The organism is Collinsella sp. BG-O-102 (genome assembly GCF_023656745.1).
In the GTDB taxonomy this organism is placed as follows: Bacteria; Actinomycetota; Coriobacteriia; order Coriobacteriales; family Coriobacteriaceae; genus Collinsella.
In genome coordinates this window covers 1-57246 of the sequence record NZ_JAMOKO010000014.1, presented here as the reverse complement: position 1 = coordinate 57246, position 57246 = coordinate 1, and the positions used below count along the sequence as shown (strand labels likewise).

The following is a 57246-nucleotide window of genomic DNA, read 5'->3' as shown; positions in this document are numbered from 1 at the left end:
TCCACCGTTCCTTCAACTGGGAAAACGGCGCCCCCGGACCCCAGGAGGGGCCGCGGGGGCGTTCGGCTAACTGCGGGAATGGCCTATTTGCTCAATGTGTTCGGCTGAGATCGGAAATCAACCTTTGCCGATAGTCCCTCTTTTTTCAAAATGTCGCGCACCTCGTTCTTAGTAATCGGCTTTTCAAACAACGAAAGCAAAGCGAACGAAAAATCATTAACCGCACACATTCTATGGGTGGCACAACTCAGCAGTACTCTTAACCCCTCTTTTGAGCGTCCGACTTCTTTCACAAACGAACTTTTAACCAATTGAAAACCATTATCGTGCATTACATAATCGGCATCGATATTTGTATTCAGCAATCCATAATGCAACAGTTCTTCTATCGCCCTTGTCAGCTCGAGGTCGCCCTGATCAAGGATAAGAGAAATGCTACAATCGGCCTCCAATAAACGGGCCAACTTAAGGTATACCAACTGGGAAACAGCATAGACATGATGGTATTCAGAATTATAGAAGTAGGCAAATGGCTCAACGAGCACGACAGAGGTCTTGGAATCCAGCCAGATTCGATCAGCTGGATTTAGACTAGTTAGCCGTCGCTTTACTTTGGTCAAATGTCCCTTATACCTGACAGCGTGAATAGAATCTAGGATCCAGGTCACCTCTGAAATATGAAGCCGCTGGGGCAAGTCAATTGTGTCGCTACCGTTTATGACCTCTTGCATATAAAAATCAATATGATGCTCATCAGATAAGGATTTTGCTTCATTTAAAGTTAAACCAGTGCCTGAAACATAATCCACTTCGAGGCGCAAATCCTCATATTGGGACTTCGGCATTACAGAGACACCATACTTATCGGGATGATTCCAAACATCCGACCCCATAACGAGACCAAAATTCGTAAATCCTCTCGTGGAATATGGAACACCACATACCTGTTTTGAATAATTCAAAACATTCTCTGTATAAGCTAAGGTGTTCAGAGCCTCTTCTTTAGTTTCGGTCGGAAAGCCAATCATAAAGAATAGATGAACAGGAATACCCGCATTGAGACAATCATGGATATTGCGATCAATCCAATCAACTCTCGTGTTCTTCTTCATTAGATCAAGAACTCTTTGGTTGTATGACTCGAGGCCAAACTGAATCTGCCTACATCCACTTTGGTATATCTTGTTGAAAACGTCTGTACTTAGGGTTGGAGAGAACCTCGTTTCTCCATGCCAGAAAAACGTTTTTCCCGATGCGTTTATTTCATCCGCGAGTTGCTCCATTCTTTTGCCTTCGAATGTTTCATCCACAAAAGAGAAAACTCTCGTGCCGTATTTTTCATTTAACCGACACATTATTTCAAATACTCTCGATATAGGCATCTTTCGGTAACAACCACCGGTAGCACCGGGAATGGTGCAGAAGGCGCAATGATTAAAACACTGCCTAGAGGAATAAACCGGCAATATTAACTCAGGCATGAAGTATTTAGAAAGGGCGAAGCCATCGAAATCGGGAACTGTATCGTTGATAAATGTTTGCTCAATCCGATGGTTTTTATATATCTTTCCACCTTTAGCATGGCAAAGGTTTGGAACACAGTCGAGATTGTCATCACCAGAGTCAAGAGCCTCAAGAAGACGTGCAAGCGGCTCTTCGCCGTCATACATCATTATCGAATCAATGTATTCAAAAAAGGGATGCCATTCTTTCATGCAGTCATCTGCTAAACGAGTAATGTAATTGCCGCCCAATGAGACGTGTTTAACAGATGGACATTCTTCTTTAATCAGTTTCGCTAACGTAACTGCAGAAATCAATTGGAAACAGCCGCTCACCGAAATCCCAATAAACTCGATTTTTTCCCTCTGAATACGCTTAAGAAAGGCAGTTTCATAGAAGGAAATAAACGGATTATGCAAGGTATCCGCAAGCGATTTCATTATTTCTGGTGTCGAATAATAATCATAGGGCAGATCTATGGAGTTGAACGTGTATTTAACTCCATATGAGACGTGATTTATGATATAGAGTGCATTTCTAAAAATGTTTTCAGCATATTGTCTTTCTTTTAGATTAAAGTATCTCTTCGATCTGAAAATATCTTTTGCCTCGTCAACATTAAGTGCTGACTTTTGTATCAACTCGATTGTTAATTGAACATTCGAACTAAACGAATCCTTTGATTCCCGATACCTTTTACAGCACTCTTCGACATGTCTAAAAGATAGGAGGTCATCGTAAAATTCCACGTTTAAGTCAACAATGTCAACTTTGTATTGTTCAACCTCTTGAAGATATGACTTCAAAACAGGCAAGGCAAGATACGGCCCCACTGGACTCCATCCTGGGGGAAATACTAAAAGCGTTTTAGGCATATCAACGTCACATCTTTCGCAAATAATTCAATTGAAACACAACTACCATCATAATTGAAAATACACCAAGTCCTGTAACGAGAATTGAGAACATCGCGATGCTCGTGAACAGCGAAACAAGGAGTGTTGAAATAACAACAGCAACCGATTGCAAAGACTCCCTAATTGAAAACAGGCTCATCGATTCAGATCCGTCTCTCGCCAAATCCTGCAGCGATGTTATGAGAAGCACATCTTGAATGGCGTTTCCGGCACCGACGATAAAAAGGAAAATAAACGATATCCCAGACGCATAGCGATAGCCAAACGCCAGATACGCACCGAGCGCAAGATACGTCACAAAACAATATGATTTAACGCAATCGGAACCACTGATTAAACGACCGTATATTGTATTTCCGAACAACAGTCCGATTGTAAGACTACTCTGAAGGAATCCGTATTGTATCGATGACGAGTCAAATTGCAATTGCGCTATAGCTGGCAAAAGAGAATTCAGAGAGCCGAATGCCACGCCACTAGAAATATCGATTAATAGGAAACCAATTGCCAAGTGCTTCGCGTTAAGATCACTAAATGCAGTCCAGTTTTTTTCATTTTTGCTTATCCCCTCTTTATCATTAACCTCGATAACCGACGGAACATCTCGCAGCAACCAGAACGACGCGGCAAAAGAAAGCGCGTCTAATGCAAGAACAGCCTCCGCCCCAAATTGAGCGACAACAAAACCGCCGGCAACTGGCCCCAGAACCATCATCAAATTCTGCAGAAACCCAAACGAATTATTAATTACGTCGCGATTGATACTATTCGTATTGGCTCTTAACAACGAGTAAAAGCAGGGCATTTCAACCGTTCGGCAAAGCGATACCGCGCACGTAATAGCAAACATACTCCATTTACTATCAACAAAAATATAGCAAACGAATAATCCCGCGCGAATTAAGTCTGCCAATCTCATGGCCTGCAGTGTCCCGATACCCATCTTCTGAGGCAGCTGCGCGAGCGCAACTGAAAACAGAGCGGGGGCAAATCTGCAGCAGACCATCAAAGCAGTTGCAGAAACATCGTGAGTTACCTCGTAAATCAGCATTGGCAAAGCAATATTCGCACACCAATTGCCTATTTCGCTTATCCCTCTAGCAATATATAGGACCCGAACCGGACGGCTAGCTCTCAATACCGTGAACATCAGGATTAACCTCGTATTTCAGGCCTCGCTCATCCCTTAATAGGAATCCATAATCAACCAAGTACCGCCTCAACACGGCATAATCAGGATAGAGCTGTGACAGCACACGATTAACCTGAAGCTCCGTATAACTTGTATTTAATTCAAAGAAAGAGACGGCCCATAGCAGCATGATTCTTTTATAGCTTTCCTTTTTTGGAATTGAAACCAGCTCGCCATTCTTGAGAAATCGTTTTTTAAAGTCTATTAGCTCATCCATTCACATCCTCCATTTCATACGCATCTAATACTAAAAATGCATACGCTTTAGGTCATCGTATTCGGCTTCTTTATTCGAACTAAACTCGAACTAATCTAAATTATTTGCTCAAACACTCTTCGAAAGCTCGTTTTTCACTCTGAGTAAAATGCCCTTCCCAGTCAGTCCACGAACAGGAAGGCAACTCACAGCGAGCGGAGTCGAAGCCCTCTACCGTCGGTCGTTCAAAATGCACGATAACCTTTTCGATATCCCCATCTGTTATCAGGTCAGAATGAACGACCTCGGTACCGTCTTCGAATGTCATATACGGGTACATCACGTAAACCACCTCGCAATCGTTAATCCAGTTTAGCATCAAGCTATTGCACCAAAGACAGCAAGCCCCCTTGATGAGTTGATGGTATCTGTTAAATGTCACGTACGATTCACATCTGGTGGGTACCCTGATGGCTACACGAAACGAAGCAGATTTACACCGGGAGGACCCCGTATGACAACCAAGTACACCGACGCGCCGCGCACACGTGTCATGACGCCGGCATCGCTCAACAACGGCGTTCACGAAAACCATTCCATCGGCCAGACCATGGCCATCGCGCCCAAAAAGGGCCTGTTTGACGACATTTCCATTCCCCAGATCATCGCCGGCGCCGCAGCTGCCGCTACGAGCGTCGCGCTTGCCTCCAAGATCGGTATCGCCGGATCGGTGATCGGTGCCGCTGTGAGCTCGGTCATCACCGTTGTGTCCTCGCAGGTCTACCGCCACTTTATCTCTGCCAGCGCCGAAGCCATCAAAGGTACGCACGCCACCGTCGACTACCCCGCCGGCGCCTATGAACCCGTTGAATTAAATGCCGAGGAGCACTTAGGCGGCGCCGCGACTACCCAGGAGATGCGCCAGATTGCAGGGCGCGCGACCACGGCGCGCGTCGCCCCCGACAGCCTGCGCGCCAAGGCGGCGGCAGAGCGCAGCCAGACGCAAAAGAAGGTCATCATCTTCTCGATCGCCATCGCCATCGTCGCGGTCATCGCCTGCGCCGGCGCCATCCTTATCACCACCGCCGGTGACGGTCTGGGCGAGCGTCCCGAGCCGATTCTGTCGTCACGCACGACCGAGCACGACGCGGACAGCACTGGTCAATCGCAAAGCCAGCAGGACGACTCGCAGGGCACCTCCGCATCCACCGACTCGTCCTCGAACACCCCCGATCAGTCGCAGGGCGCCGATTCTTCTGTGAACAACAACGGTACGCAATCCGGCACAACCGACTCAAGCCAAACGACTGACGGCTCTCAACCGAGCACGGGCGACCAGACGAGCGACACCACGTCGGGAACGGGCTCAGCAGACAGCAGCAACACCAGCAACTCGAACAGCTCGAGTGGAACCGCGTCCGGCACGGCATCTGACAGCTCGAGCCAAGGCACGGCATCGGGCAACTAAGCACGTTTGCCCCTCATAGATAATCGACCTGTATAACGGGCGCGAACCGGCAACGGTCGCGCCCGTTTGCCTTGGGCGCCGAGGTAGCAAGCCCCGCGCGATGGTAAGATGCTTTGGTGTGTAAAGAGGAGATTTGCCATGAGCAAGACAATAGTTAAGCCCACGCTATCGCTGGGCAACCACATCTATCTGTATCGTCTGCTGCGTGATGCGATTGGGTGCGGCAAGCAAACGTTTATGACGCAGGTCGAGGAGGCGCTCGCTGCTGGTGACATGGCCGCTTATGACCTGGGCTTCGAGTCCACGCGCGAGCTGCTCGAGGAGCTCGACGACTGCATAAGGCTGACCGTCTTTAAGGGCGGTCGCCTGTATGCCACGCTCATCGCCAACGAGGCCTGGGATGCCGCCCTTGCCAAGGGCGAGGACAAGCCCAAGGCTGCCAAGGGTGCCAAGCAGTCCTACAAAAAGAAAAAGCGCGGCGAGAAGGACCTCAAGGCCGTGCGCCCCAAGCACGTTAAGCGCGCCGGGCCCGAGCCCGTGGCCGAAGTCGCTCCGGAGCCCGAGCCCGAGGCAGAGATCGAAGTCGCTATTGAGGTAACGGCAGAAGCCGACACCGAAATCACCGCCACGACCGATCCCGAAGTCATATCCGAGCAGGAAGCCACTGCGGAGCTCAACGAAGCTCCCAAGTCGACAACCGAAGAAGCCGCTGACCAGCCCGAAACGCCTGCGTTCCAAAACAGCGATGTCTTTGGCGACGAGACCGAGGACGATCAGCCCGACGAGCCCGACGATCAAGGCGCTACCGAGTCGGCGCCGGAGCCCGAGACGCCGCAGCCCGCCATCTCGCTCACGGTCGTCTATGACCCCGAGAACGCAAACGCCGGCATCACCACCATGGCATCCACGCCCATCGAGGCAAAGTCGAGCGTCGAGAACGAGAACGCGACGCAGGTTGAGGTTGAAACTGCAGCTGCAGACGCGCCCGTCACCGTGAAGCCCGCAGATTCCACGATCAAGCCGGAAGCGACGCTGGAGCCCGCACCCGTCATCGAATCCGTGCCCACCTCTACTTGCGACCGAATTCCCGCACCGGCACCGGCTTCGGTACCCGCAGCGGCCCCAACCCCCGCACCTGCAGCGCCCGCCATCCCCGAGGACTTCCCCGTCGATTTCGCAACCGAAGTCTTCTGCCCCGGCCCGCTTCTGCACCAGCTGTCGACCTATCTCCCCTACGGCGCCGACACGCTCGGCATCGTCGGCGAGTACTACTGGATTGCCCGCGAGCGCGGTACCATCGAGGCCGCGCGAAACCGCGCAAGCTTCCCCCTGCGCTACACGCAGGCCGGCGAGCGCCACGAAGTCACTGTGCGCATCCGCCACAACACCACCGGTGGCCTCGGTGCCGCCTGGGTCATCGACAAGGTCAACGCCCCGGCCGAGTGACAAAACGGCCCTGGATAGCCAATTTGACCATCCAGGGCCGTTTGAAATCAGACCTTTTGGCTGTCATCAGCACATATAGACACCAGAGAAGCAAGCTCCTCCTCAAGTTGCGGAGCAAAATACCTAAAAGAAACTTGTGCTCCAATCGGTATCGATTCAATCATATTCGCAGCATTATCTGAAACACGGTACGATGCAGTTTCACCTGTCTTCAAATCCTCTATTGAGCAGACAGCGTCTTCAGCATCAATCGACCTAAGCACGCCTTTTCCTTGTAACATCACATCGGCATGCCCGCCAGCTATTTCTAATGAACCTGAGTCTGTCGCAGTCACTTCTCCGGAACCTCCGCGCGATATCTCTTCCTTTGTTGAACAGCCCACCAATGAAGCCATCAGCACCAAAGACAGAGCTAGACGAATCGCCCTACTTCGAAAAAGTCGTTCCATAAGTCCACGCATAATAGCTCTGATCATACTTCAGGAAGGATAAAGATGAATTCCAGCCGTCCGCTATGCCAATCATCTGCCTTGTCTCTCCAGTTTTCTTACCAGTAAGTGTGGCGTAAGCCTCCGTTGTTACAGAATGGGCTGATCCGTTGTACAAACTCGCATGTATAACATTCGGTCTATTAGAGTTAATCTCATTTTGAATGCTCGCGATAGCCGGAGAGGAGACAGTGCGGGCGATAAGAGTACTTCCTCTGCTTGCGCAGTAATTTGTAAACCCCGTTGCACAGGTTGATATCGGCGTTCCACCCAAAACAACGCCGGGAACAGTCTGTTCTTCATCGGAAAGAGCATGGGTATTGGTGTAATTCCATATCTGCATATATTGCGAAGGGTCGCTATATAAATTGGCAATGCCATACAGTTCCGCAACGTTCGAAAAAGCTGTCACCATACAAGCATAGTAGGCGGTAAGCCTCTTAATCTCGCTTTCATCATATGACATAAACTGAGAAATGGAACGAAATCCAGATACTGTGTAATCCTGCATTTGAGTTGCGTAAATTACAACATCGTTCCAGCTTGAAGGTTTATTCGATAAAACGACAGGCCGTCCTTCTATGGAAACAGCCGGGATTGTTCTTCCGCAATTTGTTGTTATTGAACCGTCCAAAGATTGCACGCCGAATTCGAATGGATTGATCATTACGACTGGGTTATTGAAAGAATAAGACTCGACACCAAGATCTCCTCCCCGATCCATAGGGCTGACTAAGCCGTCTCCAAAACGATATCCCGTAAGTATTTCATCATCTGAAGCATCTAAAACCAAATAGCCCGCGGCTCTATTGGATGTCACAACCGGAACAATGTAACCAAGCGGGGACCCATCAACATCTACAAAAGGAATAGGGTCAGAAGGCGTATACGAATAGCCGAGGAGTCCCTTTATATATTTATCGGCAAGCTCTTGCGCAATTTCAGAAGTAAATTGTATCTGCTCACCATCAATATTGCCCGTCGAAGCAAAAACCTCTTTCGGACGTGCGGCTAAGGCGACAATTGAAGACGCGACAAGTTGCAGAAAACGACGACGCGAAAGCATATGTTCTTCTTTCTAGAGAAGCGACTTATAAGGTACTCCTATTCTATAATCTTTTTTGTAACGTTACAGCACTGGTTATATTTCAATTCGATTTGCTTATGTCCTTGCAACCCAATGCGTCTTTACGTTTTAAACGGAATTAGAAAATCACTCATAGCAAAAACGGGCTTTAATCCCAAAGAGATGACTTTGATTATGAATCAAACCAGCAGCCAGGGCATAGCTGCAGTGCAATTGCTACAAGAAAGGCCGCCCTTGGTGGCGGCCTTTCTACTTGCTACTAGTCGCGCGTCAGCTTGCGGTGAATACGATGCGGCTGGGCTGCGTCCTCGCCCAGGCGCTCGATACGGTTGGCCTGATAGGCCTCGAAGTTGCCCTCGAACCAATACCAGTTGCCCGGGTTCTCGTCGGTGCCCTCCCACGCCAGAATGTGCGTGGCGACGCGGTCCAAGAACATACGGTCGTGGCTAATGGCCACCGAGCAGCCCGGGAACTCGAGTAGCGCCGCTTCGAGCGAGGACAGCGTCTCGACATCGAGGTCGTTCGTGGGCTCGTCGAGGAGCAGCAGATTGCCGCCCTGCTTGAGCGTGAGCGCCAGGTTCAGACGGTTGCGCTCGCCACCGGAGAGTACACCAGCGCGCTTCTGCTGGTCCTGGCCCTTAAAGCCAAAGCTCGCCACATAAGCACGGCTCGGAACCTCGGTCTCGCCGACCATCATGTGGTCCAGGCCGTCCGAGACGACCTCCCACAGGTTCTTATCGGGGTCGATGCCGGAACGGTTCTGATCGACATAGGAGATCTTGACGGTCTCGCCCACCTCGAGCTCGCCCGAAGTCAGCGGCTCCAGGCCCACGATAGTCTTGAACAGCGTGGTCTTGCCCACACCGTTGGGGCCGATGACGCCCACGATGCCGTTGCGCGGCAGGGTGAACGAAAGGTCGTCAATGAGCACGCGGCCATCGAACTCCTTGTGCAGATGATGGGCCTCGAGCACCTTGTTGCCCAGACGCGGGCCCACGGGGATGCGGATGTCAGTCCAGTCGAGCTTCTGGCTTGCGCGCGCCTCAGCCTCCATCTCCTCGTAGCGGGCCAGACGGGCCTTGTTCTTGGCCTGACGGGCCTTGGGCGAGCTGCGCACCCACTCGAGCTCGGCCTCCATGCGCTTGGCGAGCTTGGCGTCGCGGTTGCCCTGTGCCTCGATACGGGCGGCCTTGGTCTCCAGATACGTGGAGTAGTTGCCCTTGTAGGGATAAAGGTGACCGCGGTCGACCTCGCAGATCCACTCGGCAACGTTATCCAGGAAGTAGCGATCGTGTGTGACGGCAAGCACCGCGCCCTGGTAGTTGTGCAGGAAGTGCTCGAGCCACAGGATCGACTCGGCGTCCAGGTGGTTCGTGGGCTCGTCGAGCAGCAGCAGGTCGGGAGCCTCGAGCAGCAGCTTGCACAGGGCCACGCGACGACGCTCGCCGCCGGAAAGCACGTTGACCGGCATGTCGGAATCGGGCAGCTGCAGCGCGTCCATGGCCTGGCCGAGCTTGGAATCGATATCCCAGCCGTCGGCGGCGTCGATCTCGTCCTGGAGCTTGCCCATCTCGGCCATGAGTGCGTCCATGTCGCAATCCGGGTCGCACATCTCCTCGCCGATCTTGTTGAAGCGATCGACCTTGGCGATCATGTCGCCAAACGCCATGCGCACGTTCTCGATGACGGTCTTGTCGTCGTCGAGCGGCGGCTCCTGCTGCAGGATGCCCACGGTGTAGCCGGGGGTGAGCCTGGCATCGCCATTGGAGACCTCCTCGATACCGGCCATGATCTTGAGCAGGGTCGACTTACCCATGCCGTTGGGGCCCACGACGCCGATCTTGGCACCGGGGTAGAAGCTCAGGGTCACGTCGTCAAGGATTACCTTGTCGCCATGGGCCTTGCGAGCCTGATACATGCTATAGATAAACTCCGCCACAGTCATTTCTCCTTATCTAGCTGCGGAACGTCATCTGACCTGTCCTTCTGGAAAAGGCAGAGAAATAGGTCCGCGCGTTCTAATAAAAAGGGGCATGGTTGCCCACACCCCTAATACTACCTGGGAAAAGTCCCCCGGAACATACTATGAACTGCGTACGCTAGTTTTCCGCAACCTTAGCGAACGGCTCGCTGCGATTTACGCCACAGCAGATACGAGTAGACGTAGACGGCTCCGACCGAACCAAACCCCAGAACCGCAATCACCGCGGCGACGACTTCATTCGAAAGCACCGCACCTGCCACGCCCATCACAATCAGGCCAACACCCAGCACCATAAAGCAGGCACCGCCAAAGCGCTGCGTACGGCGCCAGTTCTCGGAATCGGCAAGTGCCCAGGGCGTCTTGATACCGAGCGTATAGTTCTGCTTCACACGCGGCAAGTAGTTGCCTACGCCGATGAACAGCAAACCGACAACACCGGAAATCAGCACGTTAACCGAACCGACCGCCGGCACCACGCCCCAGACCGTAAGCTCTCCCAGCCAGCTTATGGCGCACATGAACAAGGTGAAGGCGATTACGAAGCCCTGATAGAACTTGCCCGAGGTTCGATATGCCTCACCTTTGGGATCGATGCGCGGCACCACGCAGAACATTGCGAGAAGCGCCAGCGGCAACGCGCCGAGCGCCGATGCCATCCAGCTAGGACCCCAACCGTCGACGGCGCCGCTCGCTCCCCAGTGCGTGGGAATCTGCGCAGGCAAGCTCGGCATCACCATGAGGTGCGCTACGACATTGGCGACGCACAGAGCGATCAGCGCAATCCACACACGCCGCGATACCCCCGTGGCGTGAATACCCTTGTTTTCGTTATTCATCCTTATCACCTTCCGTGTTTGTAAAGCCCATAAACCAACCGATCAAGTCCTGCATGACGGTGGTGTTTAAGCTGTATACGATGTTTTGGCCATGGCGCTCGTCGGTCACCAACCCGGCGTTTTTGAGCGTCGCCAAGTGATGGCTCAATGACGGCTTGCTAATGTCAAAATGCCCGGCAAGCTCCCCGGCCGTACAATTGCCCTCGCGCAGCAGTTCCAAAATGCGCCGCCGCGTAGGATCGGCCAGCGCTTTAAAACCCTCTCCCGGCATAGGACCTCCTCTCAGTATTTCGCTCGACGCGCACACTATACTCGATATTTAGATGTTTGTCTAACTATCTAATACAGGAACATCTATAGAACATTCGTTCGTATTTAGCTACAATAGAAGTTGAAGCAGATGGGCCAGCTCCCTCTACCCGAGAAGGAGATGGACTATGAGTATTGACGATGTCCTGACGTTGTTGTTGCTTGTAATCGCGGCTGTGGAGCTCGGCATCCACATTGGAGGTCGAATGAAATAGCCGCCCCCGCGTAATGCGAAGACGGCCACTTCTCACGCTACAAACGTGTTTGGGAGTTGGCCAACCCGCTGCAACGGGTGCCATCTGCTTCATCTTATGCGAATCACTGCCTCATTTCAACAAGCCCCAAGGGCTCAAATGGAATCGCGATAATACCTATAATGGCGATAGCTAAAACACGATTCGCTTCCCCATCGGAGGATGTCTATGACCGAAAACGCTACTGCTCTCGTCGAGACGCGCGATACCAAGCTCGAAATCATCATGGGCCGCGAGGCACTCGACAAGCTCGCCGATGCTACGGTACTGGTGCTCGGCTGCGGAGGCGTGGGCTCCAACTGCTGCGAGGCACTCGCCCGCGGCGGCATCGGACATTTCGTCATTCTGGATAAGGACATCATCGCGCCCAGCAATATCAATCGCCAGGCCATCGCCTTTCACAGCACCGTCGGCAAGCGCAAGGTTGACGTGATGGAGGCCATGATCCACGATATCAATCCTGCCGCCACCGTCATCAAGCGAACTGAATACCTGTTGAGCGATAACATCGATGAGTTCTTTGCGAGCGTTTTGGAGCAGACGGACGGCAAGCTCGACTACGTCGTCGACGCCATCGACACCATCTCGGCCAAGCTCACCATTGCCAAATATGCTCAGGACCACGACATCCGTTTGGTTAGCTCCATGGGCGGGGCCAACAAGCTCCATCCCGAGTGCCTCCGCTTTGCCGACATCTTCGATACGGTACGTGACCCCATGAGCCGCATCATGCGCAAAGAATGCAAGAAGCGCGGAATCAAGAGCCTGCATGTACTGTTTAGCTGCGAGGAATCGGTTAAGACACAGCCCCGCGACCCTTCCAACATCCACGAGCGTACCGAACTCGGAACCGCCAGCTTTATGCCGCCCATCATGGGTCAGATGATTGCCGGCGAGGTTATCCGCCAGATCAGTGGGCGCGGCACCGAGCGCGTGCGCGCCGATGGCCAGCGCCTGGACTAGCAGGATGCCCTGCGATGGAACCGCGATTCTTTGACACGCATTGTCACCTTGATTTGACGCTCAGCCCCGATGCTGCAGCCAGTGAGTCGGCGGCGTTGGGTCTGGGGCTCTTTGACTGCGGGGTCGACCCACGCGACTTTTCGGCCGCAAACGAGCGCGCTCATCGCCATCCGGGCATCATCGCCGGCATTGGGCTCCACCCCTGGTGGCTCGCCGACGGCCGCTGCGGTCCTGCCGAAGTCAATCTGCTTTGCGAAGTTGCTGCCCAAGAGCGCTACATCGGCGAGGTGGGACTCGACTTTTCCGCGCGCTTCGCCGGAAGCGAACTGCTTCAAATACAGGCATTTGACCGGCTCTGCGATGCGCTCGTGCAGCATCCTCTTACCGGGCGCGTGATATCAATTCACGCCGTTCGTTCGGCAGGAACCGTGCTGGACGCCCTCGAATCGCACGGACTACTCATCCCAAACCCCGACTCCCCCGCTATCATCTTCCACTGGTTTAGCGGCACTTCGGACGAACTCGACCGCGCGCGTAATGCGGGTTGCTATTTTTCCGTCAACGAACGCATGCTCGCGTCTAAACGAGGACGCGAATACGCACGACAGATTCCACTCGATCGTTTACTGCTCGAGACCGATGCACCGGCGGAGGCAAACACAGAAACAAGCGCGCAGTCGCTCATCAGATCGCTCACATGGACCTCAGAACGCATCGCCTCACTCAAAAACTGTGACGCAAAGCATATTGAGTCAGCGGTTTTAGCAAATGCACGCTCTGTTTTTGGCCTTCGCTAACCCCTGTGTGCAAAAAATGCCAAATATGAGTACTGTTGCAAATCTAGTCACATTATTTACGGCAAAATAACATCTTGATAATGCACAACTGTTCATTATCAAGGTGCTTAAAATCATTTTTAGCAGGTTTTAATCGCTCGCAGACACCCAGCTAGGCTCTCAAAAGCTTGATTTCGCTGTTACTAAATTAGTGACAGTACTCATATTTGGCATTTTTTGCCCACGGGGTCCCGGGGAGGCGACAATTCGACTCACCGGGACTGCTCACCTATTCGGAAATTGGCGCTCCATGGCCCCAGGAGCCTTCCATACCGCATACGGTCGAAGCAAACCCCGCCGCAAAGTCGAGTGCGCGCTCGACGGCCTCGGCACCATCCTCGCCACGCTTGGCGGAATCGAGATAGCACATCAGAAACGAAGTCAGGAACGAGTCACCCGCACCCATGGTGTCCTTCATATCTGTCACTGGCTTGGCATGCTGCCGATAGTAACGCTCGCCGTCATAGGCAATGCAGCCCTCAGCGCCAGCCGTTGCGGACACAAAACATGGGCCCAGGCCCTTCACCCAGGCAAGGCGCTCGCGAATCTCGTCCTCGCTCGCGGCGTCTGCCGCGCTAAAGAACGCAAAGTCAACGTAGGGAGCAATCTGCTCGTAGTACTCGTCGGTCGAATCATCCGAGAAGTCAAACGAAACGGTAATACCCGCTGCCTTCAGCTTAGGCAGCTCGCGCTCGGTAAAGCAATAGTTACCCGAATGAACCACATCAAACTGTTTCATATACGCCAGATCAAAACGATCGAGCACATAGCGCGCATCACCACGGATGCCACCATCGTTAGACCCCAGAAATACACGATCACCATCAACCACAGTAACGCGCGCCGCACCGTTCTCGCCGATGAGCTGCTTGCATTTGGCTAGTTCAACGTCCTCATCCTCAAGACTCGCAATCACATGCTCGGCAGCAGCGTCATTACCAAAGATGCCCATATACGCGGAGCGCGCGGCACCGCACTTCTTGGCATACACGGCAAAGTTCACCGCATTGCCACCCGGATACATAGTGTGAATATGCTCGTAACGGTCGACGACGTTGTCGCCAAACCCCAGTGCGCTCACGTTAAAAGCCATGACGCCACCTCTCTCTTATGCCAACGGTACTACCGTTGTAACAGCAGTACCGCCCAGGATCTACGCGAGTTCCAGCAGCTCCGGCAGCTGGTCGATAATCTTGTCCGCGGCATCTTGGCTAAATCCAAAGCGCTCCTCGCGCTTGGCAATGACTGTCAGGCCGGCTCGCTTGCCGGCAGTGATGCCAGGCACCGAATCCTCAACGCAGCAGCAGCGATTCGCGGGCAGCCCCAGGAGATCCAGCGCATGCAGGTAGATGTCGGGCTCGGGCTTGCTCTCCTTAAACTGCTCGCCGCTCACCACATACTCAAAGGCATCCGACAGCCCGCACGCATTGAGCACTTCCTCGATGCTAACCATGGGAGACGAGCTGGCAAGCGCCACGCGAACGCCACGGCGCGGCAGCTCTCGAATCGTATCCACGGCGCCTGGGTTAATCAAAGCCTGATAGTCGCGCGGACGCTTATGCGCCCACTCGTCCCAACGGGCCAACGCTTCCTCACCAGTAAAATGCCCCTTACCGGCGCGCTCAAACCAATCGACCAGCATATGCAGGAAGAACTGATGCGAAGTACCGACCTGCCCGTTCAATTCCTCTTGAGTCAGGTTCAACCCAAGCTCCTTGGCAAAAGCTGCGGTCTCGCCCAGGTAGTAATACTCGGTATCGACAATCACGCCGTCCATGTCAAAGATAACGGCGTCGAACGGAAATGCGGACACGGCACCCTCCCTAACAAAAGGGCGCCTGTAAGCAGGCGCCCGAACCATGCATTATCGGCGATTCTAACCCAGCAGCTTATCCAGCGCCACCGCAATGCCGTCTTCGTTGTTATTGGCGGTCACCATCTGGGCCACGGCCTTAACCTCATCGACCGCGTTGCCCATGGCAACACCGGTGCCGGCCCACTCAATCATGGACTTGTCGTTCTGGCCGTCGCCAAACGATACGACCTCGCTGGCATCGATGCCGAGCTTGGGCAGGGCACCCTCGAGCGCACGGGCCTTGTCGATACCGGGCGCCGTAAACTCGAAGTACCAGTCGGCCGTAAACATACCCGAAAGCGTCTGAGTAAAGGGCGCGTACATCTCCTCGTGATGCGCTTGCAGATAGGCCGGGTCGCCCGCAGTGAGTAGCTTGTCCACAGGATAAGCGTCAGCGACCTCATGCAGGCTCTCCACCTCGCGAATCTTAAGATCGCACGCGTCGCGCTCATACTTGACGATATTCTTCTGCGAGCCGTCAGGCAGCGTTATCATGCAATGATACGAGTCCTCGACATGCAGATCGCGACCGAGCGAAATCATAGGGATCACGTCAAAATTACGCAGGTGATCAATCAGGCGATGCAATTCGTCGGCAGGCATAGCTTGATCGAACAGCACCTCGTCGGTCTGGGCATCGACGACGTGAGCGCCGTTAAAGGCCACCAGCAGACCGTCATGGTTTTGAAGGTCGAGCTCCTGTGCCAACGCGTGCAGCCCCCATGCGGGACGGCCCGAAGCCAAAATGAGCTTAATGCCCGACTCCTGCGCCGCGAGCAGCTTCTCGCGCGTACGCGGGCTAATCACTTTCTGATCGTTGGTGAGCGTACCGTCGATATCCATCGCGATGGCTTTGATTGCCATATATGCCTCCATGTCATTGAACAACCTTGTCTGAGCCATCATACAGAACACCCACCGCGACTCCGTTTGCAACGGGCAAAAAGTCATATATTGTCTCAAACATGGACGGGACGCCATCTCGGGGCTCAGTCGTTCCAGCCCAAACGCCGAGCCACCACATGCAAAGCTAACGACGCTAAACGCGGCCGCCCCACCGACCTCATTTCATCCCGGAGAAATAAATTTCAAAATTAGTTCTTGTCAAATCAGCAAAACGAACGTACTTTAAAGATGACCGCTCCGGTGGTCATCGTTTGATCGAGCATATTCAGTTTCAGTTTTCAGCGTGTAAGAGAAAGAAGATCGGCAAAGTACAACCCCAAACGCAATGACAACTTAATGAGGTAACTGCCACATGTGAGGCACCCAGGGCATTGCTGTCTCGATTTTGAGCACGATGCCTTCCGCCTTGCATGGGCCGTTCCATCCCGCCCCTGCAGCAACTGCCTCACGGGCTCATTGAAAACCGCATAGCACCCCAACGTCAGCACATCACCCACGGCAAGCACATCACTCACGACAACCAACACATCAACAAACAGCACGAACATCAACCGATTGGAGAAGCTATGACAAACCGCCACGCTGAAGACGGCGATAAGAAAAGCATTCTGGATGCCCGCATTGAGCGAGCATATGCAAACGAATATGACGCCGCCTTTGCCGCCGCGACCATCAAGAACTACGCGTCGCTACCGCTCGCGACGATCTTGGCCGACCACCCTCAACTGCTGAAGCGCTGCACAAAGATCATGGGCGACCCCGACATTCGCAAGCTGACAGACCCCTATGCCCCAAAACGCGACAACGATTCGTACGTTCTTACCGTAGGCTGCCTAGCCCATATGCTTACGGCGCTCGACACGAAACTCAAGCTCGAATGGGAACCCGACGAGCGTCATGAACTCGAAAGCAAGCGGAACACCCTGCGCACCGCACTGTTCATTCCGTTGGACGGCCTCAAGCGCTGCAACGTCGAGCTCAATACACAGGCGCGGCAAAAGCCCGGGACCACGGGACAGAAAACTCCAAGACCCCATGCGGCCATCGTCGACCGCAACCGATATAACCGCATGACCGCGCACTTTTCCGCCGAGGGAGCAGCCATAAGGACGCTGATCGATCTGCTGTGCCTCCTGAGCATCAACGAGCTATTTGAGGGCTATCTCGCCCTTGTTCCCGCGACGGCACCCAAGTCGGTAGCAAAGATCATCGAGACCTGCAGACGCCAGTTTGAGCGCCATCGCAATGGCAGCGAGATGAACGCCAGCATCGCGCAGTACTACGCGGCTCATTACAAAAATGACGGATGTGCCCCTGTCGAGCATCAGCTGCGGCTCGCCTACACCACGCCCGCCGCAACGCTCCATCGCTTTGGAGCCCTTGGCGCTTGCGAGCCGCACGAACAGGCAGCCTGCCCCACAACCGAGCTCGATCTCAGGCTCGGACGAACCCTGTAGCCCACCAGCCTCTGCGCGGGCTATAACCCTATTCCACAACACAACCAACAGAAAGGAGTCCCCATGGACACCAATCATTCCCCCATCATCAGCCCCCTCACCATGCGTGAATCCGCCCGAGGTATCACGCTCACCAGCATTTACGATGAGATGCTCGCCCGTCGCGAGCTCTCCGTCATGGGAAACATCGAAACCCCGATGGCCCACGACCTATGCCAGCAGATCCGCCTGCTCGATGCCACCGACCCCAGCCGCCCCATCACCATATTTGTCGCCAGCGCCGGCGGAAGCGTGCGATCGGGTCTTGCGATCTATGACGCCATGCGCCTCGCATCGTGCCCCATCCGCACCGTCTGCCTGGAATTCGCCGCGTCCATGGGCGCCGTGATTTTTATGGGCGGCGACGATCGCCGTATGGCGCCCCATGCAGAGCTCATGATTCACGACCCGCTGATCCCCCAGGGGGCAGGCGGCTCGGCACTTGCGCTGCAGGAAACCAGCCGGCGTCTCATGCAGACCCGCAAGACCCTCACGCAAATCCTCTCGGACCGCAGCGGCCTCACGCCCAAGCGCATCCAGTCCCTCACTGCAAAAGACACCTACCTTTCGGCCGAGCGCGCCGTCGAGCTCGGCTTTGCCCACGAAATCCTCTCGACCACCAAGGAGGTCGCCCATGTCTAACCTCGCCAGCCGCCTCGCCGCATCTGAGTCCGCATTGTCCACCATCCTCGCCAAGGATCGAACGCTTTCCTGCGACACCCGCCAAACGGGACTCAACAACAATGCACTTGTGATCGGCCCCTCGGGAGCCGGCAAGACCCGAAACGTCCTCAAGCCCAACCTACTGCAAATGAACGCAAGCTACATCGTGCTCGACACCAAAGGCACGCTCTGTCGCGAAGTGGGACCCGTGCTGGCAGCCCACGGTTACCGCGTGCAATGTCTCAACTTCGCCGACCTCAACACCGTCCCGGCCCTTGCGCCCGGCATCGAGCGCTGCGGCTACAACCCCCTGAGGCACATTCGCCGCAAGGCGGACGGCAGGCCCAACCAGCAGGACATCCTCTCGGTGGCAAAGGCCATCTGCCCCATCGAGGACAACAACCAGCCTTTTTGGGATCATGCGGCGGCAAACCTGCTGTCGTGTCTTATCGCCTACGTCACCGAACAGCTACCCGCCGACGAGCAGACGATCAGCTCGGTCATCAAGCTGATCGAGCACCTGCAGGACGGTGCCACGGGTCGATTGTTTGACGACCTGATCACGACCGACCCCCAAAGCTATGCCCTCTCGCTATGGCGGCGCTACGCCATTACGCAAAATGCCGAGCGCATGCACGCGAGCATCGTCGGCATCCTTGCCGAAAAGGTCATGTGTCTGGGATTCGACGGTGCGGCACAGCTCTATCGTGAGTGCCATCAGGTGGACTTCGCTTCCATGGGACACACCCCCTGCGCCCTGTTTGTAACCGTGAGCGATATTGACCGCAATCTCGATCCGCTGACCGGCCTCTTTATTTCGCAGGCGTTTATGGGCCTCATTCGTGAGGCCGATAGGCAGCCCGACGGCAGCCTGCCCGTGCCCGTGCGCTTTATGCTCGATGACTTCGCAAATCTGCAGATCCCCCAGATCGACAACGTGCTCTCGATTATCCGAAGCCGCAACATCTGGGCAACGCTGCTATTGCAGTCGACCAATCAGCTCGATGCGCTCTATGGCGAGGCACGCGCACGCTCCATCATGGGCAACTGCGACACGCATCTGGTGCTGGCGTTCCAGGATCCCGAGAGCGCCCGGGTGTTTTCCGACCGCGCCGACGCACTGCCCAGCACGCTCATGGCGACGCCGATCGATCGCTCGTGGCTCTTTGTGCGCGGCCACACTCCCGAACAGGTCGAGCGCTTTAGGCTCGAAGACCATCCGCTCTACGGGGAGCTGCCCGAGGCGCAGCGAGGCCATGCGGAGACCGAGATCTAGGCGCAGGGTTCTCGCAGCGCGCGGCGCCCCGGCGATGTTTCACAAAGGCCGTGCGCCCCGGGACCACGGCAAAGCAAAGGGGCCCGCATCCGATAGGATACGGGCCCCTGACTATAAGGCGCGATGCGTTAACAGCAGCGACTACTTGCGGTGAGCGCGGTAGAACTCGATGAGCGCCTGGGTCGAAGCGTCCTGCTCGGCCTTGGCAGCGTCGTCGTGGAAGGCCGGAGTAATCTGCTTGGCAAGCTGCTTGCCCAGCTCAACGCCCCACTGGTCATAGGAGTCGATGCCCCAGACCGTGCCCTCGACAAACGTGATGTGCTCGTACAGGGCGATGAGCTCGCCGAGTGCAAATGGGGTCAGTGTGTCGCCGAAGATCGAGGTCGTCGGACGGTTGCCCTCAAAGCAGCGGGCCGGGACGATCTGCTCGGGCGTACCCTCGGCACGAACCTCGTCGGCTGTCTTGCCAAAGGCGAGTGCCTTGGTCTGGGCAAGGAAGTTGCCCAGGAACAGCTCGTGCACGTCCTGACCGCTATCGGTCGCAGGGTTGGCGGTATTGGCGAAGGCGATGAAGTCGGCCGGAACCACCACAGTGCCCTGGTGCAGCAGCTGGTAGAAGGCATGCTGGCCGTTGGTGCCGGGCTCGCCCCAGAAGATCTCGCCGGTATCGGAGGTCACAGCGCTGCCGTCCCAGCGGACGTGCTTGCCGTTGGACTCCATGGTGAGCTGCTGCAGGTAGGCCGGGAAGCGGTGCAGATACTGGCAGTACGGAAGCACGGCGTGGCTCTTGGAGCCGAAGAAGTTGACGTACCAGACGTTGAGCAGGCCCATCAGCGCGACGGCGTTGCTCTCGAGCGGCGTGTTGCAGAAGTACTCGTCGATGGCATGGAAGCCCTCGAGGAACTGCTGGAAGCGCTCGGGGCCGAGCACGACGATCAGCGACAGGCCCACGGCGGAGTCGACAGAATAGCGGCCGCCAACCCAGTTCCAGAAGCCGAAGGCGTTGGCGGGGTCGATACCGAAGGCCTCAACCTTCTCGAGTGCGGTGGAAACGGCGACGAAGTGCTTTGCCACAGCCTCGGCGTTCTGCTCCTCGGAGCCGTCGATGGCACCCTGAGCCTTGAGCTGCTCGAGCATCCAGGTCTTGACCTCGCGAGCGTTGGTGAGGGTCTCGAGCGTGGTGAAGGTCTTGGAGACGATAATCACGAGCGTGGTCTCGGGATCGAGGCCCTTGAGCTTCTCTGCCTGATCGTTGGGGTCGATGTTGGAGATATAGCGGCAGTCGATACCGGCGTCGGCGTAGGGACGCAGAGCCTCGTAGGCCATGACCGGGCCCAGATCGGAGCCACCGATGCCGATGGACACCAGGTGCTCGATCCTCTTGCCGGTTACGCCCTTCCACTCACCGGAGCGAACGCGCTCGGCGAAGGCATACATGCGGTCGAGGACCTCGTGCACGTCGGCGACGACATCCTGGCCGTCAACGATGAGCTGGCCCTTCTCGCTTGCCGGACGGCGAAGCGCGGTGTGCAGAACAGCGCGGTCCTCGGTGGTGTTGATGTGCTCGCCGGAGAACATGGCGTCGCGGCGCTCCTCGAGCTTCACCTCGCGGGCAAGATCGCACAGCAGCTTGACGGTCTCATCGGTCACCAGGTTCTTGGACAGGTCAAAGTGCAGGTCACCAGCGTCAAAGCTCAGCTTGTTCACACGCTCGGGATCGGCAGCGAACCAGGCCTTGAGGTCGATGCCCTCGGCCTCGAGCTTCTCCTGATGGGCCTCGAGCGCCTTCCAAGCGGCGGTCGACGTAACGTCGATAGGTGCGGCAACAGTTGCCATAGAGTCCTCCTCAGCATACGGGCGCACGCCTCCATGCGCCCGGACATTCAGATGCCACTATTCTAGCGCAGGTCAATACTATAATCAGCGAGCGTTGCCAATCGGCCCCCAAACGGCAACCGACCAAAAAGGGACAGGCTTATTTTGGCAGGTCAAACGCTTTACCAACCAAAAATAACCCGTCCTTTTATGGCAAATATTAGGCCGCGGCGCAGACGCTACCGAGCAACTCACGCAGAGGAGACCCGATACCCTCCAGCAGTTCGGGCGCGATAATGGCAAAAACGGGAACCTCACCGGTGCCCACGACAGCAGGCACCTTGCCCTCCGAGAGAATGCATCCATAAGGGACAAAACCGTCTTCGCCGGCATCGAGCGCCGCCATGCGACGCGCGAGCTCGCGCGCGAAGCCAGCAGTATCGGCATCGCCAATCGCCAGGACAAAGTCCACGCCCTCATCGGTTGCCAGGGCTACGGCCTCATCGACCAAATCGTCTCCCCCGTCGCCCCCGGCCGAACCGCAACGAAAGAGTACGCGTTCGAGCAGGGCACGATCGAGCGAGCCCAGCGCCGCCGAAACGAGCTCATCGCGCGTGTGCTTGTCGCCTCCCAGCACGACCAGTGCCTTGGTGCCGCCATAGTGGGCAACCAATCGCCCGCACCAGCGAGCCACATCCCCATCCGCAACCAAGCGCGTCGGCATACCAAACCCATAGTTGACCATTATCCCCACAACCCTTCCGTGCTTTATGGTGGTATCGATCGTTAGGCTCATGCTACGAAGCGAGCTTTTCCGAGCTGTTTCGCGCTCTTTAGGGCTGCGTTAAAACCCCGATGAAGCCGCACGACCATACTTGCCAAAAAGGGACAGATTTTGACGGTGTCCGTGCAAGCGGGTATTATCGAACAGGTATTCGATAAGAACATGTGTTTGATGGGAGGGCTCGGATGGCGGGCGGGCAGCACACCTACATCTGCATCGACCTCAAGACGTTTTATGCCAGCGTCGAATGCGTCGACCGTGGGCTCAATCCGCTCACCACCAACCTGGTCGTTGCCGACGAATCGCGCGGACGCACGACCATCTGCCTCGCCATCACGCAGGCCATGAAGGACTTAGGGATTCACAATCGCTGCCGCCTATTTGAGATTCCCGATAGCATCGACTACATCAAGGCCGTACCGCGCATGCAGCACTACATGGAGGTGTCGGCGCAGATCTACGGTATCTACCTGGAATACGTCAGTCCGCAAGACGTTCACGTCTACTCAATTGACGAGTGCTTTATCGACGTGACACCCTATCTGGACCTTTATCACACCGATGCGGAAGGGCTCGCCTGCATGTTGCGCGACGAGGTCCTGGCGCGCACCGGCATCACGGCGACGGTCGGCATCGGCCCCAACCTATTCCAGGCCAAGGTTGCACTCGATATCACCGCCAAGCACGTACCCAGCCGCATCGGCATACTCGACGACGAGACCTTTCGCAAGGAAATCTGGCCCCATCGTCCCATCACCGATATCTGGGGCATCGGCCCCGGCGTGGCAGCACGACTCGAAAAATACGGCGTCTACGATCTGATGGGCGTCGCGGCGCTCGACGAAAACCTGCTTTACGACGAGCTCGGCGTCAATGCCGAGTATCTCATCGACCACGCCTTCGGACGCGAGCCGACAACCATCGCCGATATCCAAGCCTATCGCCCGCAAGCAACTTCGACCACTACAGGACAGGTGCTCTCGAAGGGTTATGCCTACGAGCAGGCCTACACCGTCTTGCGCGAGATGGTCGACAACGCCGTGTTGGACTTGGTCGATAAGCACGTGGTCTGCGACAGTATCTCGCTCTTTGTGGGCTACGCGAGCGAGCGCGCTGACATACGCAGGCTTGATGCCAGCGGTACTGCACAATATGTGGACGGATGCGGACACCTGCGCTCGAGTACGTCGAGCATCGAACCCACCGCAACCGCCGGCCCCGAGCTCGCGCCCCGTGCTCCCAAGCCCGTCCAGCGCGATGACGAACGGCGCCGCCTGGTGCGCGAAGCGCAGGCAATCGATGGCATCTTTGTGGGAGAGCATGGCGGCAAACCGCGTGGTGGCTATGCCGCGCTCTTTGCGCACTCCAACGCCTCGCGCAAGCTGCCCGAGCGCACCAATTCGTTTAAGAAGATCATGGGCTATTTCGATGACCTTTGGGCGCAAACGGTCGACCCTAAACGACCGGTCAAGCGAATCAACCTGGGCTTTGGCAACCTCATGCCCGAGGAATTTGCCACTATCGATCTGTTTAGCGATGTCGAGGCCGATGAGCGCGAGCGCGACCTGGCGCGCGCCGTCCTGGCTGTGAAAGGCAAGTACGGCAAGAACGCGCTCGTCAAGGGATTAAGCTTTACCGCCGGCGCCACCGCGCGCGAACGCAACGACCAAGTTGGAGGACACCGTGCCTAAACCCAAACAACAGCCCGTGCGCCCGCCGACCGCCTTCGAGCGCCTGGCGGACCCCGAGGGCAGACGCCGCGCCGCCGACCCCAACCTCACAGCCAACGGTGCCGTGCGCGCCAACCGCGCCGCACAGTTTATGCCCTTTGCCGCCCTCACGGGATACTACGAACTCGTGCGCAAGCAGGAAATCACCGTCGAGCCAAAACGTGAGCTCACGGAAGAAAAAGCCCTCGTGCTTTCTAAAAAGCTCGAGGGTCTCAAACGTGGCGACTTGGTTCGTGTCACCTATTACGATACATACGGCTATCGCAGCCGCACCGGCATCCTCGACGAGGCGCTCCCCGCCTTCAAGCTCCTCAAGCTCAAAGACATCGCCATCGACTTCGACGACATCCAAGACATCGAACTGCGCGGACGAGCCTAGCCAAGGAAGCGCATCCAGGGCGGCGCTTACAGCGTCATGACGTAGTAGCCCGCGTCTTTCACGGCCGTCTCGAGAACACCACGATCAACCGGCTGTTTAGAGCGCACACGTGCCGTGTGATCCGCATACGTCACCGTTGCCCACACGCCGTCCAGCGCATTGAGGGCATTGGCCACGTTCTGAGCGCAGCCGTCACAGCTCATGCCGCCGATGAGCAGCTCATCGCTATAGGGATAGTGCGATGCATCGGTATCCACCACAACAACCTTTTTGGCCTTCTTGCCGCTCGCACCATCGCTGCAGCAACTCTTCCCGTGTGTCGAAGCGGCAATGCGACGCAGTCCAAAAAACATGCCGACGGCAATGACGGCCAGCACGATGAGATTCGCAGGGTTGAGCAAGTCACTCATGCGTTCCCCTTTCAAGTAGCACTATCTAGATACCCCCATGGGGTGTCCCCATCTTAACCCAAATTCATGTCCGTTCGGTCAATTAGTTTCCCTCTTCAAACTTTTTTGTTGACCATGGCTTACTTTCGTGTATAAGTTTTCCTAGGCTAACAGTTTAGATCCGTAAGGAGCGCCGTGACTCGAACCATAGACATCCCAACGTTTCAGGCGGCAGTCGTGCGCAACTGCTCTCCCACGCTCGCGGGCATCAAGCCGGCATCGCTCTTTACCTATCCAGGCACCTACGCCCACGGGGACGGCTCGGTCGCAACCGAAACCATCGCAGAGCGCCGAGCACGCCTGCTCAACGTTATCGCCCAGTGCAATCGCGAGCTTGACCCGTTCGGTATCCACCTGAGTGTTTTGGTCTGGCGGCCCTGCGGAGCGCTCGTGTATATGTACCGAGCCAAAAGCCTCACCACCTATTTCGCAGACCCTCGCGCCCAAACGGCGCTCGCCTCGGAAGGCTACGACACGAAAGACCTTTCGACATGCCTTGTGCATTTGGCATCACGCATCACGCTCGCGAGCAATAACGTCGCGGAATGCGCCTGTAGCCAGACTCGATGCGCACTACCCCAGCAAGCTAGCTGCAGCAACGACTGCACCTGCGAGTTTCCGCACGAAATAGGCTACTTCCTCGGATATCCCTACGACGATGTGCGCGAGTTTATCGTCCAGCGCGGCGAGAACTACAAGGTCTTTGGAGCTTGGAAGGTCTACACGAATGTCGAGCAAGCGCTTGCGATGTTTGACGCCTACCGCGCTTGCACTCAATACCTCACCTTTGTCTATCAGCAGGGCTGCAGCTTGGCGCAACTTGCCCAGGCAACCCGATAGAACATAGAAGCCGCGGCAACCTGCCGCACAACTGAAAGGACTCAACATGAGCAAGATCGCCGTCGTCTATTGGAGCGGCACGGGCAATACCGAGGCCATGGCAAATCTCGTCGCCGAAGGCACCACGTCCGCGGGTGCCGAAACTGAGGTCATCCCCTGCGCCGACTTCTCTACCGACAGGGCCGCCGACTACGACGCCTTCGCCTTCGGCTGCCCCGCCATGGGCTCCGAGGAACTCGAGTACGATGAGTTCCAGCCGATGTGGAACGAGGTCAAGGAGACTCTCGGCGACAAGAAGGTCGTCCTCTTTGGCTCTTATTCGTGGGCCGAGGGCGAATGGATGGACAACTGGAAGGCGGACGCCGACGAGGCGGGTGTTAACGTCGTCGATTCCGTCATCTGCTACGACGCCCCCGACGATGAGGGCGAGGCGGCCTGCCGCGCCCTTGGAGCCGAGCTCGCCTAGCGGCAATGAGCTCCGCCCGTAACGCGCTCTGCACCAAAACACATTCGCGTCCCAACAAAAACGGGAGCCGGATCACATCCGGCTCCCGTTTTCTGCTATGTCAGTCATATAAAGCGGCTACGAGATATTGCCCAAAAACGCCTTGGTGCGTTCGCTCTTGGGATGGTCGAAAACCTCGCTCGGCGTGCCCTCCTCCACGATAACGCCGCCGTCCATAAAGACAACGCGGTCGGCGACGTCGCGGGCAAAGCCCATCTCGTGCGTCACGACGATCATGGTCATGCCGTCGCGTGCCAGGTCGCGCATGACACCCAGAACGTCGCGGACGAGCTCGGGGTCGAGCGCCGACGTAGCCTCGTCAAAGAGCATGACGTGAGGGTTCATCGACAGGGCACGGGCGATGGCCACGCGCTGCTGCTGACCGCCCGAAAGCTGGCTCGGCATAAAGTCGATACGCTCGGCAAGACCGACCTTGGTCAGCTCCTCGACGGCAATCTTTTCGGCCTCTTCCTTGCTGCGCTTGAGCACCTTTTGCTGCGCGAGCATGACGTTCTTTTTGACTGACAGGTGCGGGAACAAATTGAACTGCTGAAACACCATGCCCAAGTGCGTACGTACCTTATTGAGGTCGACGCCCTTGGCGCACACATCCACGCCCTCGACGACAATCGAACCACTCGTGGGCTCCTCAAGACGGTTAATGCAGCGAAGCATCGTCGACTTGCCCGAGCCCGAGGGGCCCAAGACCACAACGACCTCACCCTTGTGCACATCCAGATCGATGTCGCGCAGGACCACGTTATCGCCAAAGGCCTTCTGGAGATTCTTGATGCTGACGACGACCTCGTTCGAGTTATTGGTTTCGCTCATGATAGAACCTCCTTACAGACCGGCGATATGATCGGCGGGCGTCGCGACAACCTGTCCGGCGCTCTTGGTGGGACGCTTCTTCTTAGTTTCGGCCGTCCCCAGAAGCCTCGCCTCAAGACCGCTCACCAAGCGCGCAAGCGGCAGGGTAATGACCAGATAGAACAGGGCGGCAACCACATACGGCGTGATGGAGCCCGTCGTGGCCACGATGGTGCGAGCGTTCATGACGATCTCAACCACGCCCACGGCGGCGAGCAGCGACGTATCCTTGTAGAGCAGGATGAACTCGCTGGTCAGCGTGGGCAGGACATTGCGGAACGTCTGCGGAATCATGACGTAGAGCAGCGTCTGGAAGGCGTTCATGCCTAGCGAGCGCGCGGCCTCGTTCTGGCCCTTGGGGATCGACTGAATACCGGCGCGGAAGATCTCGCACAGGTAGGCGGACGAGTTCATGGCCATGACGATAACGCCCAGCACATAGTCGTCAACCTTGACGCCGGCAAGCGGCAGGCCAAAGAACGCGATGTAGATCTGCAGGAACGCCGGCGTACCACGAATGATATTCACATAGATGCCGGCAAGGCAACGCAGGATGCGCGACTTGGAGATGCGCATGAGCGACAGCGCAAAGCCAAAGGGAATGGCCAGCGGAAACGCCACGAGCACGATCGAGAGCGACATAAGGAAGCCCTTAAAGACGATCGGCAGGCTCTGGACCAAAATGACCGGGTTCAGGAACAGGCGAAGGAACATGTTGGAATTCCATGCCTCGACCCACGGCTGCTCCTTAAGGTCGGCCAGGGAGTTATCGAATGCCGTCACGCCCTTGATCTCCACCGATGGAATCTTGGAGATCTTCTTGGTCGAACCATCGGCGAGCGTATAGGTACCGCTAAAGGCCTCGTCGCCGCCCTCGACGGGGAAGGTCACGCCGTAGACCTCGACACGGAAATAGCCGCCAGCGGGCGCCGTCTCGCCAAAATCGATCTTGAGCGTCTGGCCGTCGACCTTGCACGTAGGCTTCATGGGCGTACGGTCCATAAGGTCATCGCCCGAGAGCATCGTCAGACGTGTGTCGTCCGCACCAAAGGTCGTGCCATCGGCAAACGTCAGCGAAAGACCACTCAGTTCCTCGTCGGCATCGGCCTGGACCTCCCAGGTAATGCGCGTCTCGGTGCCGCCGACCACAGCGCTGCCCGAACCGGTGTTGGGTCGGGCGGTAATCTTTGCGGTCTCAAGCGCCTGGGCGGTCGTGGGCGCATATGCCCCCGCGCACACCAGCGCGAGCGCCACGGCCATGGCGCAGGCTAGCTTTTGGAGCAAGGCGGGCAGTGGAAAACGCTGCTCCGCAGCCCCTTCGTTCAATCGAGACAAGGTGGCTCCTATCGTAGAAGTTGCCGGCAAAACGAGACGGAAGCACTCTCCGTCAAGAGAAGCGCAAAGGCCCTCTCCGCAAAACGGAAAGGGCCTACACGCAATCAAGTAGCTATTTTACTTGATGTTGTACTTAGCCATGAGGGCGTCGACGGTACCGTCGTCGGTCAGGTCCTTGATGGCCTGGTTGATGTCGTCCTTGAGCTTGGTGTTGCCCTGGTTGATGGCGATGGCGTACTCCTCGCCGGTGCTGATCTGCTTGATGGTCTGGCAGGTGTTGAACTGCTCGGCGGTCAGCTGGCTGGCAACGGAGCGGTTGGTGACTACGGCGTCGCCCTTATCGGACTGCAGGGCGCTGAAGCACTCGGTAGCGTCCTTGTAGGGGACGATCTTGGCCTTGGGGAAGTTCTCCTGGGCAAAGGACTCGGCGGTCGAGCCAGACTGAACGATGATGGTAGCGTCGGCGTTGTTGAGCTTCTCGCTGTAGTTGTCGGCCGTGATGTCGGTGTTATCGACCTTGGTCACGATAGCCTGATCGTCCATGTAGTAGGAATCGGAGAAAGTGACTTCCTTCTCACGCTCGGGCGTGTCGGTGATAGCCGCGATGGAGACGTCGTACTTAGCGCCCGAAGCGACGCCCGGAACCAGCGTGTCAAAGTCATTGTTGACGTACTCGACATCCAGGCCCAGCTTGTCGCCGATAGCCTTGATGAGCTCAAGGTCAAAGCCCTGATAATCGCCGTTGTCATCCTTGTACTCAAACGGAGCGTACTCGGCAGAGGTGCCGACGGTCAGCGTACCGTCCTTGACGAGCGCGTACTCCTTGGAGCCGTCGACCTTCTCGACCTTAGCGTCGTCAGAGCTGCTGGAACCGGCATCAGAACCAGAGGTGGCGTTGGACGAGCCGCAGCCCGTCAGTGCAAGGGCGATCGCCATGGCGCCCGTGGCGGCAAATGCGCCAAGCTTCTTCAGCTTCATAATCAGTCTCCTTCCGGTGACCCCGTTTGATTCAGAGGTCTGCAAAAACTGTTGGATATTATGCACCCGTAAATGCGAAACTGCAATTAGAAAACTGATTGAAACAAACCCATAACGTGAATGGAACACTCCACTTTGTGACAGTCATTACTGCTGCAATGACCTTAATAGCGTAATTTCCGCTGCATAACCTGCAAGTTCGTTAGGCGTCTCCAAAATGAATGGAAGCGCACGCAAGCGGCTATTCAATACAATATTCTGCATAACCTGCATACCGCCGCCAAACTCTTCACTACCCAGATAGCCCTTACCGATGCATTCGTGGCGGTCCTTATGGGCGCCGCAGGGATTCTTGGAGTCATTGATGTGCACGGCGCGCAGGCGCTCGATACCCACCACACGATCGAACTCGTCAAGCACACCGTCAAGATCGCAGACGATGTCATAGCCGGCGTCATTCACATGGCAGGTGTCCAGACACACGCCCAGCTTGGCCGACAGCTCGGGGCGCTTGTCGGCAACGCCCTCGATGATGAGCGCCAGCTCCTCAAAGCTGCGGCCCACCTCGGTGCCCTTGCCGGCCATGGTCTCGAGCAACACCGTCGTCTGCTGGCCCTCAAACATCACCTGGCACAGGGTGTCGACGATCATCTGAATGCCGGCATCAGTCCCCTGCCCCACATGTGCGCCGGGGTGAAAGTTGTAGTAGTTGCCGGGCAGTGCTTCCAGACGCTGCAAGTCTTCGGCCATTGCCTCCAAGGCAAACTCACGCGCCCGCTCTTTGGCAGAACAGGGGTTGTAGGTATAGGGGGCATGCGCCACGAGTGGGCCGAAGTCGTTTTGCTCCATAAGCTCGCGCAGGGCCGCCACGTCATCCATGTCAAGATCTTTCGCCTTGCCGCCGCGCGGGTTGCGCGTAAAGAATGCAAAGGTATTGGCGCCAATGGATAGCGCCGTCTCCCCCATCGCCCGATAGCCCTTCGTCGTCGAAAGATGACACCCAATCGTCAGCATCTCCAGCTCCCCCTCATCAGTTGCGGTGAAATAGTTCCTGTTTGGCCCCTATTCTGCCGCAAACAGGAACTATTCCACCGCAACTTATAAAAGGGGCATCAGAGATGCGGGCCACCAAGCACTGCGGCTACGGGCGCCGGCGTCATGATCCCCTACGTGTCAGCGCCAAGTCCTAGAGGGCTAGACGGATTGCATCGATAATGCGCGCGCAGCGCTGTGTGGCGGCAAGGGGCATGACGGGACTCTCGAGTTTCCCCGCCCGGATGAGCTGGGTCACATGCTGGATTTCGTCGTAGAAATCATCGACCTCAAACGGGGCATTTATTTCGAGCATTCGTCCGTCGGAGTACTTCGCATGGGCGAGCTCGGGGCGATGGAGGCGCTCGATTTCCAACGAGCCCCGCTCACAGGCAATCGTTAAGCGGCTTTCATATGCTGCTTTGCCGTCGCACGCCATATGAATGGGTATGCCGCCGACGCTCATATGGATCTCATCGGCCCAATCCACGCGACCGACCGATACGTCACGCCAGCGAACTTCACGGGACGAAACCTCGCACGCGCCCGCGAGCAAATCCTCAAACCAACCGACTGCATAGCAGCCCATGTCATATAGACAGCCACCCTGCAACGGGTCGAGCAGATAACTCGAAGGGGGCTCACCATAATCGAGTTTTTGCACGCTTTCAATCGAGACGATACGGCCGAGCTCGCCCGACGCAAGCAAGCCCTTCACGCGAGTACGCATCGGACAAAACCGATTTTTCATCGCCTCCATAAACAGCACGCCGCGCTCACGGGAAACGGAGGCGATCGCATGGGCCTCTTCTTCATTCAAAACGGCCGGCTTTTCGCACAGCACGGCCTTTCCGGCGCGCAGCGCGCGACAGGCCCAACGCGCATGCATGCCATGCGGGAGAGCCAAGTAGATTACGTCGACATCGGGGTCGGCAATCAACGCATCATAAGCCGCATCGCCGTTATCGTCAGCTGTGGCATAACTGTGCGCGGCATCAATCGAAAACGCCCTGCAAAACTCCTCAACATGCGAAGGAGTGCGACCGGCGGCAGCCACAAGCCGTGCCCCGTCCACCTCCTTGAGCGACGATGCAAATCGATGCGAAATGCGCCCAGCGCCCAAAACGCCCCAACGAACCTCACGCAAATCATCACATGAATCCCGATGGCCCACGACAGCCCCCTTCAGTTGCGGTGGAATAGTTCCTGTTTGGCCCCTATTCTGCCGCAAACAGGAACTATTCCACCGCAAGTTATAAAAGGGGCATCAGAGGCGCGTTTTGCAAAAGGCTTTAAGCGCGGCCGTTACGGGCCCAGGCTGGAAACGTCGGCGCACATCGTCGAGACGCTCGGGAATATCGATGTGCTGTGGGCAGTGGCGCGCGCATTTGCCGCACTTGACGCAATTGCTCACGAGCTTGGGCTCGCTCGTGCGCACCGCACTCGCCGTAAAGTATTGCGACAGCCCCGTAAACCAGCTGTGCGCATAGCTCGCGTTGTAGGCGGCAAAGCAGCCGGGAATGTTGATACCCTTGGGGCATGGCATGCAGTAGCCGCATCCCGTGCAGGGCACACGGTTCGATTTCTCAAACTCCATCAACACGCGCGCAATCGTGTCGAGCTGGTTGGCAGTCATCGAATTCGGCAACGCGAGGTCTGCCAGTGACGAATTCTCATCCACCTGCGCGATATCGGTCATACCCGAAAGCAGCATCGTCACCTGAGGATGATTCCACACCCACGAAAGACCCCAGGCGGCAGGAGTGCGCAAATGCGGGTCACGGGCACTATCGAGCACAGCGCGGGCCCGTGGCGGCAGCTTGCCCGCTAAACGCCCGCCCAGCAGCGGCTCCATCACAAACACCGCGAGCCCGCGCTCCGCAGCCGCCATGAGTCCTGCCGTTCCCGCTTGGTAACGCTCGCCGGCATAGTTGTACTGTATCTGGCAAAAATCCCAGTCATATGCGTCAAGCATCGTCAGGAAATCCACCGCGCTGCCGTGGTACGAAAAACCAATCTGGCGAATGCGCCCCGCCGCCTTTTGACACGCGATCCAGTCCTCAATGCCCAATGCCACCACACGTTCCCACTGGGCGGGCGAGGTAATGTTATGCATGAGGTAATAGTCGATATGGTCGGTCCGCAGGCGCCGCAGTTGCTCATCGAAGAACCGGTCGAAATCCTCCGCGCACTTGCACGAAGCATGCGGCAACTTGGTCGCCAGCAACACCCGGTCACGCAGCCCCAAGCGCTCAAGCGAGGCGCCCACGCACGCCTCGTTACCGGGATAGAGATACGCGGTGTCCAGATAATTAATCCCCTGCTCCACCGCACGGGAAATGATGGCATCGGCTGTCTTCGCATCCGGACGTCCCGGCGCACCGGGAAACCTCATGCAGCCCAGACCCAACGCCGAGATACGGTTGCCGCTTTTGGGGTCAACGCGATATTGCACGGCCCCTCCCTTCGCCATCAGCGCCCCGGCAAGGCGAAACACAATGGTCACGCAGCCGAAACATCGTGGAATCGCAATCGAGAACGTATCGTAACGCAGCAGAAATCGAGCTGTCACGGCACCGCTTTAACATCAGCAAAAAGCCCGATGAAAGGAGCCGGACATGACCACGCGCATGTCTTTGCGGTCTGCCCTGCAGCGTAGCGTCCAGGCAAACGTTTCTTTTTTATAACAGCCGCCCCGCGCACCCACCAATCACCCTGGCAGCATACAATCCATCAGGCGCCCCTTACGCGGGCGCCTTTTACATGGGGAGATGATTCACATGCAGATCAACAAGGTCGCCTTTATCGGCAAGGGCGGCGTCGGCCTGCTCTACGGCAGCATGATCGCCCGGGCGCTCGGCAACGACGCCGTCGAATACATCATGGATGACACCCGTTTTGAGCGTCACGCGGGCGATGCGCTCACTGTCAACGGCAAGCCCTGCGATCTCACGTCCGTCCGCGCCAGCGAGGCGACGCCCGCCGATCTGGTCATCCTGACAGTCAAGACCACCGGTCTCGACCAAGCACTCAAGACTATGGAGCGCGTCGTGGGACCCAACACGCTCATCGCCTCGCTATGCAACGGCATTACGAGCGAGCAAAAGATTGCCGAACGCTTTGGCTGGGAGCATACCGTTCTTGGTATCTGCCAGGGCATGGACGCCGTGTTCCTCAACGGCGCGCTCACCTTTACCAATGCGGGCGAGATCCGCTTTGGCGCGGCGGCCGGCACGGACCCCGCGACCGTCGCCGCTATCGACGGGCTCTACACGCGCTGCGGCATCGCCCATACCGTCGAGGACGACATCGCTCACCGCATGTGGGCCAAACTCATGCTCAACGACGGCATCAACCAGACCTGCATGGCCTACGGCGGGACCTACGGAAGCGCCACGGAGCCGGGCTCCGAGCAGCGTCGCTGCTTTGTTTCCGCCATGCGCGAAACGCTTGCGGTCGCCAACGCCGAGGGCGTTGAGCTGACCGAGGCAGACCTGACGCAAATGGTGCACCTCATCGAGGGAATCGACCCCGCCGGTATGCCCTCAATGGCTCAAGACCGCATCGCAAGGCGCAAAACCGAGGTTGATGAGTTCGCGGGCACCATCTGCCGGCTCGCAGCCAAACACGATATCCAGGCACCGCAAAACGAGTGGCTCTATCGGCGCATCCGCGATATCGAGAAAAACTGGTAGCGCCAACTCGCCGCATTCAACAGCCTTAACAGCAAAACCGCCGCAAGGGAACCTTTCCCCTGCGGCGGCCTTCATCTTCGTCTACGATCGGCGGCCGATCTCACAACAGTTAGCGTTGCGACCCCGGCACCTCGTCCTCATCGTCGCGACAAAGGACTACGCCCGCACTTCCCAGCAGCGCGGCCGCGATCAACACGCCAACCACGATAGAGGCAGCCTCACAAGACCCCTGCATGCCCGCGACGAGCGCGGCCGTGGGACCAAGGCAGCCAAGCATCAACGCGACGGCGGCAACGGCGATATCTCGAGCATTCACAAGACCACTTCCTCCAAGAGAAAGACCTTATTTCTCAAGAACCAGTGTGCCCCGCATCCATACGCCCAGCGTACCGCCACGGTAAGGGCTCTGTTAACTCGAACGCACATAAAGAACGGGCGGCTTTACGTTGCCTAAAAGCTCAGCAAAGACGCCCGCCCATCATGTGCCAATTTTCCTTATGGCAGATTACCAACCGGTATAGTAGTCGGTAGTTCCGGCGGCGCAGCCGGAGTCATAGACCTTGCACTCGCCCTTGGAGCCCGTAAAGGTCGAGCCCTGGGCCATATCGCCCGCGGCAACAACGTAATAGCCGTCGGAATCGCGCCAGAAGCCCTCAGAATCCTGAGTCCATTCGCCCGTGCGATAGTGATAAAGCACATTGCTGCTGTAATAGGTCTCGCGGCGCCCGTTGTAGTTATTGACACCCGCAGAGCGCGTCAGGCCCGATTCGTTCGCGTAGGACGCGGCAGACGCGTAGGACGGAGTGAAACCGGCGTTGTAGTACGAAGCCTGGGTGGCCTCGGCAGCCTCCGCCTCGGCGGCGGCCGCCTCGAGCGCTTCGCGCTTGGCATCCTCAAGCGCGGTGCGCAGCTCATCGAGCTCGGTCGACTTGGCGTCGACCTCCCCCATCGTCAACAGGCTGCCCGCACCGTCGATGCAACCCTGCAACACAGCGCGCTCGTCATCGGTAGCATAGTCGCCATACATATTCATAATGATCTGAGCACGCATCTCAAGGGAATCGCGCTTGGCCTCCATCGAGGCGTTCCACTCCTGCATGGAACCATAACCATCGCCGCGATAGTCAACGGGCTGTACCAGCGTCGTCTCGGACGGCGTAGATCCAACCGTATCGGACAGTGTTGCGGCGTGGGCATCAGTTGCACCAGCGCCCGCCAAAAGTGCCACGGCCAGAGCGGCGGAAAGGGCGGCGGCTTTCGGTTTTCGTGAATCGATCCTCATGTAGCTGGAAACCTCCGTAGTGCGTTTTTGCTGCGTTTGAGCTGCGTGTGATTCGATTGCGCTGCATAGTACCCCGAGCAAATCGCGACCTGCGGTTTTACTCAAAAGGCGCACGTCAATTGCGTAAAACTCACATCCTCTCAACAGGAGTTTTCCACAACTCGAATGCATAAAGCGTGTCAAAAACCCTGTTTTTGCACCCTCTCTATGCAAAAAAGGCGCCTGTGCAACCATTGTTCGCACAGGCGCCTTGAGCAGGCATTTTATGCAGTTATACCTATCGAGTCGCAAGGGGTCCTTGCACAAGTCGCTTTACTCGTCCAGCGCGGCGAAGGCCTGCTTCAGGTCCCAAATGATATCCTCGGCGTTCTCGGTACCGATGGAAAGACGGATCGTGGAGGGCGTGATGTTCTGCTCGGCGAGCTCCTCGGCAGACAGCTGGGAGTGCGTGGTGGTAGCCGGGTGCACGACGAGCGACTTGACGTCGGCCACGTTGGCGAGCAGCGAGAACACCTGCAGATGATCGATGAACTTCCAAGCTGCCTCCTGGCCACCCTTAATCTCAAAGGTAAAGATCGAGGCACCGCCGTTGGGGAAGTACTTCTGATAGAGCTCGTGATCGGGGTGCTCGGGCAGGCTCGGGTGGTTCACCTTGGCGACGTGGCTGTCACCAGCCAGGAACTCAACGACCTTCTTGGTGTTCTCAACATGACGGTCAACGCGCAGCGACAGAGTCTCGGTGCCCTGGAGCAGGACCCAGGCGTTGAACGGGCTGATGCAGGCGCCCTCGTCACGCAGCAGGATAGCGCGGACATAGGTTGCGAAGGCGGCGGGAACGGCAGCCTCGGCAAACGAAACGCCGTGGTAGGAGGGGTTGGGCTCGGCGATCTGGGCGTACTTTCCGCTCGCCTTCCAATCGAAGTTACCGCCGTCGACGATCACACCGCCCAGCGAGGTGCCGTGGCCGCCGATGAACTTGGTTGCGGAGTGGACGACGATGTTGGCACCATGCTCCAGCGGACGGAACAGATACGGGGTGCCGAAGGTGTTGTCGACGACAACCGGCAGACCGTGCTTCTTGGCGATCTCGGAGATGGCGTCGATGTTGGGGATGTCGGAGTTGGGGTTGCCGAGCGTCTCGAGATAGACGACCGTGGTGTTGTCCTTGATGGCGCCCTCGACCTCGTCCAGGTTGTGGGCATCGACGAAGGTGGTCTCGACGCCAAACTGGGAGAGTGTATGCTCCAGCAGGTTGTAGGAGCCACCGTAGATGGTCTTCTGAGCCACCACGTGGTCACCGGCCTGGGCAAGAGCCTGCAGAGTATAGGTGATGGCAGCAGCACCGGAGGCGACGGCGAGACCTGCCACGCCACCCTCGAGCGCGGCGATACGGTCCTCGAAGACGCCCTGGGTGGAGTTGGTCAGACGGCCGTAGATGTTACCAGCATCGGCAAGACCAAAGCGGTCGGCGGCGTGCTGGGAGTTGCGGAACACATAGCTCGTGGTCTGGTAGATAGGCACGGCGCGGGAGTCGGATGCGGGATCGGCGCTCTCCTGGCCAACGTGAAGCTGCAGGGTATCGAAACCAAAGGTGTGCTCGGGGTTGTTGATGAACTGGCTCATGATGATCTCCTTGATCGAACAAAAGTAAATAAATTAGAGAGAAGTAAGTCGCTGTCTCCTGATCACGCCGACGAGCGCAAACAGGAGCCCGGCATTCGTCTTGGTAAGCAATTCATATGCGGGCCTCCTTTCGCATCCCGGTTCCGTGGTCGATTTAATTACCTACCGCCTTTGTGTGTTTTGAATAGTACGAGCATTGTTTCGCTCGGTCAATCACTTAAAAGCGCTAATCTGTTATCGGTTTTATAGATAGCAATCGAAAGGATGGCATCGATGACCCTTCAGCAGCTTCGTTTTCTGATTGCCGTGGCAGAGTCCGGCTCAATCAACGCCGCAGCTCAGCGCCTCTATACCGCTCAGTCCAACATCTCAAACGCCGTCAAAAGCCTGGAACAGGAGCTCCACCTGGAGATCTTTACGCGCTCCAGCCGCGGCGTCACCCTCACCAACGACGGCACCGAGCTTTTGGGCTATGCGCACCAGGTCGTAGAGCAGGCCGACATGCTCGAGGCGCGCTACGAGGACGGCGGTACCCCGCAAGCCCGCCTCGCCATTTCCGCCCAGCACTACGCCTTTTCGGTCGAGGCCTTTGTCAACGTGGTCGAGCGCTGCCGCGACAGCAAGTTCGAGTTCATCATGCGCGAGACCACCACATCGCAGATCATCGATGACGTCCGCGCGTTTCGCAGCGACATCGGCATCCTCTATCTGGACGACTTTAACGCCCGCGTTCTGCAGAAGGCTTTTGCCGATGCGCGCGCGAGCTTCCATCCCCTATTCGACGCGACGGTCCACGTCTTCGTTAGCGAGCGCCACCCGCTTGCCCGCCGCCCGCAGCTGTCCCTTGCCGACCTCACACCCTATACGCGCTACAGCTTTGAGCAAGGCACCTCGAACTCCTTCTATTACGCCGAGGAACCTTTTAGCTATATCCCTTGCGACCGCAACATACGAATCTCGGACCGCGGAACACTTACTAACTTACTTATCACGTCAAACGGTTACACCCTGTCGACCGGTGTCCTCTCCAATGAAATGCAATGGGGTATGGCATCGATCCCGTTAGCAGACGCCCCAACGATGCACGTAGGCTATATCATGCACGACGAGCGCAAGCCCTCTCCCCTCTTGCAGCAATACCTCGACGAGCTCAACCGCATCATCCATGCCAACTAACTGTCGGAAGACGGGGTAGAAATCGTAGATTGCTAGCCCCCGGCGGGCATGGCGCTACAATGGTCACTCACACGAAACGTACCCAACGAAAGGAAGCCCGTGAAGGTCATCATCTATACCGACGGCTCGGCCCGATCAAATCCGGGACGCGGCGGCTACGGCGCCGTGCTCAAATACACCAACCCCGCCGGCAAGACCTTCACCTCCGAGCTTTCGCGCGGCTATGCCAAGACCACCAACAACCGCATGGAGCTCATGGCGGTCATCGTGGCGCTCGAGGCACTTAACCGCCCCTGCGACGTCGAAGTCCATTCCGATTCGCAGTACGTCGTCAACGCCTTTAACAAGCACTGGATCGACGGCTGGAAAAAGCGCGGATGGAAAACCGCCAACAAGCAGCCCGTCAAGAACCGCGACCTGTGGGAGCGCCTGCTCACCGCCAAAAGCAAGCACAAGGTTGAGTTCATCTGGGTTAAGGGTCACGCCGGCCACGAGCTCAACGAGCGCTGCGATGAGCTCGCCACCACGGCGGCCGACGGCAGCAACCTCGATATCGACACCGGCTTTAACGAGAGCGACCTGTAACGGCGTTTTCGCACGCTATTTCCTGCCCCCTCGCGCTACACTCATCCTGTAAACCGAACGGCACGAGGGGGATACATGCTGCGTATAGCGACCATCGGCACATCCATGATTACCGACGACTTTATCCAGGTCGTCAACGCCAACGACCAAGCCGCGTTTGTGGGCACGCTCTCGCGCGATGCCGAGCGCGGTACTGCCTTTACCGCCGAGCGCGGTGGCGAGCGAAACTTTACGTCACTCGATGAGCTTGCGGCAGCCGGCGACGTCGACGCCGTCTATATCGGCAGCCCTAACGCACTTCACTACGAGCAGGCCCTTGCCTGCATCGCCGGTGGCAAGCATGTCATCGTCGAAAAGCCCTTCTGCGCCACCGAAGCGCAGGCGCTCGAGGTCTTTCGCGCTGCCGAGACAGCAGGTGTCGTGGCCCTCGAGGCTATACGTCCCCTCCACGATCCCGCCTTCCACGCCATCGAGGACGTCCTGGGCGAGATTGCCCCCATCCGCCGCGCCTCATTGCGCTTTGGCAAGTATTCCTCGCGCTACAACGAGATTCTCGCGGGACGTGCCACCAATATCTTCGACTGCAATATGGCATCGGGTTCCCTCATGGACATTGGCGTCTACACCGTCGAGCCCATGGTCGAGATCTTCGGCATGCCCTCCGGTCTCACCAGCATGACCACGCTGCTCGACCCCTCAACGCAAGAGCTCACCCATGGCCCCATCGACGGCTGCGGCTCCATTCTCGCCAGTTATGGCGGAGGGCGTATCTCCGTCGAGCTCGCGCACTCCAAAATTACGAATGACCTGCTGCCCTCGCAGATCGAAGGCGAGCGTGGCACTATCCAGATCGACCATCTGTCCACGCCCCGCAACGTCCGCATCGACTATCGCGGCGACGTCGTACGCGGCTCGGCGACCGAGGCACCGCGCGAACAGGGAGACAACGGCCGCGTGCTCGACCTGCCCAAATCGAGCAACACTATGGAATACGAACTCACAGACTTTATCACCGCCATCGGCGGCATCGATAACGTTAAGGAAGAGATTTGGGAGACCCCGGCGGGACGCCACGAGCTTGGCCACTACCGCGATGTCACACTCGTCTCACTGCGCATCATGGATGCCGTGCGCCAGCAGGCCGGCATAACCTTCCCGGCCGACGCAGGCAAGCAGGCATAGCTATGGGCCTCTTCGATACGTTCTTCTCCAGCGTCACCGGCAGCAGTCGAGAGCCTCAAAAACCATCAAACGTCGAGCTCGAGCTGCGCCGCAGGCTTACTGTGCTCGCAAGCGACGAGGCCACTCAAGACACTCCCCTGCGCTATTTCCTGCGCTGGGCGGGGCAAGTCCAGGGCGTTGGCTTTCGCTTTACCAACACCAACCTCGCGCAGGCACGCGCGCTCACCGGCTGGGTGCGTAACATGGAAGACGGCTCAGTCGAGATGGAGATACAGGGGGCTCCGGCAAATATCCTATCTCATCTCGAGGCGCTTCATGCCTCCTACGAGCGTATGGGAACGCGTTTTCGCCTCGTAGACGCCCAGGCCCGAGCCCCACTTGCCAATGAAGACGGTTTCACGCCTCGTTATTAGTATTGTGTGCTAAATACGGTATCATTTACCTACGACCGTTGATAGAAAAGAGGCGAGGCGCATGGCGGTGCAAAGAAGGAATACCAGGCAGCGAAAGCTGGTTCTTGACGCCGTGCGCCAAAGCTATAACCATCCCACCGCCGACGAAATCTACAACGTCGTGCGCGCGCAGGATGACAAAATCAGCCGCGGCACGGTCTACCGCAACCTCAATCTCTTGGCCGACGCCGGCGAGATTCTCTCCATCAAGACGCCGAGCGGCAGCCGCTTCGATCGCACGATCGAGCCGCATGCGCATATCATCTGCACCTCGTGCAGCCGCGTCATCGACGTACCGCTCCCCTTCGATGCCCAGCTCGACGCCAAGGCATCCGAGCAAATCGGCTGGCACGTCACGTCGCACTACACCATCTTCGAGGGTCTCTGCCCCGACTGCCGGTAGATGTTCGGGACATGCCTTAAAATCCACCTTTCTGCACTCTGCAGCAAAAAGAGATTCCTAGGCATGCCACATATATCTACTCGGCGAGCAGGCGGCGCAGTTCTTCTTCGACCGTGCGCACGTAGCGGACGCGGTCGTTGATGCCACACATAGAGGGATTGCAGCTCTCCATTAGATAAGGATGGCCCACTACGTTGAGCATGTCGCGGTCGTTTTCGTTATCGCCAAACGCCATCATCTCGTCGGGCGAAATTCCCAGGGCACGACCGTAATCGGCAAGCGCGGAACCCTTGCCCGAACCAAAGCCGATAAAGTCCGTCCACTCGGTTCCCGACGTCATCACGTCGACACGGTCGCTAAAGAGGCGCTCAAAATACTCCAGGGCCGCCGGCTGATCCACCTCGGGCGTCTGGAAGGCAATCTTAATGACGTCCTCGTCGATGTCCTCGGGACGGTCGACCACCGCCACATCGCAGTGGACCTCATAGCGCAAATGGTCGACGAACGCATCGTTGCCGCTCATGGTGTAGAGGTGTCCCTCACACGAAAGGGTCACGTCGGCATGGGGATACGCAACCACGGCATTCGCGATATCCATAGCAAGGCTACGCTCCATGGAGCGCTTGACAACGGCACGCCCCTCGCTCATCACCAGGGCTCCGTTCTCGCATACATAGGCGAGCTCATCGGCCACCGGGGTAAACAGATAGCGCAAGCTCGCATATTGACGACCGCTCGCCGGCATAAACACGATACCGCGACGATGCAGCTCATCGATAAGCTCAAAGGCCTCGGAACGCGGCTCGCGCTCCCCCGGATGCAGCAACGTGCCGTCCAAATCGCAGGCAATCAGCTTGATTCCCTCAAGACCCATATGTTCCCCCAAAGCCTCCTATCAACAGCAAGACGGACCTTGATTGGTCGCCCCTCAAAGCCCGTCTTGCGCATATGCGTGCTTAGCCGCGCGCCTTCTTTACGATCGTAAAGTCTGGAGCCATACTCACAACGGCATCCGCCGCACTCGACGCAAAGCGCCGGTCCGAATCGAGTTCACGGGTAACCGTCGAGAGCCGAACGCCCTCGACGCCCCGGAGCATGCGGCCCAAAACAGGCTGCACCGGCGTATACATGCGCACGGTATGCTCGTCCGAATCGCCTCGAAAAAGCGGCGCATGCATATTGCCGATCTCCCAGCACGCATGCGCGAGCGCAATCGGGTCCAAGCGGTCAACTTCGACCAAATAAACCTCGGCGCTGCGCAGGCGCACAACAACCGCCACGGGCACCACGCCCGAACGGTCGACGGCGAGCACGTCGCCGTCGACAAAACGACCGCCGTCGGCAGTATCCAGCCGAACATCGACCGTGCGCCCCAGCTCCGTCACGCCCACAAACGCGTATACATCAGCCTGGTCCCAATCGAGCAGCAGCTCGTCAACTTCAAAGACGCCGCCCAGCTTCCGGCGAAGCAGGAGTTCATAGGACGGATCGTTGAGATTTCCCAAGCATGTCGTCGAAACCAAGCGCTCAGGCATGCTCTAACCCTCGACCTCGACGAGCTCGATATCAAAGTTGAGGTCCTTGCCGGCCAGCTCGTGGTTGGCGTCGAGCGTCACGGCCTCGGGCGTCACGTCAATGACGACGGCGGGGACAGGCATGCCGCTCGGCGTGGACAGGAAGAGCTTCATGCCCTTCTCGATCTGCTCGATGTTGGGAACCTGCTCGGCCGGGAAGGTCAGAACCATCTCGGGATTGTGCTCGCCATAGGCATCGGCAGCAGGAATGTGCACGGTCTTCTTCTCGCCCACCTGCATATCGACAACAGCGGCGTCGAAGCCCTTGATCATCTGACCGGCGCCGCAGGTGAACTCCAGCGGCTCGCCGCGATCGTAGGAGCTATCGAACTGCGTGCCGTCGTCGAGCGTGCCGCGATAATGGGTCTTGACCTTCTTGCCCTGGTTGGACATGGTAACCTCCGTGATAAGGGCGGCGCACAACGCGGGCCGCCGTGAACATATGGCGCTAACTATACCCTAGTCATACAATTCAATGACAGTTTGCAAAGAAACGCTGCAACCGGAGGAACCATGGCATATCCCGTATTTGACCTACACTGCGACACCGCCGACCGCATCGGCTGGGCCACGCTCGATCTCGACCTGCGCTTTACCGCCGGCACCGACGGCTATTTCCCCGGCGACGAAACGCATCCGCAAGATTTCGACCTCATCGAGGGTAACGCCTGTGCCATCTCGCTCGCAAAGATCGGCAACACGCCGTGGGCACAGTGCTTCGCCACGTTTGTCCCCGACGAGATTCCCACCGCCCACGCCGCGCGCTTCCAGGCGCAGATCATGGCGCATATGAGCGGCCAGGCAATGCTCAACCACGACCGTATGGTCAACGTGCGCAGCGCCGCAGACATTCGCCCCGCGCTCAAGGACGGCAAGGTCGCTTGCATCCACACCATCGAAAACGCCACGTTCTTTGCCGAGGACCCCGCGCTGATCGAAGTGCTCAAGAGCTTGGGCGTGCTTATGTCGTCACTCAGCTGGAATGCGCAGGGGCCGCTCGCGAGCGGCCACGACACCCACGCCGGCCTCACCGGCGCCGGCATCGAGGCACTTACGCAGATGGAGCACGCCGGCATGGTACTCGACGTCTCCCACCTCAACGATGAGTGCTTTGACGAGGTTGTCGCCCACGCCACGCGTCCCTTCGTCGCCAGCCACTCCAACTCCCGTGCGGTTTGCGGCGTCAAACGCAACCTTACCGACGACCAGTTCCGCACCATTCGCGACATGGGCGGTATCGTCGGCCTCAACTACTGCAGCGAGTTCCTTTCCAACGACGCAACCGACAAGACCGCCGCAGACGTCACCTTCGACCAGCTAGCGGCACATATCGAGCACTGGCTCGACCTGGGCGGCGAGGATGTCATCGCGCTCGGCGGCGACTGGGACGGTGCCACGGTGCCCGCCTTCCTCTCCGATGCCAGCAAGATGCCCGAGTTCCAGAACATGCTCTCCAAGCACTTTGGCAAGACCGTGATGCAGAAGCTCTGCAGCGATAATGCCCTTGCCTTCTTCGAGCGTTATTAATTTCACATCCCCTGAGCGGGCCGCATGCCGAACGGTCGACATGCGGCCCGTCCCCAATCTGAAGGACCGCTTTTGACGCAGCAATTTACGATTACCGTATCCCGACCGGATGGCACATCCATCCCCGTCGTCGTTACCAAAAAGCGCGTCAAGAACTTCAACCTACGCGTCACATCGAGCGGTGAGGTCCACGCCAGTGCACCGCTCGACGCCAGCCGCGAGCGTATCGAAGCGTTTGTGAAGCGCAACAGCGCCTGGATTATCAGTCGACTTGCCCAGCGCGAGCAACGTCAGGCGACGGCACGAGAGCCGCTCAGCCCCTCGTCCATCATTGCACTTTGGGGCAAGCCCATCACGGTACAAGATGCGCTCGATCGCAACTTTGCATCACCCGCACCGCGGCCCAAGCAGGCCACCTTCGCAAGTTTTATGGGTGCCGACAAATCGAACGAACGCCCACAGGCCAAGCGGCGCGCAACCCTCGACGGCCTGACGTCCGATGAGCTCCAGACCCGCATCGACCAGCTCTATGCATCCGAGGTCACCACGGCGCTGCGCGATATGGCGCGCGCGTACGAAATCGCAATGGGTGTCGCCGTTTCCCGCGTTTCCGTACGTAGCATGAAAACGCGTTGGGGCTCATGCACGCCCAAATCCGGTGCCGTTCGCATCGCACGCGAACTTGCCGCCTATCCCATCGAGTGTCTCGACATGGTTGTCGCCCACGAGCTCGTCCACCTGCTCGAGCCAAGCCACAATCAGCGGTTTCACGCCCTGCTCGACACGTACTGTCCCAACAATAGAGCTCTGTCGCAGCGGCTCAAGCAGCCGCCCCTCAACAAGCTCTAGCGTCGACTAGCGCACGCGCTCGATCTCGACACCGCAGCTTGCCAGGGGAAGACCGACGGGCGCCCAAGGCTTATCGAGCTTAACGTGCACGCCAAGCAGCAGGGGGTAACGACGCAGCAGCATCTGGGCCACACCCTCGGCTGCAGCCTCGATGAGCTTAAACGTATGCTCGCGCAGATAGCCATCGACATCGTGGCATACCGAGCCGTAGTCAATCGAGGCGTCCAGGTTATCGTGCTCCCCCGCTGCACGCAGGTCGGCATAGAGCACCAGGGACACGATGAACTTCTGGCCCAGCGCGTTCTCTTCGGGATATACGCCGTGGTTAGCAAAAACCTCAAGACCTTCAACGGTGATGCGGTCGGCATGGCGCAGATCGTCATAGCTCACGTGGGGTACCGCCGTTGCGGTGGATATTTCGCCCCTTCCACGGCGGGCGAGCTCGGCGCCTTCAGTCTTGGTTGCATTCTCGGGCAGTTTCTTGTTGCTCATCGCGATCGTCTCCTTCGTTTAGAACCCCGACCGCGCAAACTAACTACACGCGAATCGACAGGTTCTTTTTATCCTCGCTCCAGTTGCAAGCATTGCGCGCGGGGCATGCAAAGCAGGCGCGCGACGCTTTGTCGGCTGCATAGAGCAGACGCTCAAGCGGTTGGCTGTTCACACGCAGCTTTCGATGGCCCAGAATGGCCGTCTTAATGGCTGCGGCATCGGCCGGCTCAAACGCCACATCATCGGGCATGCCGCCGAGAATCGCATCAGCGACGCGTTCGCTTGCAACATCATGGGATATACCCGATTCATACTGTTCATCTTTGCCGATATCGTGAAGAAGTGCCGTGGCGTAGATGACCTCACGGTCAAATTCGAGCTGTTCCTCGAGATTCTTGATCCACATAATGCGAGCGACATCGAGAAGATGGTCAATACCGTGGCGGCAGAAGATGCGCCCCGATTCCAACTGTGCAATGTTGCCCAGGTGCCGCCGGAACAGCCCGTTGGCACAAATGTAATCAATGCGAGGCATGGCACCAAAGGGAGTCAGACCCGAAGCCATAAAGCCGCGACGCGACGTCCCCTCATCGGTCTTCGATGTAAAGTCGTTGACGACCCTCATGCTAACGGCCCAGCATCCTAAAGAACCGCTCCTCGAGCGCGGGATCGGTCTCAAAGACGCCGCGGCGAGCGAGCGTCACGGTCTTGGTGCCAGGCTTTTGCACGCCGCGCATGGTCATGCACATATGCTCAGCTTCCATGAGCACAATCGCTCCCTGGGGAGCGAGATACTCCATGAGGGCATCGGCAACTTGTGCGCACAACTGCTCCTGCAGCTGCAGACGACGGGCGTAGACCTCTACCGTGCGGGCAAGCTTAGAAAGCCCTGCGACACGGCCGTTGGGGATATAGCCAATGGCAGCCTTGCCGTAAAACGGCAGCAGATGATGCTCGCACAGCGAGTAAAACGTGATGTCGCACTCGATAACCAAATCGTTCGAAGCGACGGCAAAGGTTTTGGACAGGTGCTCCTCGGCACTCTGGTCCATACCGCCGGCGATCTCGCCATACATACGGGCAACGCGCGCCGGGGTCTCCAGCAGGCCCTCACGAGTTGGGTCCTCGCCTATGCCCTCAAGCAACAGCTTAATGGCGGCCTCGACTTTTTCCTGATCGACCATCTGGGCCTCACTTTTCCGATTTTGCGTTCGCGCTATGGTACCACGCCCTCCGGCATCGGCCACAAGCTACATAGTATGGGTCGAATAGACCGGATCGTCCCGCCAAAGCTCCACGGCGTCGCAAAGCGCAACGTTCTCACGCTCGGCACGGGCACGCGTGGCGTTCATGTCAATCACGCGTTGATTGCTCGAGCCCCTAAAGCGCAACGAGATATCGTACAGATCCTGAACGAACGGGCCGTCCACCAACATGTCGAGGCAGGCCAGGATACGGTCCGTCACCTCGGTATGATGACGGCCACCCGGCATAAGCTCCTCGAGCACGTCGCCGGTAAAGCACCAAATGGTCTTGCCCGACCCCGCGGGATAGGCCGCACGCACGCGTTCGATAAAGTCAACAAGCCCCACCTGATTCTCGGGCTCCATAGGCTCGCCGCCCAGAATCGTCAGGCCATCAATAAAGGGATGGTCGAGACTCTCGATAATCTTGTCCTCGACGGCACGGTCGAACGGCTCACCCGCAGCAAAGTCCCACGCGACAGAGTTAAAGCAGTTCTTGCACCCACGACGGCACCCGCTCACAAACAGAGAAGTACGAACGCCTTCCCCATCAGCAATGTCGAAATACTTAATGTTCGCGTAGTTCATAGGTAACTCTCCCGGGAGGCCGGGACATATCATCCCGTCCTCAAACATTCTCGGCCTTCGGCCTGCGAAACTGCGGGCGGGACGATATGTCCCGGCCTCATGCAAAGGGTAACTCAATGAACGAAGCGAACATCGAGTATAGGGTTCGAGATCTAATAAAAACTGGGTTGCGGCTCAACCGCCATCGCAAGTAAATCGCAGCTGCAGCTCGAATTATCTCCGCTAAGAACTTCGAGGAGTGAGCAGACCGCATGCCGCATCTCAGCTACGTCAACTTGGCCGCCCCGTAGCGAGGCCCCGGACCTTTGCTCGATATGAGTTCCGCACGAACAGGAGGCGCCAGTGGCGCCTCCGTCGTGAGCCAGGACTGTCCGAAATAGCGAGTAAAGGTCCGGGGCCTCGCTACGGGGCGGCCTGGGATGGTTATTAGAGATGCAGCACGCGGTCGCGGATCTCCTCGGTTCGGCCCTGGTTCCAGAATTGAGTACCGATGTAGCCGCACGTACGACGGGCGACATTCATCTTCTCCTGATCGCGGTTGCCGCAGTTGGGGCACTCCCACACCAGCTTGCCGTCATCCTCGACAATCTTGATCTCACCGTCGTAGCCGCACACCTGGCAGTAGTCGCTCTTGGTGTTGAGCTCGGCGTACATGATGTTGTCGTAGATGTACTGCATCACGCGAATGACAGCCTTGAGGTTGTCCTGCATGTTGGGAACCTCGACGTAGGAGATGGCACCGCCCGGCGAAAGCTGCTGGAACATACCCTCGAACTTGAGCTTGTCGAATGCGTCGATCTCCTCGGACACGTGGACGTGGTAGCTGTTGGTGATGTAGCCCTTGTCCGTCACGCCCGGGATGATGCCAAAACGACGCTGCAGGCACTTGGCGAACTTGTAGGTCGTCGACTCAAGCGGGGTACCGTACAGCGAGAAGTCAATATCGCTTTCGGCCTTCCACTCGGCGCACTTGTCGTTCATGCGCTGCATGACGGCCATGGCAAACGGCGTGCCCTCCTTCTCGGTGTGGCTGTGGCCCGTCATGTACTTGACGCACTCATACAGGCCGGCATAGCCCAGGCTGATGGTGGAGTATCCGCCCACGAGCAGCTTATCGATTGTCTCGCCCTTCTTCAGACGAGCGAGGGCGCCGTACTGCCACAGAATCGGTGCGGCGTCAGAAAGCGTACCCATCAGGCGCTCATGACGGCACAGCAGGGCACGGTGGCACAGCTCAAGGCGCTCATCGAAGATCTTCCAGAACTTATCCATGTCCTGATGCGAGCTCAGCGCGACATCGGGCAGGTTGATGGTCACAACGCCCTGGTTAAAGCGACCGTAGTACTTGGGCTTGTTCGGGTCATAGTTCAGCGCGTTGGCCACGTTGTTAAATCCGTTACCGGAGCGGTCGGGCGTCAGGAAGCTGCGGCAACCCATGCAGGTATAGCAGTCGCCGTTGCCCGCGGTCTCGCCCTTCGACAGCTTGAGCTCGCGCATCTTCTTCTCGGAGATGTAGTCGGGCACCATGCGCTTGGCGGTGCACTTAGCAGCCAGCTGGGTCAGGTAGAAGTACGGGGAATTCTCGTGAACGTTATCGTCCTCGAGCACGTAGATGAGCTTGGGGAACGCCGGGGTAATCCACACGCCGGCTTCGTTCTTAACGCCCTCATAGCGCTGACGAAGCGTCTCCTCCACAATCATGGCAAGGTCGTGCTTCTCCTGGGGCGTACGGGCCTCATTGAGATACATAAAGACCGTCACGAACGGCGCCTGGCCATTCGTGGTCATAAGGGTCACGACCTGATACTGAATCGTCTGAACGCCGCGACGGATCTCGTCACGCAGGCGGTCCTCAACAACCTCGCGGACCTTTTCGGGAGATGCGGAAACGCCAAGCTCCTCGAGCTCGCGGGCGACCTCGCCGCGAATCTTTTGACGGCTCACCTCGACGAACGGGGCAAGATGGGTCAGCGAAATCGACTGGCCACCGTACTGGGAGGAAGCAACCTGAGCGATGATCTGCGTCGCGATGTTGCAGGCAGTCGAGAAGCTGTGCGGCTTCTCGATCAGCGTGCCCGAAATAACAGTACCGTTCTGGAGCATATCCTCCAGGTTCACCAGGTCGCAGTTATGCATGTGCTGGGCAAAGTAGTCCGAATCATGGAAGTGAATCAGACCCTCATTGTGAGCATCCACAATCTCCTGGGGCAGCAGCACACGCTGGGTCAGGTCCTTGGAGATCTCGCCGGCCATGTAGTCACGCTGAACGGAATTGACGGTCGGGTTCTTGTTGGAGTTCTCCTGCTTAACCTCTTCGTTGTTGCACTCGATCAGCGACAGGATCTTGTCATCGGTCGTGTTCTTCTGGCGCTTCAGGCTCTGAACATAGCGATAGATGATGTAGTGGCGGGCAACCTCGTAGCAGTCGAGACGCATGATCTCGTCCTCGACCAAATCCTGAATCTCCTCGACCGAAACAGTGTGGCCCGCGTTCTCGCATGCCTCGGCGACGTTTTGTGCCGCGTAAACCACCTGGCGGTCGGTAAGACGAGAGCTCTCCTCGACCTCCAAGTTTGCGGCACGGATGGCATTGACGATCTTATCGATGTCAAAGACAACCTCGGTGCCGCTGCGCTTGATGATCTTCATCCTCTTGCCTCTTTCGCGTCGTAGTCTCATTGCGCTTCAGAGCCAAACGATGCCCGGCAGGGCGTGCCCCTGTCTTGCGGCGCCGTCGCGCAATCTGTGTTCTCGATAACCATAGTCCCTCATGCGGACAATCCTCGCAGCCAATCAAGGGGCTCAAAGATCTATCCAAATGGGGCGAATAAGGTTCTCGTTCTCTGTCCGCCATCTATCATACGACAAAGAGGCATCTATATCCTGTATTCTTTTTTTTGGTCAAACACAACATATAGTGTTTCAGCAGGTCAAAGCAATTAGTCATTTTGCAGACGCATTAAAAATGAGGGGTTCTTGGGAAGTCGGTAAAACGTTACCAACACGGCTACCTGCATGGCAGTTATAAAACCCCCTTAGTCAAGCCGCTGACAAATCCTACCAAAACCAAGCCGCTCACGCCAAAAGAATCCAAAAGATTATGCTTGACCAACATGTTGCGGTCACGGTCGGCCAGGACGTATGCAATCTGCCGGCACCTCTACGGGGACCTTGGATCAATATTTGGTGGCATATTTGACGGCGTGCTTGGTAGCAAAACAAAACAGCCCAGAGGACATAGCCTCTGAGCTGCGAACATTTGGTGGGCGTTAGAAGATTTGAACTTCTGACCTCTTCCGTGTCAGGGAAGCGCTCTCCCCCTGAGCTAAACGCCCAAATGGAGCGGACAACGGGGCTCGAACCCGCGACCCCAACCTTGGCAAGGTTGTGCTCTACCAACTGAGCCATGTCCGCTTACGAGGATTAATCTTACGTGATGCCCGCATCCTATGCAAGAACTTTTTTAAAAAGTTTTGCAACGCCCTCGCGAACCTCGCGAAGACATCAGCCACCACGGAAGGCGCGGGCAAACGCAATCTCGCCGCAAGAGACCCCTACATCTCACCGAGCATGATCCAGGCAGAGCTGTCCTGCGCGAGCCTGCCGTCTGCAAGCGGTGATGAGGTGAGCAGGACCCTGCCCGCCGGCAGCTCCACGGCTGCTGCGCCGAAGTTCGTCACACACGCCCAGCCGTTGTCGCGGCGATAGGCGATGACGCCGCCCTCGGCGCCCTCGGCACCATCCGCAAGACCGGTGCGCCCGTCAAGATCGAGCCACGCAAAATCGTTGGCGCAACCGCGCAGCTTGCGCCGAAGCCAGAGGGCGTCACGATAGAGCGCAAGCATCGATGTCGGGTCCGCTTCTTCCCTATCGGCAGCGTAATCGGAAAACCATGCAGGTTGCGGCAGATGGGGCGCCGCATCGGCGTCCGCCGGCGAAAACCCAAACGATCCGCCCTGCGCGGGATCGTCCGCCGCCACCCACGGCAGGGGCACACGGCAGCCGTCGCGCCCCTTCTCACGCTTCGGTCCGCGCGTATTGGTCGCAGTAGGATCTTCGAGTGCAGCCCACGGGATGTCAGCCACCTCAAAAAGGCCGAGCTCCTCACCCTGATACACGTATGCCGAGCCCGGAAGCGCCAGTTCAAGCAAAAGGGCCGCCCGCGCGCGGCGCTCGCCGAGTTCACGGTCCTCGTCATAAGACAACCCGTCGCGTAAGAGCCAGTCGAGCGTAATCTGGTGGTAGCGCGTCGCCTTGATTTGCGGCAGGGCATAGCGTGTCGCCACGCGCGGCACGTCGTGGTTGGAGAGTACCCAGGTCGAGGCGGAATCGGATTCGACGGCTGCCTTCAAGCCCTTCTCGATTGCAGTGTGCATGTCATCATAGGTCCAAGTGGCCTTGGCAAACTCAAAGTTGAATGTCTGGCCAAGCTCGCTGGGACGCGCATAGAGATACTGGCGCTCGGGCAGCACCCACGCCTCGGCAACGGCACTGCGCGGCGGATTATAGCGGTCGAACACGCGGCGCCACTCGCGATAGATCTCGTGGACCTCATTGCGGTCCCACAGCGGATGGGTGCCGTCGTCAACCATGTCATCGCCCTCGGCGAGATGCCACCGGTCGAGGTCATCGCGGTCGAGATCCTTGGCGAGACCCTGCGCCACATCAATGCGAAAGCCGTCGACGCCTCGATCGCTCCAAAACGCCAGGACGTCGCAAAAGAGCGCATGAACCTCGGGGCATGACCAGTCAAAGTCCGGTTGCTCGGGCGTAAACATGTGCAGATACCACTGACCGTCCGCAACACGCGTCCATGCGGGGCCACCAAAGTTGGCATTCCAATTGGTGGGAGGCAGCTCGCCATGCTCGCCGCGACCATCGCGGAAGATATAACGGGCGCGCTCGGGCGATCCGGGGCCGGCGGCAAGAGCGGCTTTGAACCAGGGGTGCTGGTTGGATGAATGGTTGGGCACGATGTCGACGATGACCTTGATGCCGCGCGCGTGAGCCGCAGCGATCATGTCATCGAAGTCGTCAAGCGAGCCGAGACGCGGGTCGACATCGCAGTAGTCCGCCACATCATAGCCGCCATCGACAAGAGGCGATGGATAAAACGGGCTCAGCCAGATGGCCTCGATACCCAGTCGCTCAAGATAGTCCATCTGCTGGGTAATGCCCGCGATATCGCCCAGACCCGAACCAGTCGAATCCTTAAACGAGCGCGGGTAGATCTGATAGATCGCGGCATCGGACATCCATGAGCGCGAAGAAGACTTTTCTGTAGCCATGGGGCGTATCTCCCTTGCAACGAGGTTATGCGAGATGCCCACGATGATACGCCCAAAGCGGACATTCGCGACAAACAACGCCACAGCCACGCCCCAAAACGATCGCCCCCTCTCGGGTTCAAGCCTCCTGGGACGAATCGACCGATTAGTGAAAAGAACGGAAGACCCACTTTCCCGGCCACGACAGCGAGCGGGCTCCGGGTGCCCCAGGTTGCCGCGAAAGAGGAGGGAAGCGTACTTTATGTACGCGACCGACGATTGAGGGGCAAGATGGGGTGCCCGGGGCTCGCGCAGCGTCAACAAAAAACGCGGTTCGTTAGAACCGCGTAAGATAGTTGGAGCGGACAACGGGGCGTCCGCGTATCCGCTTCGCGGATCCGCACCGGCTTCGGCCGCCTGCCGGCGACCTCGCCAGCTCGCTACAAACGCTCCGCGTTTGCTTAACGCTCGCTCCCTCTCGGGTTCGAGCCCATGCGATGGATACAAAAAAGCCCGGCTACCGTAGTAGCCGGGCTGTTGCGTTTGGAGCGGACAACGGGGCTCGAACCCGCGACCCCAACCTTGGCAAGGTTGTGCTCTACCAACTGAGCCATGTCCGCATATGTAAAACAAAACGGGCGCCGGAGCGCCCGGATGTTGCCTGGAGGCGAAGCCCGGATTCGAACCGGGGGTAAAGGCTTTGCAGGCCTCTGCCTTACCACTTGGCCACTTCGCCGAAAAAGGACCGCCTAAACGGTCCGGAAATGCAATGGAGCGGACAACGGGGCTCGAACCCGCGACCCCAACCTTGGCAAGGTTGTGCTCTACCAACTGAGCCATGTCCGCTTGCGGGTTATTAATTTACGCGAGTTGTCCAAAAGACGCAAGTACTTTTTTCAAAAAACTTGTCTGCCGCATGTTCTTAGTAGCTAAACGCGCTAAAGCGATTGGCTAGGCACACGATTCCAGCGCTCCGCTAAACAGCTTCACCATCTGCACGCGCGTGCCGGCGCCGTCCGTACGACGAGCAACCTCCACGTTATCGACGAGCATACGCATAAGCTTGATGCCACGGCCGCGTTCCTCGGATGCGACCGGTTCGCTCGTTTCATCGATAGAATAGCCGGCACCTCGATCAAGCACCTCAACCACAACGCGATCGCCATAGGCCTGAACCGTCAGGACGCACCCGATACCGCCCGCATGGTCATAGGCATTACCCAGCGCCTCCCCCGACGCCAATGCGACATCGTAGCGCTCGTCACGGCGCAACGGAAGCGATTCAAGGAGTTCGGCGATGCGATGTCGGTAGTATGGAAGATTCTCGATACCCTGACGGACCTCAACGCTCTTACTCCAGCGAGGCAGCTCCCCCACCGGAATGGCAGGAATTGACTCCCGTGCCGGCCCCACGACATGAAGGATATCGACAAGACGAGCAATCTCCAAAAAGCGAACAACTTCACCTGATGCATTGACGAGCGAAAGCAGGCCTTCTCGCCTCATAAGCTCACGAGCGCGCGTAAGCAGGAATGCCAAGCCCGTAGAATCGATAAAGCTAACAGCCTGACAGTTGATGACGACACGACGCACGCCGCGGCCAATCAAAGCATCCAACCGCCGACGCAGCGCAGGCACCGTGGCGATGTCGATATCGCCTGGTGGCGTCAAAACCGCTATGTCATTCCACTCATTCATACGACCATGGTTCCCCAAAAAAGCCCACTCGATGCATTCGTTTCCCCAACCGTACGGATTCAGCCCGCCCAGCGTCGTCTATGAACGACCCCGTAAAAACTCAAGGGACACCAATGCAATGTCATCGTCCAGCGCCGATTCGGTAAATCGCTCAAGCTCGCCCAAGACCTTGCCGCAAATGCCCGATACGCCCTCACCCGAGACAGAGAGCAGAAGGTCGCGCAAGCGCTGCTCGCCAAAGAACGCTCCGGTGCGGTCGCGGGCCTCAATCGTTCCATCCGTATACATGAAGAGCATGTCGCCGGGGGCAAACGTAAACACGCCTGTCTCGTACACCATGCTCTCAAAGGCACCGATTACGCCCGATTGGCATCCAAGCAGCTCAACCTCTCCCCCACGGGCCTCGCCGCCACCCAGCGGCATCGACTCTGGCCTGATGACCATGGTCGGAGGATGGCCCGCCGAACAATACGTTGCGCGTCCGGCTTTAAGGTCAATCTTGGCGATAAAGGCCGTCACGAACGTCTCGACCCTCGAAAAGCCCATGAGCATGCTGTTAAGGGAGCGTGCCATGCGGGCCGGTCCAGCGCCCTCCCAGGCATATGCCGTCAGGGCCGTCTTGACGAGCGCGGACATCGATGCGGCCTCAATGCCTTTGCCAGACACATCACCCAGAATCATGACGGCGCAGTCGTCGGGAAGACGAATGAGCGTATAGAAATCGCCTCCGACCAACGCCGAATTCGTGGCCGACAGGTACACCGAATCGGTTGCGATACCCGGAACATCCCCCAGGGAATTTCTCATGCCAATCTGGAGCGTCTGAGCGATATGGCGCTCCTCGCGCTTTTGAGATTCGCCTTCGTAGATCAGTTCAAAGTCATGCGCCAAGTGCACCAAGTAGTCATATTCAAGGTCATCAATCGGCTCTTGGCTACCATCACGAAGCAGCAGCGCGCGCGTCGTCGGGCTCTTCGCAACAGAAGCAGGAACAATCGCGTCGCTACTGTGCTTGCCATCGCCCTCAGAGCGCGGGTGCCCCGCCTCGATGCCGGAGTCGACGTAGAGACCTTGACAAGGCAGACCATGCGCCCTAAGCCAGCCTCCCATAGGCATCGATTCGTCAACGCGAGTTATACGGACGTGTTTAAGGTCCTCGGCACTCGTACCCCCCAAAACAGATGCCTCAAAGCCATCAGGGCCAGCCCCCAGACGTGCCGCTGGCGCCGTCGTGGAAAAGAAAAGCTTCTCGGGATCGTCCGGCAAAGCAACGCGACTGCCGCCTTCAAAATCTATGACGTAGGAATCCAGACTGGCGTCATACTCAACAGGGCAAAAATGGCAGTTGAGCATATTGCAGATCTCGGACGATACCGCCTGGGTAGCCGCGACGGAATCGTCTAGAAAGGTAAACAACTCATCACGTAAGACATTGAGCGAGCGGCCAAGCTCGGCCGTGCGACGAGAGCGAAGACTCGATGCCATGCCGACCAGTTGGATAGACAAGTAATCGCAAGTGACCTCGAGTACATTAACGTCATAGGCGAGCGGTGCCTGGGGGCGTTTCCAACCAACTTCCAGCACGCCAAGGATCTGCGTACCGTAAAAAACGGGAAGACAGATCTCGCTGCGGTACGGAGGCATATCCTGCACGCGCAACAGGTGCTTAGAACGATTGTCCAAGTCCATGAACATACCGGAGGCGGCCTTATCGCCCTCAAGGTCCTGTTGAATCGACAAGCGACAGGCACGCGACTCACGAAGAACATACGTCGGAATGCCAGCGCCATACGGCAAAAACTCAGGCAGGTAGCTGTCGTACAGCTCCTTGGAAACACCGCGAAGTTTAAAACCGCCGCTCTCAGAAAAATAGATAGCGGCACCCGAAGCATCGAGCGTTCCTACAAGCTGGTTCAAAACAGTATCAAGCAGGCTGGGTAACTCATCGGAGCCCACAGTGCTCATAATGACCGAAAGCGTGCCAGAGAGACGCTTGTTCGCCACTCTAAGCTCCGATAACGCACGCTTGAGTTGACGGTCGTGAGAATACTGTTCTTCGATGCTATGGAGCGCCACCAGGACACGTGGCGCGCGGCGCCCAAAGATGCGTGGAGGCGTCACGGAGCCCGCACGAACCAAGACGGGGATAAAGGAGCCGTCACTCAGCTTGAGCATCAGTTCGTTCTCGGAGCCATCAGTTTCAAATGGCAGACGATGTTCCGTCGCACGTTCAAAAGCGGATGAGTACAGGACGTCTTTAACATCTCCACCGATGACGTCGGCGCGTTCCTCGCACATCAAACCAAGTAAGCGATTATTCACATGCAGAATGGTTCCGTCGAGCTCACAGATGATGACAGCATCGCTCGTGATCTCGACTAGTTGGGCAACGTCTGCCCACTCGTTGCGTTCAAGCGTTTCCATCGTGGACCCCACCGTCTATCGGTAACAAAAAAGCCTCCGAAGAGGCTTCTCAAAAGCGATGGTGTCGGAGGCGGGACTTGAACCCGCATGACCAAAAAGCGGTCACTAGCACCTCAAGCTAGCGCGTCTGCCAATTCCGCCACTCCGACATGCTATGTTGTTGATTCGCGGTCCGTTTTGTTGGACCCGCGCGTTCAACGAGGAATATAATAACCTATGATTCGAGAACTGTGCAAGCACTTTTTTCAAAAAAGTTTACGAATTTGTAAATGCGCAGGTAGATCCGTGTGTCCGGCCCCGAATCGGTGTTGCCTCCCGGCGCGTCCTCGGGCATGAGCGATATTTTGCTGCGCACTTTGTGCTGCAAAATATCGCTCCCCCTGCGGAATGCGCCGGGAGGCAACACCGATTCGGGGCCTGCAAATACATACTTCAGGCACAGTTCTCAAACATGTTCTGGGGGCTGATGTAAATTTGGTGGCTCGGCAAAGCCGAGCCCTTATATGGGGAGGCCGGAGCTAAAGCTCCGGCCTCACTAACTTTCCTATTAGATTAAGTGAGCGATCGAGGAATCGCACTCCCCTCCTCTGCCGAGTTACCGCAGGGCCTGCCCTGAAGTTACTTTTCAGAACACTCCGCAGGACGCAAGAAACCCCCGCCGCACGAAGTGTGAACTGCACCCCAAAACTTGGACGGCTTAAATAAGAACTACGCCGCAAGGGACTGTCTCCGGAACTCCTCCGGGGTCAGTCCCTTCAGTTTAACCTGGCGCCTCCTCGTGTTCCAATGGACC

General features: G+C 57.5%; 54 protein-coding genes and 6 tRNA genes. 19 read left to right on the top strand and 41 right to left on the bottom strand.

The features are described 5' to 3' along the window. Positions 1–83: 83 nt before the first annotated feature. The 3 genes from NBH09_RS07910 to NBH09_RS07900 are packed head-to-tail and all read right to left on the bottom strand — an operon-like array spanning position 84 to position 3829. The gene (locus NBH09_RS07910) at positions 84–2378 is read right to left on the bottom strand and encodes a B12-binding domain-containing radical SAM protein (protein WP_250787635.1); all 2295 of its coding nucleotides are present in this window, start codon (positions 2376–2378) and stop codon (positions 84–86) included. Between the two features lie 7 nt (positions 2379–2385). Next, positions 2386–3570, bottom strand: a complete 1185-nt coding sequence (locus NBH09_RS07905; protein ID WP_215673814.1) for an MFS transporter — start codon at positions 3568–3570, stop codon at positions 2386–2388. Next, positions 3548–3829, bottom strand: a complete 282-nt coding sequence (locus NBH09_RS07900) for a DUF2087 domain-containing protein (RefSeq protein ID WP_196022588.1) — start codon at positions 3827–3829, stop codon at positions 3548–3550. The genes NBH09_RS07905 and NBH09_RS07900 overlap by 23 nt, the downstream gene beginning before the upstream one ends. Positions 3830–4322: 493 nt before the next feature. On the opposite strand from NBH09_RS07900, the gene NBH09_RS07895 reads away from it, so the two are divergent. Beyond that, positions 4323–5276 carry a hypothetical protein gene (locus NBH09_RS07895; protein WP_250787634.1) on the top strand — a complete coding sequence of 318 codons (954 nt, stop codon included), beginning with the start codon at positions 4323–4325 and terminating at the stop codon, positions 5274–5276. Positions 5277–5414: 138 nt separating this feature from the next. Further along, positions 5415–6722, top strand: a complete 1308-nt coding sequence (locus NBH09_RS07890) for a hypothetical protein (protein ID WP_250787633.1) — start codon at positions 5415–5417, stop codon at positions 6720–6722. 47 nt (positions 6723–6769) lie between these two features. Here the strand turns inward: NBH09_RS07890 and NBH09_RS07885 are convergent, their stop codons facing one another. The 5 genes from NBH09_RS07885 to NBH09_RS07865 all read right to left on the bottom strand — a co-directional run bounded on the left by NBH09_RS07885 (position 6770) and on the right by NBH09_RS07865 (position 11388). Next, positions 6770–7117, bottom strand: coding sequence for a hypothetical protein (locus NBH09_RS07885; RefSeq protein WP_250787632.1), 348 nt, complete (start codon positions 7115–7117; stop codon positions 6770–6772). A gap of 31 nt (positions 7118–7148) precedes the next feature. After that, positions 7149–8276, bottom strand: a complete 1128-nt coding sequence (locus NBH09_RS07880; RefSeq protein WP_250787631.1) for a hypothetical protein — start codon at positions 8274–8276, stop codon at positions 7149–7151. Between the two features lie 280 nt (positions 8277–8556). Next, a complete protein-coding gene (gene ettA / locus NBH09_RS07875) occupies positions 8557–10236 on the bottom strand; it encodes an energy-dependent translational throttle protein EttA (RefSeq protein WP_350446090.1) in 1680 nt (559 codons plus the stop codon). A 176-nt stretch (positions 10237–10412) separates the two neighbouring features. Continuing rightward, positions 10413–11117 carry an SdpI family protein gene (locus tag NBH09_RS07870; protein ID WP_250787629.1) on the bottom strand — a complete coding sequence of 235 codons (705 nt, stop codon included), beginning with the start codon at positions 11115–11117 and terminating at the stop codon, positions 10413–10415. Then, positions 11110–11388 carry an autorepressor SdpR family transcription factor gene (locus tag NBH09_RS07865; RefSeq protein WP_250787628.1) on the bottom strand — a complete coding sequence of 93 codons (279 nt, stop codon included), beginning with the start codon at positions 11386–11388 and terminating at the stop codon, positions 11110–11112. Before NBH09_RS07865 ends, NBH09_RS07870 begins: the two co-directional genes overlap by 8 nt. A 460-nt stretch (positions 11389–11848) precedes the next feature. On the opposite strand from NBH09_RS07865, the gene NBH09_RS07860 reads away from it, so the two are divergent. Then, on the top strand, positions 11849–12643 hold the full coding sequence (locus NBH09_RS07860; protein ID WP_250787627.1) for a tRNA threonylcarbamoyladenosine dehydratase: 795 nt from the start codon (positions 11849–11851) through the stop codon (positions 12641–12643). Positions 12644–12657: 14 nt separating this feature from the next. After that, on the top strand, positions 12658–13440 hold the full coding sequence (locus NBH09_RS07855; protein ID WP_250787626.1) for a TatD family hydrolase: 783 nt from the start codon (positions 12658–12660) through the stop codon (positions 13438–13440). Positions 13441–13708: 268 nt separating this feature from the next. Here NBH09_RS07855 and NBH09_RS07850 read toward each other — a convergent pair whose 3' ends face one another. The 3 genes from NBH09_RS07850 to NBH09_RS07840 all read right to left on the bottom strand — a co-directional run bounded on the left by NBH09_RS07850 (position 13709) and on the right by NBH09_RS07840 (position 16198). After that, the gene (locus NBH09_RS07850; RefSeq protein ID WP_250787625.1) at positions 13709–14572 is read right to left on the bottom strand and encodes a PfkB family carbohydrate kinase; all 864 of its coding nucleotides are present in this window, start codon (positions 14570–14572) and stop codon (positions 13709–13711) included. 60 nt (positions 14573–14632) lie between these two features. Further along, positions 14633–15292 carry an HAD family hydrolase gene (locus tag NBH09_RS07845; RefSeq protein WP_230317444.1) on the bottom strand — a complete coding sequence of 220 codons (660 nt, stop codon included), beginning with the start codon at positions 15290–15292 and terminating at the stop codon, positions 14633–14635. Between the two features lie 63 nt (positions 15293–15355). Beyond that, positions 15356–16198 carry a Cof-type HAD-IIB family hydrolase gene (locus tag NBH09_RS07840; RefSeq protein ID WP_250787623.1) on the bottom strand — a complete coding sequence of 281 codons (843 nt, stop codon included), beginning with the start codon at positions 16196–16198 and terminating at the stop codon, positions 15356–15358. A 608-nt stretch (positions 16199–16806) separates the two neighbouring features. On the opposite strand from NBH09_RS07840, the gene NBH09_RS07835 reads away from it, so the two are divergent. From NBH09_RS07835 to NBH09_RS07825, 3 genes are all read left to right on the top strand, one after another. Beyond that, positions 16807–17697, top strand: coding sequence for a hypothetical protein (locus NBH09_RS07835; protein ID WP_250787622.1), 891 nt, complete (start codon positions 16807–16809; stop codon positions 17695–17697). A 63-nt stretch (positions 17698–17760) separates the two neighbouring features. Next, positions 17761–18378, top strand: a complete 618-nt coding sequence (locus NBH09_RS07830) for an ATP-dependent Clp protease proteolytic subunit (protein ID WP_022094432.1) — start codon at positions 17761–17763, stop codon at positions 18376–18378. Then, a complete protein-coding gene (locus NBH09_RS07825; protein ID WP_250787621.1) occupies positions 18371–19675 on the top strand; it encodes a VirD4-like conjugal transfer protein, CD1115 family in 1305 nt (434 codons plus the stop codon). The genes NBH09_RS07830 and NBH09_RS07825 overlap by 8 nt, the downstream gene beginning before the upstream one ends. A gap of 141 nt (positions 19676–19816) precedes the next feature. On the opposite strand, the gene pgi is transcribed toward NBH09_RS07825, so the two are convergent. Together pgi and NBH09_RS07815 are read right to left on the bottom strand one after the other, a co-directional pair. Next, on the bottom strand, positions 19817–21511 hold the full coding sequence (gene pgi, locus NBH09_RS07820) for a glucose-6-phosphate isomerase (protein WP_250787620.1): 1695 nt from the start codon (positions 21509–21511) through the stop codon (positions 19817–19819). 199 nt (positions 21512–21710) lie between these two features. Beyond that, positions 21711–22235, bottom strand: a complete 525-nt coding sequence (locus tag NBH09_RS07815; protein ID WP_250787619.1) for an iron-containing alcohol dehydrogenase — start codon at positions 22233–22235, stop codon at positions 21711–21713. Positions 22236–22459: 224 nt separating this feature from the next. On the opposite strand from NBH09_RS07815, the gene NBH09_RS07810 reads away from it, so the two are divergent. Together NBH09_RS07810 and NBH09_RS07805 are read left to right on the top strand one after the other, a co-directional pair. After that, complete coding sequence (locus tag NBH09_RS07810) at positions 22460–23965, top strand: Y-family DNA polymerase (protein WP_250787618.1); 1506 nt, start codon at positions 22460–22462, stop codon at positions 23963–23965. Beyond that, positions 23958–24383, top strand: a complete 426-nt coding sequence (locus tag NBH09_RS07805) for a hypothetical protein (protein WP_250787617.1) — start codon at positions 23958–23960, stop codon at positions 24381–24383. The genes NBH09_RS07810 and NBH09_RS07805 overlap by 8 nt, the downstream gene beginning before the upstream one ends. Positions 24384–24409: 26 nt before the next feature. Here NBH09_RS07805 and NBH09_RS07800 read toward each other — a convergent pair whose 3' ends face one another. Beyond that, positions 24410–24793 (bottom strand): heavy-metal-associated domain-containing protein, encoded by a 384-nt coding sequence (locus NBH09_RS07800; RefSeq protein WP_117766094.1) that lies wholly within the window; start codon positions 24791–24793, stop codon positions 24410–24412. Between the two features lie 174 nt (positions 24794–24967). Here NBH09_RS07800 and NBH09_RS07795 point away from each other — a divergent pair, with 174 nt between their 5' ends. Continuing rightward, positions 24968–25672: a DUF3793 family protein gene (locus NBH09_RS07795; protein ID WP_250787616.1), complete on the top strand. Its 705-nt coding sequence runs from the start codon at positions 24968–24970 to the stop codon at positions 25670–25672. A 46-nt stretch (positions 25673–25718) separates the two neighbouring features. Next, complete coding sequence (locus NBH09_RS07790; RefSeq protein WP_250787615.1) at positions 25719–26138, top strand: flavodoxin; 420 nt, start codon at positions 25719–25721, stop codon at positions 26136–26138. A gap of 117 nt (positions 26139–26255) precedes the next feature. Here the strand turns inward: NBH09_RS07790 and NBH09_RS07785 are convergent, their stop codons facing one another. The 6 genes from NBH09_RS07785 to NBH09_RS07760 form a co-directional block, all read right to left on the bottom strand. Next, on the bottom strand, positions 26256–27008 hold the full coding sequence (locus tag NBH09_RS07785) for an amino acid ABC transporter ATP-binding protein (RefSeq protein ID WP_022094423.1): 753 nt from the start codon (positions 27006–27008) through the stop codon (positions 26256–26258). Between the two features lie 12 nt (positions 27009–27020). Further along, positions 27021–28382 carry an ABC transporter permease subunit gene (locus tag NBH09_RS07780; protein WP_250787614.1) on the bottom strand — a complete coding sequence of 454 codons (1362 nt, stop codon included), beginning with the start codon at positions 28380–28382 and terminating at the stop codon, positions 27021–27023. A gap of 117 nt (positions 28383–28499) precedes the next feature. After that, a complete protein-coding gene (locus tag NBH09_RS07775) occupies positions 28500–29360 on the bottom strand; it encodes an ABC transporter substrate-binding protein (RefSeq protein ID WP_250787613.1) in 861 nt (286 codons plus the stop codon). Between the two features lie 147 nt (positions 29361–29507). After that, the gene (locus NBH09_RS07770; protein ID WP_250787612.1) at positions 29508–30374 is read right to left on the bottom strand and encodes a deoxyribonuclease IV; all 867 of its coding nucleotides are present in this window, start codon (positions 30372–30374) and stop codon (positions 29508–29510) included. Positions 30375–30546: 172 nt separating this feature from the next. Continuing rightward, positions 30547–31566: a Gfo/Idh/MocA family protein gene (locus NBH09_RS07765; RefSeq protein WP_250787611.1), complete on the bottom strand. Its 1020-nt coding sequence runs from the start codon at positions 31564–31566 to the stop codon at positions 30547–30549. Positions 31567–31659: 93 nt separating this feature from the next. After that, on the bottom strand, positions 31660–32847 hold the full coding sequence (locus tag NBH09_RS07760) for an aldo/keto reductase (RefSeq protein WP_250787610.1): 1188 nt from the start codon (positions 32845–32847) through the stop codon (positions 31660–31662). Positions 32848–33172: 325 nt separating this feature from the next. Here NBH09_RS07760 and NBH09_RS07755 point away from each other — a divergent pair, with 325 nt between their 5' ends. Beyond that, complete coding sequence (locus NBH09_RS07755) at positions 33173–34087, top strand: ketopantoate reductase family protein (RefSeq protein ID WP_230320356.1); 915 nt, start codon at positions 33173–33175, stop codon at positions 34085–34087. 109 nt (positions 34088–34196) lie between these two features. On the opposite strand, the gene NBH09_RS07750 is transcribed toward NBH09_RS07755, so the two are convergent. From NBH09_RS07750 to NBH09_RS07740, 3 genes are all read right to left on the bottom strand, one after another. Next, entirely contained in the window at positions 34197–34403 is a 207-nt protein-coding gene (locus NBH09_RS07750) for a hypothetical protein (RefSeq protein ID WP_195624786.1), read from the bottom strand. Positions 34404–34592: 189 nt separating this feature from the next. Next, entirely contained in the window at positions 34593–35369 is a 777-nt protein-coding gene (locus NBH09_RS07745; protein WP_195624787.1) for a hypothetical protein, read from the bottom strand. A 312-nt stretch (positions 35370–35681) separates the two neighbouring features. Next, the gene (locus NBH09_RS07740; protein WP_250787609.1) at positions 35682–36992 is read right to left on the bottom strand and encodes an O-acetylhomoserine aminocarboxypropyltransferase/cysteine synthase family protein; all 1311 of its coding nucleotides are present in this window, start codon (positions 36990–36992) and stop codon (positions 35682–35684) included. Positions 36993–37265: 273 nt separating this feature from the next. Here NBH09_RS07740 and NBH09_RS07735 point away from each other — a divergent pair, with 273 nt between their 5' ends. The 5 genes from NBH09_RS07735 (at position 37266) to NBH09_RS07715 (ending at position 40790) form a co-directional block, all read left to right on the top strand. Beyond that, positions 37266–38168, top strand: a complete 903-nt coding sequence (locus tag NBH09_RS07735) for a LysR family transcriptional regulator (RefSeq protein ID WP_250787608.1) — start codon at positions 37266–37268, stop codon at positions 38166–38168. A 48-nt stretch (positions 38169–38216) separates the two neighbouring features. After that, positions 38217–38753, top strand: coding sequence for a ribonuclease HI (gene rnhA / locus NBH09_RS07730; RefSeq protein ID WP_195521723.1), 537 nt, complete (start codon positions 38217–38219; stop codon positions 38751–38753). 75 nt (positions 38754–38828) lie between these two features. Continuing rightward, positions 38829–39935: a Gfo/Idh/MocA family protein gene (locus NBH09_RS07725; RefSeq protein ID WP_250787607.1), complete on the top strand. Its 1107-nt coding sequence runs from the start codon at positions 38829–38831 to the stop codon at positions 39933–39935. Between the two features lie 2 nt (positions 39936–39937). After that, positions 39938–40348: an acylphosphatase gene (locus NBH09_RS07720; protein ID WP_195624791.1), complete on the top strand. Its 411-nt coding sequence runs from the start codon at positions 39938–39940 to the stop codon at positions 40346–40348. A 61-nt stretch (positions 40349–40409) separates the two neighbouring features. After that, complete coding sequence (locus NBH09_RS07715) at positions 40410–40790, top strand: Fur family transcriptional regulator (protein ID WP_250787606.1); 381 nt, start codon at positions 40410–40412, stop codon at positions 40788–40790. A 76-nt stretch (positions 40791–40866) separates the two neighbouring features. Here the strand turns inward: NBH09_RS07715 and NBH09_RS07710 are convergent, their stop codons facing one another. The 3 genes from NBH09_RS07710 to NBH09_RS07700 form a co-directional block, all read right to left on the bottom strand. After that, positions 40867–41664, bottom strand: a complete 798-nt coding sequence (locus NBH09_RS07710; RefSeq protein ID WP_195624792.1) for an HAD-IIB family hydrolase — start codon at positions 41662–41664, stop codon at positions 40867–40869. 82 nt (positions 41665–41746) lie between these two features. Further along, complete coding sequence (locus NBH09_RS07705) at positions 41747–42325, bottom strand: urease accessory protein UreE (RefSeq protein WP_250787605.1); 579 nt, start codon at positions 42323–42325, stop codon at positions 41747–41749. Positions 42326–42328: 3 nt separating this feature from the next. After that, entirely contained in the window at positions 42329–42757 is a 429-nt protein-coding gene (locus tag NBH09_RS07700) for an FKBP-type peptidyl-prolyl cis-trans isomerase (RefSeq protein ID WP_035138874.1), read from the bottom strand. A 120-nt stretch (positions 42758–42877) separates the two neighbouring features. On the opposite strand from NBH09_RS07700, the gene NBH09_RS07695 reads away from it, so the two are divergent. Together NBH09_RS07695 and NBH09_RS07690 are read left to right on the top strand one after the other, a co-directional pair. Continuing rightward, positions 42878–43891: a dipeptidase gene (locus NBH09_RS07695; RefSeq protein WP_035138875.1), complete on the top strand. Its 1014-nt coding sequence runs from the start codon at positions 42878–42880 to the stop codon at positions 43889–43891. A 72-nt stretch (positions 43892–43963) separates the two neighbouring features. Next, the gene (locus NBH09_RS07690; RefSeq protein ID WP_195624794.1) at positions 43964–44740 is read left to right on the top strand and encodes a M48 family metallopeptidase; all 777 of its coding nucleotides are present in this window, start codon (positions 43964–43966) and stop codon (positions 44738–44740) included. Positions 44741–44746: 6 nt separating this feature from the next. On the opposite strand, the gene folB is transcribed toward NBH09_RS07690, so the two are convergent. The 15 genes from folB to NBH09_RS10030 all read right to left on the bottom strand — a co-directional run. After that, the gene (gene folB, locus NBH09_RS07685; protein WP_195624795.1) at positions 44747–45232 is read right to left on the bottom strand and encodes a dihydroneopterin aldolase; all 486 of its coding nucleotides are present in this window, start codon (positions 45230–45232) and stop codon (positions 44747–44749) included. 43 nt (positions 45233–45275) lie between these two features. Then, a complete protein-coding gene (locus NBH09_RS07680) occupies positions 45276–45857 on the bottom strand; it encodes an HD domain-containing protein (RefSeq protein ID WP_195624796.1) in 582 nt (193 codons plus the stop codon). Between the two features lies 1 nt (position 45858). Beyond that, complete coding sequence (gene folE, locus NBH09_RS07675; RefSeq protein ID WP_250787604.1) at positions 45859–46416, bottom strand: GTP cyclohydrolase I FolE; 558 nt, start codon at positions 46414–46416, stop codon at positions 45859–45861. 66 nt (positions 46417–46482) lie between these two features. After that, entirely contained in the window at positions 46483–47064 is a 582-nt protein-coding gene (gene nrdG / locus NBH09_RS07670) for an anaerobic ribonucleoside-triphosphate reductase activating protein (RefSeq protein ID WP_195624797.1), read from the bottom strand. Positions 47065–47490: 426 nt separating this feature from the next. Continuing rightward, a complete protein-coding gene (gene nrdD / locus NBH09_RS07665) occupies positions 47491–49713 on the bottom strand; it encodes an anaerobic ribonucleoside-triphosphate reductase (protein ID WP_022094397.1) in 2223 nt (740 codons plus the stop codon). Between the two features lie 611 nt (positions 49714–50324). Beyond that, positions 50325–50399 (bottom strand) — tRNA-Val (locus NBH09_RS07660). Positions 50400–50402: 3 nt separating this feature from the next. Beyond that, positions 50403–50478: transfer RNA gene (locus NBH09_RS07655), tRNA-Gly, on the bottom strand. A 140-nt stretch (positions 50479–50618) separates the two neighbouring features. Then, the gene (locus NBH09_RS07650; RefSeq protein WP_250787603.1) at positions 50619–52352 is read right to left on the bottom strand and encodes a glycoside hydrolase family 13 protein; all 1734 of its coding nucleotides are present in this window, start codon (positions 52350–52352) and stop codon (positions 50619–50621) included. Positions 52353–52875: 523 nt separating this feature from the next. Beyond that, a tRNA-Gly gene (locus NBH09_RS07645) sits at positions 52876–52951 on the bottom strand. A 42-nt stretch (positions 52952–52993) separates the two neighbouring features. Continuing rightward, positions 52994–53067 (bottom strand) — tRNA-Cys (locus NBH09_RS07640). Positions 53068–53101: 34 nt separating this feature from the next. After that, a tRNA-Gly gene (locus NBH09_RS07635) sits at positions 53102–53177 on the bottom strand. A 105-nt stretch (positions 53178–53282) separates the two neighbouring features. Then, positions 53283–54029: an anti-sigma factor antagonist gene (locus NBH09_RS07630; RefSeq protein ID WP_161144847.1), complete on the bottom strand. Its 747-nt coding sequence runs from the start codon at positions 54027–54029 to the stop codon at positions 53283–53285. A gap of 78 nt (positions 54030–54107) precedes the next feature. Then, the gene (locus tag NBH09_RS07625; protein ID WP_195245761.1) at positions 54108–56453 is read right to left on the bottom strand and encodes a GAF domain-containing SpoIIE family protein phosphatase; all 2346 of its coding nucleotides are present in this window, start codon (positions 56451–56453) and stop codon (positions 54108–54110) included. Positions 56454–56512: 59 nt separating this feature from the next. Beyond that, positions 56513–56602: transfer RNA gene (locus tag NBH09_RS07620), tRNA-Leu, on the bottom strand. Positions 56603–57161: 559 nt separating this feature from the next. Beyond that, on the bottom strand, positions 57162–57246 hold an 85-nt coding region (locus tag NBH09_RS10030; protein WP_284703130.1), incomplete at its 5' end, for an IS3 family transposase.

What these genes read in the sequence shown, in the direction of transcription:
- NBH09_RS07800 (WP_117766094.1), bottom strand. Translation starts at nt 24,793, where the DNA reads ATGAGTGACTTGCTCAACCCTGCGAATCTCATCGTGCTGGCCGTCATT.
- NBH09_RS07830 (WP_022094432.1), top strand. Translation starts at nt 17,761, where the DNA reads ATGGACACCAATCATTCCCCCATCATCAGCCCCCTCACCATGCGTGAA.
- NBH09_RS07895 (WP_250787634.1), top strand. Translation starts at nt 4,323, where the DNA reads ATGACAACCAAGTACACCGACGCGCCGCGCACACGTGTCATGACGCCG.
- NBH09_RS07885 (WP_250787632.1), bottom strand. Translation starts at nt 7,117, where the DNA reads ATGGCTTCATTGGTGGGCTGTTCAACAAAGGAAGAGATATCGCGCGGA.
- NBH09_RS07840 (WP_250787623.1), bottom strand. Translation starts at nt 16,198, where the DNA reads ATGGCAATCAAAGCCATCGCGATGGATATCGACGGTACGCTCACCAAC.
- NBH09_RS07910 (WP_250787635.1), bottom strand. Translation starts at nt 2,378, where the DNA reads ATGCCTAAAACGCTTTTAGTATTTCCCCCAGGATGGAGTCCAGTGGGG.
- NBH09_RS07855 (WP_250787626.1), top strand. Translation starts at nt 12,658, where the DNA reads ATGGAACCGCGATTCTTTGACACGCATTGTCACCTTGATTTGACGCTC.
- NBH09_RS07695 (WP_035138875.1), top strand. Translation starts at nt 42,878, where the DNA reads ATGGCATATCCCGTATTTGACCTACACTGCGACACCGCCGACCGCATC.
- NBH09_RS07630 (WP_161144847.1), bottom strand. Translation starts at nt 54,029, where the DNA reads ATGAATGAGTGGAATGACATAGCGGTTTTGACGCCACCAGGCGATATC.
- nrdD (WP_022094397.1), bottom strand. Translation starts at nt 49,713, where the DNA reads ATGAAGATCATCAAGCGCAGCGGCACCGAGGTTGTCTTTGACATCGAT.
- NBH09_RS07815 (WP_250787619.1), bottom strand. Translation starts at nt 22,235, where the DNA reads ATGGTCAACTATGGGTTTGGTATGCCGACGCGCTTGGTTGCGGATGGG.
- NBH09_RS07625 (WP_195245761.1), bottom strand. Translation starts at nt 56,453, where the DNA reads ATGGAAACGCTTGAACGCAACGAGTGGGCAGACGTTGCCCAACTAGTC.
- NBH09_RS07680 (WP_195624796.1), bottom strand. Translation starts at nt 45,857, where the DNA reads ATGAGGGTCGTCAACGACTTTACATCGAAGACCGATGAGGGGACGTCG.
- nrdG (WP_195624797.1), bottom strand. Translation starts at nt 47,064, where the DNA reads ATGAACTACGCGAACATTAAGTATTTCGACATTGCTGATGGGGAAGGC.
- NBH09_RS07810 (WP_250787618.1), top strand. Translation starts at nt 22,460, where the DNA reads ATGGCGGGCGGGCAGCACACCTACATCTGCATCGACCTCAAGACGTTT.
- NBH09_RS07825 (WP_250787621.1), top strand. Translation starts at nt 18,371, where the DNA reads ATGTCTAACCTCGCCAGCCGCCTCGCCGCATCTGAGTCCGCATTGTCC.
- NBH09_RS07775 (WP_250787613.1), bottom strand. Translation starts at nt 29,360, where the DNA reads ATGAAGCTGAAGAAGCTTGGCGCATTTGCCGCCACGGGCGCCATGGCG.
- NBH09_RS07710 (WP_195624792.1), bottom strand. Translation starts at nt 41,664, where the DNA reads ATGGGTCTTGAGGGAATCAAGCTGATTGCCTGCGATTTGGACGGCACG.
- folE (WP_250787604.1), bottom strand. Translation starts at nt 46,416, where the DNA reads ATGGTCGATCAGGAAAAAGTCGAGGCCGCCATTAAGCTGTTGCTTGAG.
- NBH09_RS07650 (WP_250787603.1), bottom strand. Translation starts at nt 52,352, where the DNA reads ATGGCTACAGAAAAGTCTTCTTCGCGCTCATGGATGTCCGATGCCGCG.
- pgi (WP_250787620.1), bottom strand. Translation starts at nt 21,511, where the DNA reads ATGGCAACTGTTGCCGCACCTATCGACGTTACGTCGACCGCCGCTTGG.
- NBH09_RS07785 (WP_022094423.1), bottom strand. Translation starts at nt 27,008, where the DNA reads ATGAGCGAAACCAATAACTCGAACGAGGTCGTCGTCAGCATCAAGAAT.
- NBH09_RS07700 (WP_035138874.1), bottom strand. Translation starts at nt 42,757, where the DNA reads ATGTCCAACCAGGGCAAGAAGGTCAAGACCCATTATCGCGGCACGCTC.
- NBH09_RS07790 (WP_250787615.1), top strand. Translation starts at nt 25,719, where the DNA reads ATGAGCAAGATCGCCGTCGTCTATTGGAGCGGCACGGGCAATACCGAG.
- folB (WP_195624795.1), bottom strand. Translation starts at nt 45,232, where the DNA reads ATGAGCAACAAGAAACTGCCCGAGAATGCAACCAAGACTGAAGGCGCC.
- rnhA (WP_195521723.1), top strand. Translation starts at nt 38,217, where the DNA reads ATGGCGCTACAATGGTCACTCACACGAAACGTACCCAACGAAAGGAAG.
- NBH09_RS07755 (WP_230320356.1), top strand. Translation starts at nt 33,173, where the DNA reads ATGCAGATCAACAAGGTCGCCTTTATCGGCAAGGGCGGCGTCGGCCTG.
- NBH09_RS07850 (WP_250787625.1), bottom strand. Translation starts at nt 14,572, where the DNA reads ATGGCTTTTAACGTGAGCGCACTGGGGTTTGGCGACAACGTCGTCGAC.
- NBH09_RS07745 (WP_195624787.1), bottom strand. Translation starts at nt 35,369, where the DNA reads ATGAGGATCGATTCACGAAAACCGAAAGCCGCCGCCCTTTCCGCCGCT.
- NBH09_RS07720 (WP_195624791.1), top strand. Translation starts at nt 39,938, where the DNA reads ATGGGCCTCTTCGATACGTTCTTCTCCAGCGTCACCGGCAGCAGTCGA.
- NBH09_RS07835 (WP_250787622.1), top strand. Translation starts at nt 16,807, where the DNA reads ATGACAAACCGCCACGCTGAAGACGGCGATAAGAAAAGCATTCTGGAT.
- NBH09_RS07900 (WP_196022588.1), bottom strand. Translation starts at nt 3,829, where the DNA reads ATGGATGAGCTAATAGACTTTAAAAAACGATTTCTCAAGAATGGCGAG.
- NBH09_RS07735 (WP_250787608.1), top strand. Translation starts at nt 37,266, where the DNA reads ATGACCCTTCAGCAGCTTCGTTTTCTGATTGCCGTGGCAGAGTCCGGC.
- NBH09_RS07740 (WP_250787609.1), bottom strand. Translation starts at nt 36,992, where the DNA reads ATGAGCCAGTTCATCAACAACCCCGAGCACACCTTTGGTTTCGATACC.
- NBH09_RS07770 (WP_250787612.1), bottom strand. Translation starts at nt 30,374, where the DNA reads ATGCTGACGATTGGGTGTCATCTTTCGACGACGAAGGGCTATCGGGCG.
- NBH09_RS07715 (WP_250787606.1), top strand. Translation starts at nt 40,410, where the DNA reads ATGGCGGTGCAAAGAAGGAATACCAGGCAGCGAAAGCTGGTTCTTGAC.
- NBH09_RS07890 (WP_250787633.1), top strand. Translation starts at nt 5,415, where the DNA reads ATGAGCAAGACAATAGTTAAGCCCACGCTATCGCTGGGCAACCACATC.
- NBH09_RS07905 (WP_215673814.1), bottom strand. Translation starts at nt 3,570, where the DNA reads ATGTTCACGGTATTGAGAGCTAGCCGTCCGGTTCGGGTCCTATATATT.
- NBH09_RS07880 (WP_250787631.1), bottom strand. Translation starts at nt 8,276, where the DNA reads ATGCTTTCGCGTCGTCGTTTTCTGCAACTTGTCGCGTCTTCAATTGTC.
- NBH09_RS07705 (WP_250787605.1), bottom strand. Translation starts at nt 42,325, where the DNA reads ATGCCTGAGCGCTTGGTTTCGACGACATGCTTGGGAAATCTCAACGAT.
- NBH09_RS07865 (WP_250787628.1), bottom strand. Translation starts at nt 11,388, where the DNA reads ATGCCGGGAGAGGGTTTTAAAGCGCTGGCCGATCCTACGCGGCGGCGC.
- NBH09_RS07725 (WP_250787607.1), top strand. Translation starts at nt 38,829, where the DNA reads ATGCTGCGTATAGCGACCATCGGCACATCCATGATTACCGACGACTTT.
- NBH09_RS07860 (WP_250787627.1), top strand. Translation starts at nt 11,849, where the DNA reads ATGACCGAAAACGCTACTGCTCTCGTCGAGACGCGCGATACCAAGCTC.
- NBH09_RS07870 (WP_250787629.1), bottom strand. Translation starts at nt 11,117, where the DNA reads ATGAATAACGAAAACAAGGGTATTCACGCCACGGGGGTATCGCGGCGT.